Origin of the sequence: Sphingomonas sp. YR710 (assembly GCF_900101455.1) — a bacterium.
Classification (GTDB): domain Bacteria; phylum Pseudomonadota; class Alphaproteobacteria; order Sphingomonadales; family Sphingomonadaceae; genus Rhizorhabdus.
On the sequence record NZ_FMZJ01000011.1, the window covers coordinates 57,128 to 113,692 of the forward strand.

Here is a 56,565-nt window from a genome sequence, read left to right on the forward strand (position 1 = left end):
TCAGCTTGATATTCTCGATATTGTCGGGGATCGCGGTGATGTCGATCGAACTGACCAGCGTATCGTTGCCGCCGCCTGCTGCCTCGACCACGACGTCGCCGATATTGTCGACATAATAAGTGTCGTTGCCGGTCCCGCCGACCATCGTGTCGGTGCCCGAGCCGCCATCGATGATGTCGTTGCCGTCACCGCCGTTCAGCGTCTGGTGACCGTCCGATCCGGTCAGCATATTGTCGAGCGCGTTGCCGGTGCCGACCGTGCCGCTGTCTGACAGTTCGAGATTCTCGACATTGTCGCCGAGCGTGATGTCGGTCGCGGCGACGATCGTGTCGGTGCCGCCGCCGGCCTGTTCGACGACCGTATCTGCGCCGTCGACGATATAGCGATCATCGCCGGCGCCGCCGACCAGCGTATCGGCACCTGCGCCGCCATCCAGCGTATCGGCCCCGCTGCCGCCGGTGATGATATTGTCGCCGTTATTGCCGGTACCGACATGCGCGGCGCCGCTCAGCGTAAGGTTTTCGACGCCATTGTCGGCCAGCATATAGTCGATCGATGCCACCACCGTATCGGTGCCGCCGCCGGGGGCCTCGACGATCGTGTCGCCGACATTATCGACTTTGTAGGTGTCGTCGCCCGCGCCGCCAATCATCGTGTCGGCGCCGGCGGCACCGTCGAGCGTGTCGTTGCCGGCGGTGCCGGTGATCTGGTTGTCGAGAGCATTGCCGGTGCCGCTATGAGCAGCTCCCGTGAGCGTGAGATTTTCGACATTGGCGGAGAGTGTATAGTCGACCGACGCCGTGACGCTGTCGGTGCCGCTGCCTGCCGCTTCGACGATGATATCGCTTGCATTGTCGACGGCGTAATTGTCGTTGCCTGCCCCGCCGATCAGCGTGTCGGCGCCCGCGCCGCCATCGAGCAGGTCGCTGCCGTTGCTGCCGGTGATGACGTTATTGAGCGCGTTGCCGGTGCCCATATGGGCACCGCCGACGAGTGTGAGGTTTTCGATATTCGCGCCGAGAGTATAGTCGATCGAACTGTTGACCGTATCCGTGCCGCCGCCGGCGGCTTCAACCACGACATCGCCGGCATTGTCGACCACATAGCTGTCATTGCCCGCTCCGCCGATCATCGTATCGGCGCCGGCCCCACCATCGAGCGTGTTCGCGAAACCGTTGCCGGTAAGGACATTGTCGAGCGCATTGCCAGTGCCGTTCGCCGCGGCGTCGGTCAGCGTGAGATTCTCGACATTGTCCGACAGCGCATAGGAGACGCTGGCCTGCACCGTGTCGGTGCCTTCGCCGGCCTGTTCGATCACCACGTCCCCGGCATTATCGGCAAGATAGGTGTCGTTGCCCGTACCACCGGCCATCGTGTCGGCTCCGGTGCCGCCGTCGATAACGTCATTGCCGGCGCCGGTGCTGATGATGTCGTCACCGCCCAGGGCGACGACCGTGTCCGCACCCGCTCCCACGATATGCGCGCCGCCACCGAAGCCGACGTCGATGACGTCATTGCCCTGCGTGCCGTAGATGTTCGCGTCCGGCTGCCAGCTGGTCGGTGCGGTCAGCACATAGACGCTTTCGCCGGCGCCTGGCGCGCCGATCATCAGGTCCGAGGTGCCATCGCCGTTGATATCGGGAACGATCGCGACGCTTGATCCGGTCAGGCTTCCGGCTGCGCCGACGATCTTCGCGCCGCCCATCCCCTGCGCGATTGCCGACAGATCGATGGTCCCGGTGCCCGTTCCGCCCCACACGACATAGACCGCCCCGGCGTCGGTTCCACCTTCGCCGTTATTGGGCGCGCCGATCACGATGTCGTTGATTCCGTCACGATTGAGGTCGACTCCGCCTGTCACTGTCATATTCGTCAGGTCGCCGCCATTTTCGGCGATGATCTTGTAGCCGCCGACGCCGAGCGCGACATTGCCGAGATCGACCGTGGTCGTATCGGCTTTGCCGAACACGACATAGGCGCCGTCGGAATTGGCCGCGCCGATCAGGATGTCGCTGCGTCCATCGCCGTTGAGATCGCCGACATTGGCCACCGCCGCGCCGGCGCCATCGCCGGCCACGCCCTTGATCACATAGCCGCCCGTACCATTGGCGACGTTGGTCAGGTCGACGGCTGTGCCGGTGGATTTGCCGAACACCACATAGACCGAGCCCGAATCGATGCCGCCGATCTGGCTGTGCTGCGCGCCGATCAGGATTTCCGATTTGCCATCGCCATTCTGGTCGCTGATCGTGGCGATGACATGCCCCGCGGCATCGCCGGCATTGTCGCCGATGATCTTGTAGCCGCCGGTACCGGCCGCGACGCTGCTGAGATTGACCGCGCTTGCGCTGCTCTTGCCGAACACGACATAGGCTGCGCCGGCATCGGCCCCGCCCGCGTCATTACCCGGTGCGCCGACGATCACGTCGGATTTGCCGTCGCCGTTCAGGTCCGCGATCGACAGCACGGTCGTCCCGGCCACGTCACCCGCATTTTCACCCTTGATGACATACCCCTTGCCGCCCGCGGTGAACGGATCGTTGAGATCGATGCCGCCGGCCGCTGCGGGGCTCCAGATCACGAAGGCCGCGCCGGCATCGACGACGGTACCGCGCTCCATGCCAGGCGCGCCGATCAGGATGTCGGCCCGCCCGTCACCGTTCAGATCGTTGGTGGTCGAGACAGAGGCACCAGCGCGATCACCGGCGTTGATACCGTCGATGATGATATCGGTCGTCGAACTGCCGAGCGTCGTCGTGCTGCCGCTGGCCGGAAGCCCGAGATGAATGAAGATGCGGCCCGCATCGACCGCCTTGTCGTCGTCGCCGGGGGCGCCGAAGATCAGATCAGGCAGCCCATCGCCATTGATATCCCTGATCGCCGAAATCCACGGTGCCGCAGGCGCGGCCGAGGTCGTGGCGGCGAAGTCGCCGGCGGCGTTCGGAAGGAACCGATAAGCCTGCCCGCTGGCCAGCGCACTTGCGAGGAAGACTTCGGTCTGGGGCACGGGCATTTCACTCTCCAGTTGGACGCAATATGATCGACGCCATGATGGCGCTCGGTTTGCGTCGGCAGACGCACACGGGGGAACAGATCGCCTGCCGACGATCGCGCTTGTTAGCCGCGAATCTTAAGCCTAGCTGAAGGTGGAAACGGGCAATCGATCGGCCTTTTGGGGGAGGCCAGCAGCGTGACCATCCTGCTGATCGAAGATGATGACATGCTGGGCTCCGCCATCGTGGACGGGCTGCGCCCGCGCTTCCCGGTCGACTGGTGCCGCACGATGACCGATGGCGAAGCTGCGATCGATGCCAACAGCTATGAACTGGCGATTCTCGATCTCGGATTGCCGGACGGATCGGGTCTCGATCTGCTCCGCGGCATTCGTGCGCGCCGCAATCCGTTGCCCGTGCTGATCCTGACGGCGCGGGACGCGCTGGCGGATCGGGTCGCCGGGCTCAACGGCGGGGCTGATGATTATGTCACCAAGCCATTTGATCTCGATGAACTGATGGCACGTTGCGACGCCATCATTCGCCGCTCGCAGGGACGCGCCTCGCCGGTGATCACCTATGGCGAACTGGCCTATGAGCCGGCCGCGCGCAGGCTCACGCGTAATGGCGATCCGGTAGCGCTGTCCGCGCGGGAAATGGCGGTGCTCGATATTTTGATGACGAACATCGATCGGGTCATCAGCAAGAGCCAGATCGAGGAGCGGCTATACAGCTGGGACAATCTGATCGAAAGCAACACGGTGGAAGTGCATCTATCGCATCTGCGCCGGAAGATCGGCCGCGACGTTATTCGCACGATCCGCGGGCTCGGCTACGTGATTCCGAAGAACCCATGAAACTCTATTCGCTGCGCCGTGCGACCCTGATCGCGATCATCGTGCCGCTGGTGCTCGTAGTCGCGCTGATCAGTATATCGACAGTGCTGCTATCGGGGCGCGCGATATCGGTGCTGCGCGATGATCAGATGGAGCAAGAGGCGGCCTTCCTCATGGTTCTCGCCAAGCATGAGGCGGCGGAAGGGGAGGCGATAGGCCTGATCGCCACCGTCGAGCCCGCCGATCTGCATGCGATGCTGGGGACGCGGACGGGGTTCCGGATCTGGTCCGGCAAGGTGCTGATGACGCAATCGGCGCCAAATCCGGCGCCTTTGGCTGGCCCGCCGCCCGAAGGCTTCAGCGACCGGGATGTGAACGGAAAACCATGGCGAATCTACGCTCTGCGCCATCCCGAACTGCCGATCACGATCGAGGTCAGCGAACCCTACGCATTGCGGAAGACGATGGTTCGCCACATTGTCGAGAGCCTGATCGTGCCCTTGCTGCTGCTGATCATAGCGACCAGCGTGATCGCCTACCTGCAGGTGACGCGCGCGATGCGGCCGATGTGGGCGATTTCCAGAGACGTCGACCGTCGCGACAGCAACGATCTGCAGCCGCTGAGCGGTCACAGTATTCCGATCGAGATCGCTCCCTTTCTTGCGGCATTCAACCGGCTGATCGAACGGCTGCGGCTGACGATCGATCGCGAGCGCGAATTCGCGGACAATGCCGCGCACGAATTGCGCACGCCGCTTGCCGCACTCAAGACGCGGGCGCAGATCGTCGCGCGTGAACTGGAGGGGGATGCGGCGCGGCAGGAAAGCGCGATCCAGCTTGTCGCCGCCACCGATCGGGCGACGGCGGTGATCGATCATCTGCTGTTGCTGAACCGGCTGACGAACAGCAGCGCGACGCCCGACCGCGTGGATTTTTCCGAACTCGTGGCCGATGTCGCGCGCGATCTTGCGCCGCTGGCGCTCGACCGAAATCAGGGCATCGGGGCCGATATCGCGCCGGGCATCTGCGTCGCCGGCCACGGGGATGCGCTGCGGATACTGGTCCGCAACCTAATCGACAATGCGATCCGCTATACGCCGGCTGGCGGCACGATCGGCGTGTCGTTATCCCGGGAAGAACCAGCGCGGTGCGTGCTGCGCGTGACCGACGACGGCCCCGGTATCCCGGCCGATCGGCTGGAGGCGGTGTTCGACCGTTTCGTGCGGCTATCGCACGACGAGCCCGGCAGCGGTCTCGGCCTTTCGATCGCGCGGCGGGTGGTCGAGCAGCATCACGGTACGATCCGGTTGGAAAATCGGCCGCGGGGAATCGCCGTAATCGTCGCGCTGCCAATCGCGTGAATTGGTCGACGCGTAACAATATTATTATGTTCGATGATCCGAAATGGCAGGGCGCATCATCTGGCGCGTCACCAGTAACGCCCCAGGCGCTGCTCGCCGACATAGACATCGCTGCTTCCCCGCCATCCGTCATCATCGACGTAATAGCTATTACGCAATTGCCTCCTGGTCAGTTTACTCTTGGCCGAATGGGGCCCGCGTAAGTGTGAAGCCGAGCATCTGCGCGGACTGCGGATTGCCAGGGTGCCATCCGCTGGCTGCGCCTTGGGCCCGCCAGCCTCAACCCCGACCGGCGGCCTTTACGGCATCCTTGTGTGCCTTCGCATTCTGCACATAATGTTGCACGCCTTCGCCCATGTCGATCAGCGCGGCGTCGGTGAGGTCGCGCATATATTTGGCGGGCCGCCCTGCCCAAAGCTGCCGGTGCGGCACAGTCTTGTTCGGCGAAAGCATGGCGCCGGCCGCCAGCATCGCATCACTCTCGACTGTGCATCCGCTCATCACGATGGCGCCCAGACCGATGAAGGCCCGGTCCTTCAGCGTGCAACCGTGGATCATCGCCATATGACCGATCAGCACGTCTTCGCCTATGATCGTCGGCCAGCCATCGGCCGGGCGGCCGTCCTCCCTGCCAGGGCTGTCGCAGTGGATGACGGTTCCGTCCTGGATGTTGGTGCGTGCGCCGATGCGGATGACGTTCACGTCCGCGCGGATGACGCAATTGTACCAGATGCTGACATCCGGGCCGATCTCCACGTCGCCGATGATGCGGCATCCGGGCGCGATGAATGCACTGGCATCGATACGCGGCCAGACGCCGTTGAATGGCAGGATGGTGGCGCCGGGATAATCGGGATGATCGTTCATGCCCTTCCTCTAGGGCAATATTCAGCGCCGACAAGATGCTGCCGAAATCGTCTGTTTGAGCTGCTGCCGGTTTGGTGGACACCGAGATAAGGTGTTTTCACTGATCGGAGAGCATCAATGCAACGGAGGAAGTTTGCCCGAGAGTTTAAACTTGAGGCGGTAAGGATGGTCCGGGAGCGCGGCGTGGCGGTTGCCCAGGCTTCTCGCGATCTCGGCGTGCCCAAGAACGTGCTGCGTAAAAGGGTCAAGGAGTTGGCCACCGATCCGGGGCACGCGGTTCCGGGGCATGGCCAGTTGAAGCTGGAGCAGTTGGAGATCGAGCGGCTGCGCCGCGAAGCACCGAGGGATCTGGCCGGTGGCGTGGATGTGTAGGGCGCTCGGTGTCTCGCGAAGCGGCTTTCAGGCCTGGCTCACCCTGCGAGCCAGGCCACGCCGTCGTGGTCTGCCTAAGGACCATGGTGAACGCTCGGTTATCGCCGCCAACGTGCTGGATCGCCAGTTCACGGCCGACAGACCTAACCAGAAGTGGGTGGCTGACTTCACCTATATCTGGACCGCGGAAGGGCGGCTTTACGTTGCCGCCGTCGTAGACCTGTTCTCCCGCAGGGTGGTGGGCTGGTCGATGAGCGACACCATGATGGCCCAGCTCGTTACCTGCGCTCGGAAGACCAAGGGAAGTTTATGTATTGGAAGCGGCTATCGAAACAAATGTTCCCATACATCCTCAAATAGGAATTGCGGCGCCTCGGATCGGTGTAAACGGCTTTGGGATCACCGATGTCGCGCTCATATTGCGCGATATTGGCAATCGTCAGAGCCTTTGGAAGGATGTCCATAGCCTGGGGCACGGACTTCCCCTCCAACCAGTCGGAAGCGAAACGCCCCATCGCGTAACCAAAAATTGGGGATGCCAAGCTGATGCTGGCCTTGTACGGGCTCCCTGCATTCTTTAGCTCCGCGACTGCCTCACGCTCTCCGTCAATGCCCCCAAGAAACTGGCTCGGTCGCGCCTTGCCAGCTTCGCGCAGAGCGTCCAGCGCTCCAAGAACCACAGTGTCGGCGCCCAGGATCACGTCGACTTTCGGCTGCGCAAGCAGGATCATCTTCATGGTGCGATATCCGCCTGCTTTGTCTACCGTGGCGGGCGAAATGTCGGCCACGATGGTTACCCCGGGGAGCTGCCGCAACGTATCGCGCATCGCGGTGAAGCGAGGCGCGAGGAACTGCAAATTGTCGTGAGTCAGCAATACCACCTTGGCCTTTCCGCCTAGACGCGTACGGATATGTGCTGCCGCAGCTTCCGCCAGCACCGCGCCGGTCCGATACTGCGGCGCATTCAAAATCGTAATGGCGGGCGGCGGCACGATCGCCCCAACATAGGCCCCGCTTCCGATCAACCTCTTGAGACCCGGGCTCAGCGAGGGCGGATCTATCGGAGCGACAACGATTGCGCCGGTCTTGTTGGTGCGGAGGCGATTGATCTGCCTTACCATCAGTGCCGCATTATTTTCGGAGCGTAATACGCTATACTTCATCCCTCGCTCTGAAGCAGCTAACGCCAGTCCGTACCCGATGCCCTGAACGAACTCACGTTCATTATCCTGAACGAACACCAGCTCCTTCCGCAGTGCCCTGGGCTTGGTACAGCTCTGCCGGGCCGGATCAAAGGCCGGAAGGGCCACTGGCCTGGTGAGGCCATTGCCTTGCGCGTAAGCGGCCGGCGGCGAAGTGATGGCAAGAAGCGCCGCCAGCGCGCCACGCGCGAAGTGCCTGTTGAGCGCGAGCCTCCACGACCGCATCGGAACTGATGGCGCGGGAAGTATCATACCGACTGCGCGGTTGAGAACACCAGCCGGGCCGCGGTCCCCGGTGTCCGATTGATATACTCGACATTCGTCTTCAGCGCAGCAGACATCGCAGCGATTATCTTCGACCCCAGCCCGGTTCCACCCGGGCGCGAAGTGGCGCCCAGTCCGATACCATCATCCTGAACGACAAGCTCGGCCTTCCCCTCCGGAAGCTTTCGCAACATGACGCGGATATCGCCCGATTGCCCGGGCGGATAGGCGTATTTGAAGGCGTTGGTAACCAATTCCGTGGCGACCACTCCGAGACTGATGCTCTGGTCTGTGGGCAGGGTAACTGAATCGAGCACGCTTGTAAGCCGGGCCGTATGGCCGTCGTTGCGCATGGCGACACCAAGATTGTCCAGCATCACGCCCAGATAATCATTCAATGCCACCGATGTTACGTCGCTGGACGTGTAGAGGCTCTTGTGAATCTGCGATATCGCTTGGATGCGCGTCTCCGTTTCCTTCAAGGCTCCCTTGGCCGATTCATCGGCAACTGTCTTAGACTGCATGTGGACCAGTGCCGCCACGAGTTGGAGGCTGTTGGCAACGCGATGGTTGACTTCAGACAGCAGGATTTCCGCGCGTTCTCGGGCAAGCGCTAGCTCCTGAGTCCTTTTTTCAACCCGTTCCTCGAGCGAGAGGTTGGTTGCACGCACCTCGTCACGCGCCTGTGTGATTTCCTGCCTGTTGCGAAAAACCGTGAAGGCCACCGCAGCCACGACAAGAACGATGACGAACGTTGCGACGACGGCTACCCACCGCAGCATGGCGGCATTGTTTTGCCGCTCGACCTCGGAAAGGGTGGATCTTTCGTCGGCGTCCAGCATCGCGCCGTACAGGTAAACATTGATCTCATCCATCAGCGCCTTGCCGCGATTGCTGCGGATGATCGTCAGGGCATCCGTGTCGGAACCGGCGCGTTTCAGGGCGACGCTTTGGTCCATTTCCCTAATCTTTTCCTCCACTGCCGCTCGCAGCCTGGAGAGGAACGGCGGCGGCCGGGACGCCGTGCTAACAAGACGCTCGAACTTGGACATTTGCGGCCGCGCGCGCGCTTTGGCTGTGTCATAGGGAGCCAGGTAGATTTCATTTCCGGTCAGAAGGTAACCGCGCTGGCTGGACTCCGCCGTTCGCAATGCATCGCGCAGTTCAACCGCAGCCATGCGGGTGTCTCGTTGCAACGCCGCGTTATGGAACAGGGTATTAGACCTTTCGCCAAGCCACATCGTCATCCCCACAATGGCGAAGAGTGCGAGAAAGCCGACGATAAGGCCTCCGGTCACACCCAAGGCGAGGCGACTGCTTGCCATTTCGTGGTCTCCTGAGCCTGGCGTCCGACTGCGGGCCCGGTGCCAACGTCAAGCTCGGATAACATAGGATCGGAATGTCAGCTACGGGTGATGAGCAGCGTACGAGCACGCATGACCAGTGTCGATAGGCGACCGACCGGTCGGCTGGCATGTGAAGCTCCGCTGGTTATCGGCGGATCCTCATCCTCACACAGAATGAACGTCCGCGTCTCGATTTCCGGTTCTTGAAAGACGCCAGTCAGCAAACGGCCCATTCAGCATCTATATCCGCAAAAATGCCATTTTTTATCGCAAGCTATGGCGACAAGTGGCGCAAGGGCGAGCGTATCTCATCTGGCTTCACCGAGTCAGCCGTCAATCAAGTTCCGTCCCGGGCGAATGGTCAAGAAACAGCAAATACGCTGGACCAAAAGAGGTGCACACCTATTGCTGCAAACTCGCACCCAAGCTCTCAATGGTGACTTGCGCAAATACTTCCAACGCTGGCATCCTGACCTGAAAGCTGCCGCGTAGCCCTCGTTTTGTCCTAGTTTCTTATATTTTCCTTGCCCGGGCAAATGCGTGTGTGCATTGTCGGCGCGCGAAATTAGTCAAAACGGTTGCCGACAGAGCAACTGCGAAGAATTTCCTTTAGGAGGGAGCCTATCATGAACCGCCGTCACTATCGTTGTGCACTCATGGTCACCGCCGCGGTTCAGTTGATCGCGGGCGAGCAAGCGTTTGCCCAGTCCGCAAAAGACACCTCGCCGGACGCCAGCACGATCATCGTCACCGCCCGCCGCATCGAGGAGCGTCTGCTGGACGTGCCGATCTCGATCTCGGTAGTCGACCAGTCACGGATCAACAAGGTCAACGTGACCTCGAGCGAGGATCTTGCCCGTGTGGTTCCGGGTCTCGGGGTCGATTCGCGCTATTCGTCCGAGCAGTCGAGCTTCTCGATCCGCGGTTTCACACAGCAGCTGCGCACGTCGGCCGCGGTCGGCACGTATTTCGGCGAAGTCGTGGCGCCGCGTGGCAGCGGTCTCTCGCTCCAGGGAGGCGATGGCGCAGGCCCCGGCAGCACGTTCGACGTCCAGAACATCCAGGTGCTGAAAGGCCCGCAAGGCACCCTGTTCGGCCGCAACACCACCGGCGGCGCGGTGATCATCACCCCGACTAAGCCGATCGACCGCTTCGAGGGCTATGTCGAAGGCAGCTACGGCAACTACAGCATGCGGCGCATCCAGGCCGTGGTCAACGCGCCGCTGGCGTCGTGGGCGCGGCTGCGCCTCGGCGTCGACCGGCAGAAGAGGGACGGTTTCCTTCACAACATCTCGGGCATCGGGCCCAATGATTTCAACAATACCAACTACACCGCGCTGCGCGCCAGCCTTGTGCTCGACCTTGGGGCCAATCTCGAGAACTACACGATCGTGTCCAATCTGTGGTCGCACAACAACGGCTCCATCCCGCAAATATTCGGTGCCAATCCGGCGGCGGGCTTCGGATCCTTCGCCGCGGCGCAGGTTGCGCGCCGCACCGCGCTGGGCGAGGACGGGCGCTACGCGGTCGAGAACACGCTGCCCACTCCCAGTTCTTTGACCAAGCAGTTCCAGGCGATCAACATCACCAAGTGGATTGCGACCGACAACATCACCCTCAAGAACATCGCGTCCTACTCGCACTTCATCCAGGACCTGCGGCAGGACATCTTCGGCAGCGCTTATGCGGTCCCCTTGACGGGGGGCTACCTGTCGACATCGTTCTCGTTCAACCCCGACGGTTCGCACAGCAGCGACCAGAAGAACTTCACCGAGGAGTTCCAGCTTCAGGGGACGGACTCGAACGGACGCCTGAACTACCAGGCAGGGCTCTATTACGAGCATAGTACGCCGGGGTCGCGCACCGCCGGCGGTTCGCCCGGCATCGGCGTGATTTGCCTGCCCCAGGACTATAATGATTTCCTGCACACGCGCTGCCTCGCCAGTCCTCGCTCGTTTGCCACTCCCAACAGCGGAACGATCGAGTTCATCAACATGGCGGCCTATGCACAGGGCACCTACAAGCTGACCGACAAGCTCAAGGCCACCGCCGGCATCCGCTACACTTATGACCGCGTCCACGGCAGCGCGCAGGGCCTGAACTACGGGTACGTCGGAGCCGGCTATGTTACCCCCACATTCATCGGCTGCTCGGCCGGCTATCCGGCGGCCACCAACTGCGTATTCTCGGGCCGGACATCCAACAAGAAGCCGACGTGGACGTTGAACCTGCAATACAATCCCAGCGACAATACCATGCTCTACGGCACGTATTCGCGCGGCTACAAACAGGGCGGCGTCACCCCGTTCGCCGCCGCTGGCGTCTCGACCTTCGGGCCGGAGCAAGTGGACAACTACGAACTGGGCATGAAGGCCAGCTTCAAGGGGGAGGTGTCGGGCAATCTGAACGTCGCCGCGTTCTACTCGAAGCTGAAGAACCAGCAGATCCTGGTGGGCCTGCAGGACACCACCGGCGTCCATCCCAGCGCCACGTCGGTGCTGAACGCGGGCAAGTCGCGCGCGTCGGGCATCGAAGTCGACGGGTCGATCCGCTTCGGCAGGTTGTTCCGCATTGATGCCGCCGGAACCTATCTGAGCACCAAACTCGAAATCGCCGATCCGGGTTTCCCTGAGTACAATGTGAAGACGCTGCCGGCATCTGGCGGTCCAATCGAATTCTCGCCGAAATGGAGCACGAACGTGGGTGGCACGTTCACGCTGCCGATGGACGAGAGCATGGGCAAGATCGAGGTCGGCGCCGATTATCGCTATACGTCTTCGTTCTTCACTGGCGGCATCGGCACAACCACCCCGATCAAGCAGATCGACGCCAACCTAACCTGGAGCAACGTTGCCGGTGCGCCGATCGATATTTCGGCATTCGGCACCAACCTGACGAACCAGTTCACTTACGGTTACGTGCTGGGCCTGGCGAACAGCTTCGGCTTCAATGTCGGCTATATCGGCCAGCCGCGAATGTATGGTCTGCGGGCCAAGATCCGTTTCGGCGGCAAGTAAGCAAACCGACAAATCATGCCCGCAGCGCCCACGCGAGCTGCGGGCATGATTATATGACGACGTGCGAAAACGAGATTGATGCCATTTCCCAATTGGAGTGCCTTGGTTGGAAGCAATTCTGACGGAGAGACTTGATGGCCATGAGTTCGGGTAATTTGTCGGGAGTGCACCAGACCGCGTTCAGGGCGGGGGCTCTTCGGGCCGGGCACTTGCTCGATGACAACGAACCCAAGATCTTCCGGGACGAGTTTGAAGGCTCCGCCGTACCGATAATTGAGCGCCAGTAGCGTTGGCCAGTCGTGGTGACGAACAGGTACAGACCCTCGCCATCGCTTAGTTTGTACACCTTTTCCCGACCTTTGCGGCGCTGACGGCGGTCGCTGTGAGAGCCATCTGGGGGTATCTCCTCGGGGCAATTTTGCTGATACCCCCAGAAATACCCGCAAAATGGCTGGCTGCATATGGACGCGCTGACGTGCCCAGGGACATCTCAGTCCTGAAAACACTGGCTTTTTTGGTGATTTTGGACGTCCTGGGACATCCCTGGACAGGGTTCTGGCTCCCCGGGCCGGATTCGAACCAGCGACCATTCGATTAACAGTCGAACGCTCTACCACTGAGCTACCGGGGAACAGCCTTCCAAAGGCGAGGCGCGCCTATAGCAGCGTCAAATCGGGCGTGGCAAGCCCAAGCTGCGATCTTTTCAAGTGGCGAATTGTTCCATCGTGATGCGGTCGTCGAGCGCATGTTCGGGATCGAACAACAATGTCAGTGGGCTCGTCCGGTCGATCGAGATCGAGACGCTTTCGATGTCGCGGACTTCGCGCTGATCCGCCACCGCGCTGACCGCGCGCTTGGCGCTGTCGAGCACGCGAAACGAGATGCGCGTCTTGTTGGGAAGGATCGCGCCACGCCAGCGGCGGGGGCGGAACGGACTGATCGGGGTCAACGCCAGCAGCGACGAATCGAGCGGCAGGATCGGTCCTTGCGCCGAGAGATTATAGGCGGTCGATCCGGCTGGTGTCGCGACGAGCACGCCGTCGCAGACCAGTTCGGGCAGGACCACCCGGCCGTCGACGGTGACCTCGAGTTTGGCCGTCTCGCGGGTTTCGCGCAACAATGAGACTTCGTTGATCGCCGGAATCGAGAAACGTTCGCCGCTGACGGTCACCGCGTCCATGCGCAACGGAAGTACCGTCATCGCCTTGGCATGCAGCAGCCGCAGCTCCAGCAGCTCCGGCTTCCATTCGTTCATCAGGAAGCCGACCGTGCCCAGATTCATGCCGAAAATGGGAAGGACCCGGTGGACATCGAGCATATTGTGCAAGGTCCGCAGCATGAAGCCGTCGCCACCCAGCGCTACGATAAGGTCCGCACGCTCGATCGGATGCCATTCGTAGAGGCCGTGCAGTCGCTCGGCAGCCTCCTGGGCACCATCGGTCGGAGAGGCGACAAGCGCCATCCGCGGTTCGTTCATCCCCCCGTCACGCTCATATGGCGTTCGACGGCAGGCGCCGCATCGCGTCGCTCGATCCGGAAATCATGGCGTAGCGGTTTGAGCCGCATCGCCTGGTTCAGCAGCGCGTCCAGTTCCGCCGGGCCGCCGTTCCGAAGAGCCGTGCGGAGATCGACCTTATCGTCATGCCCCAGGCACATGTAGAGTCGGCCAGTCGCGGTCACGCGAACCCGGTTGCAGTCTTCGCAGAAATTGTGGGTCATCGGCGTGATGAAGCCGATCCTCGCCCCCACTTCCTCCGCCCGATAATAACGGGCAGGGCCACCGGTGCGATCCGGTAGTGGGGTCAGCGTATGATGGCGTTCAAGATCGGCACGGACCCGGTCGAGCGGGAGATAGCGATCGGTGCGATCCTCATCGATCTCGCCCAGGGGCATTGTTTCGATCAGCGTCAGATCATGACCCTCGGCGGCGCACCAGCGCAGCATCGGATCGATCTCATGATCGTTCAGTCCCTTGAGCGCGACCATGTTGATCTTGATGGCGATTCCGGCCGCCTTCGCCGCGGCAATCCCGCCCAGCACCTGTGCGATATCACCGCGACGCGTGATGTGACGAAAGCAATCGGGATCGAGACTGTCGAGACTGACATTGATTCGGCGGATGCCGGCGTCGGCGAGCCCGGCCGCATGCGTGGCAAGCTGCGTCGCATTGGTTGTCAGGGTCAATTCGTCGAGGCCGTTGCCCTGCAATCTGCCGATCATGTGGGCCAGGTCGGTAATGCCGCGCCGCACCAGCGGTTCGCCGCCGGTGAGCCGGATCTTGCGGACACCGCGGGCGACAAAGGCTTCGGCAAGTTGAGCAATTTCTTCGAGCGATAGGATCTCCCGACGCGGCATGAACGTCATGGCTTCGGACATGCAATAGCGACAGCGAAGGTCGCATCGATCGGTCACCGACATGCGCAGATAGGTTATCCGACGGCCGAAGCTGTCGGAAAGTCTGCTGGAAACCGGGGGTGGCATGGACGTCATCTGCAAGGGAATTATGCTTTTAACGCTGCATGAGCAAGCGCCCGTGAAGGGAAAGGATTTATTGCGTAGAAAAGGCTGTCGGCGTTCGATCCTTCTGTCTGATTACGCCAGGATCTTCGCCAAGCCTCTCGACAGTTGTAGCGCGCCGTTCAGTCGCGCCATCGGATCCGGCCAGTTGCGGCTGATCACCAGCCGGCTGTCGGGCCGCAGTTTGGCGCTGTCCTTGAGTTTCTGCACATAAGTAAGCAGTCCGGGCAGATCCGGGAAATGATCGTTGTGGAATGTCACCAGCGCACCGCGCGGACCGGCATCGAGCTTGGCGACACAGGCCTTGCGGCAGTTGAGCTTGGCTTCGATCACCGTCAGCAGGTTCTGGGTCGGCTGCGGCAGGTTGCCGAACCGGTCGATCAGTTCGGCGGCGAAGGCCTCGATCTCCTGCCGGCTCTCCAGCTCGTTGACCCGGCGATACAGGCCCATGCGCAGATCGAGATCGGGCACATAATCGTCGGGGATCAGGATCGGCGCATCGACCGTGATCTGCGGGCTGAACGCCTCGCGCGACGGCACCGCGTTGGCGATGCCGCTCGCCTTGGCGTCCATGATCGCTTCCTCAAGCATCGATTGGTAGAGTTCGAAGCCGACTTCCTTGATATGCCCCGATTGTTCGTCGCCGAGCAGATTGCCGGCGCCACGAATGTCGAGATCATGGCTGGCGAGCTGAAAGCCCGCGCCGAGCGTGTCGAGATTCTGGAGGATGTGCAGGCGCTTCTCGGCGGTTTCGCTGATCCGCCGCTCGCTCGTCGTCAGATAGGCATAAGCCCGCGTCTTGGCACGCCCGACGCGGCCACGCAGCTGGTAGAGCTGCGCGAGGCCGAAGCGATCGGCGCGGTGGATGATCAATGTGTTGGCGGACGGAATATCGAGCCCGCTTTCGACGATCGTGGTCGAAACCAGGATGTCGAACTTCTTGTCGTAAAAGGCCGACATCCGTTCCTCGACCTCGGATGGCGCCATCTGGCCGTGGGCGACGACGTAACGGATCTCGGGCACGTCCTTGCGCAGGAATTCCTCGATATCGGGGAGGTCCTTGATCCGCGGCGTCACGAAGAAGCTCTGTCCGCCGCGGTAATGTTCGCGCAGCAAGGCTTCGCGGATCACCACCGGGTCGAACGGCGCGACATAGGTGCGCACCGCAAGCCGATCGACCGGCGGCGTCTGGATCACCGAAAGCTCGCGCAGGCCGGACATCGCCATCTGCAGGGTGCGCGGGATCGGCGTTGCTGTCAGCGTCAGCATGTGGACGTCCGTCTTGAGAGCCTTCAGCTTCTCCTTATGCGTCACGCCGAAGCGTTGCTCCTCGTCGACGATGACCAGCCCGAGCCGCTTGAACTCGATATTCTTGGCGAGCAGCGCATGGGTGCCGATGATGATGTCGAGCGATCCGTCGGCCAGGCCTTCCTTGGCTTTCTTGGCGTCGGCTGCGGTCACCAGCCGCGATAGGTGGCCGACATTGACCGGGAAGCCGTGGAAGCGCTCGACGAACTGCTTGTGATGCTGGCGCGCGAGCAGGGTGGTCGGGCAGACGACCGCCACCTGCATGCCGGCCATTGCCGCGACGAACGCCGCGCGCAACGCCACCTCGGTCTTGCCGAAGCCGACATCGCCGCACACCAGCCGGTCCATCGGCTTGCCCGCGCCCAGATCCTCGATCACCTCGGCGATCGCGCGATCCTGATCCTCGGTCTCCTGATAGGGGAAGCGATCAACGAATTCGTTATAGCCGGCCTCGGGCTGCATCACTTCGGCGGGTTTCAGCGCGCGTTCGGCGGCTGTCTTGATCAGTTCACCCGCAATCTCGCGGATGCGCTCCTTCATCTTCGCCTTGCGCGACTGCCAGGCGACCCCGCCCAATTTGTCGAGCTGGACGCCCTCGGTCTCGGAACCGTAGCGGCTGAGCACGTCGATATTTTCGACCGGCACGTAGAGTTTGTCGCCGCCGGCATAGCTGAGCGCCACGCAATCATGCGGGCTGTTGCCGACGGGGATCTGGGTCAGCCCCTCATAGCGGCCGATGCCATGATCCATGTGGACGACGAGATCGCCGGGCGAGAGCGTCGCCATCTCGGCGAGGAAGGCGTCTGCCGATTTCTTGCGCTTCTGCCGGCGGACGAGCCGATCGCCGAGCATGTCCTGCTCGGTAAGCAAAGCGACGTCGGGGCTGGTAAAGCCATGGTCAAGCGGCAGCACTGCCAGCGCGGCACCACCGCCGGCCGCGAGACCCTGCGCCTCCTGCCAATTGTCGGCAAAGGGCACGCGGTGAAGGTGATGGTCCTTGAGCAGCCCCGCGAAGCGCTCGCGCGATCCGATCGAGTAGCTGGCGAAGACGACCTTGACGCCCTTCTTGTTGAGCGCTTCGACATGTTCGACGACGGCATCGTAGATGTTGACGCCCTGCGTTCGTTCGGGCGCGAAATCGCGCGCCGCATCCACGCCGAAATCGATCACCTTGGCGCTGTCCGGCTCGTGGAACGGCGTGATGAGATGGATCGGCCGATCCGCGATCGCCTTGTCCCAATCCGCCGCGCCCAGATAGAGTTCCTGCGGCTCGAGCGGGCGATAGCTGCCGGCATCGGCGCTCTTCGCGCGGACGCGGTTGGCGTGATAATCGGTGATCGCGTCGAAGCGGGCTTCGGCCGCGCCGGTCGTGCCATGGTCGCGCACCATGATATCGTCGGCAGACAAATGATCGAACAAGGTCGTCAACCGTTCCTCGAGCAACGGCAGCCAATGGTCCATGCCGGCGAGGCGGCGGCCGTCGGAGATCGCCTGATAGAGCGGGTCGCTGGTCGCATTCGCGCCGAAGCGCTCGCGATAGCGGCTGCGGAAGCGCTTGATCGTGTCCTCGTCGAGCAAAGCTTCGGACGCCGGGAGCAAGATGAATCCGTCGATCGTGCCGATCGTCCGCTGGTCCTGCGGATCGAACTGGCGGACGGTCTCGATCTCGTCGCCGAAGAAATCGAGCCGCAGCGCGGTCGGCTCACCGGCCGGGAACAGATCGACCAGCCCGCCGCGCACCGCATATTCGCCCTGATCGGTGACGGTCTCGGTCCGCATATAGCCGTTGGCCTGCAGCAAGGCGGCGAGCCGGTCGCGATCGATCCGTTCGCCGGGTGCGAGCCGGGCTACGAGCTGGCGAACGCGAAACGGCGTCAGCGCGCGCTGTGTGACCGCGTTGATCGTGGTGACGATCAGGGTGGGGCCCTTGGGTTTCGTCAGCAGTGCGTAGAGCGCCGAAAGCCGGTCCGACGTGATCCGCAGCGCCGGGCTGGCGCGATCATATGGCAGGCAGTCCCAGGCCGGAAACTGGATCACCGCAAGTCCGGGTGCAAAATAGCCCGCCGCTTCGGCGATCCCGCGCATCGCCTGATCGTCGGGCGCGACGAACACGACCCGGCCGCCCTTCGCGGCGGCGGCGCGCGCCAGATCGGCCAGCATCCACGGCTGGAAGCCGGTAGGGATGCCGGCGAGCGTGAGCGCTTCGCCGGATTTCAGGATGCGGTGGAGGTCGGTCATGACTTGAGTGCGCAATACATATCTTCGTCATTCCCGCGAAAGCGGGAACCCACGGTTACGGGCGCTTGCGTTCCGAGACGGGCCGCTGTCCATGGGGCCCCGCTTTCGCGGGGATGACGGTGAGGGAGGGAAAGGAGGATGGAGTCGGTCACCCGCCCATTTTCTCCACATCGATATAATCGAGCTGCCGGAATCGCTCCATCATCGGCCCCTGCCAGCGCTCGGGCACCGCGATCGTGCCGAGCGCCCAGCCCATGATGTCGACATCCTCCTCGTTCATAAGTGCTTCGAACCACACGAGTTCGGGTTCGCCCCATTCGGCATGGCAATGGTCAAAAAAGCCGCCGATCATGAAGTCGGCTTCCTTCGTGCCGCGATGCGAGGCACGGAAGCGCAGGCGTTTCAGGCGGATGTCGCGGTCCATGGCTTCCCACGCAAGATTGGCCCACAGGCAATTGGAAACCTGTCGGCGGATGAGTAGAAGGGCCGTCTAAGCATTTTCACGTCGGGTGGAAACACCCGATGGCCCGGAAAATGCGACCAGCAAGAAGATCATGCGGCCCGAAATACTCAATCCATTGTTCGCGGAGGTGGAGGCGCTGAAAGGCGTCGGCCCGACCATGGCCAAGCCGCTCAAGCGGCTGAAGCTGGAAAAGGTCGTCGACGTGCTGTTCCACCTGCCGGTCGGTATCGTCGAACGGAAGCGGGTCGACACCGTCGAGATGGAGGATGCCGGCCGCATCGTCACGGTGCGCGTGACGCCGATCGACTATCGCTCGTCCGGCGGCATGCGCGGGCCGTTTCGCGTTCACGCGACCGATCAGGCGGGCAATGTGTTGAGCCTCGTCTATTTCGGCAGCAATTCGGGATGGGCGAAAAAGCTGTTCCCGCTCGGCGAACCGCGGATCGTTTCGGGCAAGCTCGAAATGTATGGGCAGGAACTGCAGATGATCCATCCGAGCCATGTGCTGTCGCCCGAGGAAGGCGCAGACCTGTCCGAATCCGAGGCGGTCTATCCGCTGTCCGAAGGGCTTACCAATCACCGCATGGCGCAGCTCGCCGAACAGGCGATCGCGCGCGCGCCCGATCTGGCCGAATGGATCGAGCCCAGCCTGCTCGATACGCGTTCCTGGCCTGGCTGGCAGGAGGCGATCCGCCGCATCCACGCCGATCCGCAGGACGAACTGGCCCGCGCGCGGCTGGCCTATGACGAGATCTTCGCGAACCAGCTCGCCTTGATGCTGGTCCGTGCTTCCTCGCGTCGGCGACGTGGAACGCCTTTGCTCGGCACCGGCCGGCTGCGCGATGCGCTCGTGCTCCCTTACGCGCCGACCGGCGCGCAATCGCGCACGATTGCCGAGATCGAGGGTGATTTGCAGCAGGCGACGCCGATGGTGCGACTGCTGCAGGGTGATGTCGGATCGGGCAAGACCTTGGTCGCGACGATGGCATTGCTGACCGCCGTCGAGGCCGGAACGCAAGGCGCCTTGCTTGCGCCGACCGAGATCCTGGCGCGCCAGCATCATGCGACGATCACGAAGACCCTCGCCGGATTGCCGGTCAACGTCGCGATCCTCACCGGCCGCGAAAAGGGCAAGGCGCGCGAATCCACTTTGATGGGACTGGCCGATGGTTCGATCGATATTTTGATCGGTACCCATGCGATTTTTCAGGAAAAGGTCGGCTATCGCAATCTCGGCCTTGCCGTCGTCGACGAACAGCATCGCTTCGGCGTGGCGCAACGCTTGCTGCTGCAGGCCAAAGCCGATCGGCCGCCGCACCTGCTGGTGATGACGGCCACCCCGATCCCCCGCACCTTGTCGCTCAGCCATTATGGCGAGATGGATATCAGCCGGCTCGACGAAATGCCGCCCGGCCGCCAGCCGATCGAAACCCGCGTGATTTCGGGCGAACGGCTCGATGAGATCGCCGGCGCGCTTGGCCGGCATATGGCGAAGGGCGGCCAGGCCTATTGGGTCTGCCCTTTGGTCGAGGAGAGCGAATTATCCGATCTCGCCGCGGCCGAAAGCCGCGCGGAATCGCTGCGCGCGGCGTTCGGCGACAAGGTCGGCGTCGTCCATGGCCGGATGAAGGGCCCCGAGAAGGATGCCGTCATGGCGGCGTTCCAGCGCGGCGACCTCGGCGTGCTGGTGGCGACGACTGTGATCGAGGTCGGCGTCGACGTGCCCAACGCCACCCTGATGATCATCGAGGGCGCAGACCGCTTCGGCCTCGCCCAGCTCCATCAGCTTCGCGGCCGCGTCGGACGCGGCGATCAGCATTCTATCTGCCTGCTGTTGCGCGGCAACGGCCTGTCCGAAACTTCGCGCGCACGGCTGGCGCTGATGCGCGAGACCAATGACGGCTTCCGCATCGCCGAGGAGGATCTGCGACTGCGTGGCGCCGGCGAGGTGCTGGGCACCCGCCAGTCGGGCGAGGCTGAGTTCCGGCTGGCCGGGCCGGAGCGGGTGGCGGCGTACATTCAGACCGCGACCGACGATGCGCGGCTGCTGGTCGATCGCGACGGCGGGCTGGAGGGACCACGCGGGCAGGCGGCGCGGACGGCGCTGTATCTGTTCGAGCGCGATGCGGCGGTGGGGTTGCTCAGGGCGGGGTGAGCCTCACCCCATTGGCCAGCGCTGCCGTCGTGACCGGGTCGCGTTGAGCATCGCCGCATAGGCATAAGCGTCGATCGGTTTGGAGAATTCCGCGCCGACCCTACCGCCCAGCGACCAGACGATGCGCGCCTCGACGTCGCCAAGCCGCGGCAACGCCAGCTTCACCACCGCACCCTTCGGCGTCGCGCCGCTTTCGCGCGCCATGAAGCCGAGCGGGGAGATGTTGACGAGCAGAATGTCTGCGCTGCGACCGTCGCCATCGGTCATGCGCGTTGGCAGGGCGACCTCGTCGCGGGGAACGCGGCGCTGCTGGAGCGGATCGTCGATAGCCGGTTTTTCTGCTTCGTTCATGATGCCTCAAGCTTGTGCCTTGACGTCAGCATTGATCAGCCAGGTTGCCGAGACATGAAGCATCAGGGTTAACGATCGTCAGTCCGTAAAAATGCCTAAGGGATTCCGAACCTGTATCGGCTCATTCGCTGCGACGATCATTTCGATAGCGAGGCCGGGATGAACTGCTAAAGGGGCGCTTCGATGATGGATGGCAGCAGACCTCGATGCATATCGTTTATGCCCGCGAGAATGACTTGGCCTGCGACGATTTCGTTGCGGTTCTCGACGCGTCGGGCCTCGCCGGGCGTCGGCCGGTCGGGGATCGCGATCGGATCGAACGGATGCTGCGCGGCGCCAATCTCATCATTGTGGCACGCGATGCGGATAGCGGGGCGGTAGTTGGGGTTGCCCGATCGCTGACCGATTTTTCATATTGCTGTTATCTGTCCGATCTCGCCGTGGATCGCGCTTATCAGGGGCGGGGGATAGGACGGCAATTGATCGCGGAGACCCGCCTTGCCGCAGGGGATGAGGCGATGTGCCTTCTGCTGTCAGCGCCCGCCGCGATATCCTTCTACCGTGCGATCGGCATGCCGCATGAAGACAGGGCGTTCATGTATCCGCGTGAGCGGTAGGCGGGCCGGCTTTGTGCAACTTGACCGACGAAGTCGATACCATCAACGAGGCGGATACGTCATATCAATCGAGCGAGACAAACCATGACCAGCCGCAGGGACAACCAGCTTCGATCGGCGGCGATTCGCTTCGCGCTGCGCCTGCCGGATGAGGACCTGGGATCCGTCGGCTGTCGCTTCGTGCGCATCGTCGTCGATCCCGAGGTTGGGGAGGAAGTCTGCCTCGCATTCCTCGATACGCCTGCCGATGCGCCGCGCTACAACGACGTCGAGCCGCTCGGACTGACTGCTAATACCGGGCTGGTGCGCACGCCGCATGGCATGATCGGAGCGATCGTCTGGCAAATCGCGGCGAACAGCCCGATCGAGTGCTTTGTCGAGCAGTTTCTCAATTTTGGATCGCCGGGCACATTGCGGTTGCTCAAGGAGGCGGCGGATCAGACCCATCTGAAGTTCATCGTGCTCGACAGTCGTACGTCGGACGTCACCGCATTTGCCGATTATGAAAACAGGTTCACGCTTGATGCGCTGGTGCAGGCGATGGACGAACATGCATCGGAGGCTGCGGCGGCGACTTTCGATGAAGCGGTGCACTATGCAAAGCTCCATGCCAATCTGATCGGCAAGATTCGATCGCAGCCATAGGGCCAATCAGCGGCCGTTCAGCATCGCGGATATCTGCGCGAGCAGTTCGGCCGCGCGGAATGGCTTGCCCAGCCGCTCCACATTCTGCGGCAGACTGTCCGCCAAATCGGCGAAGCCGGTGATCAACAGGATGGGGATGTCGGGCAGTCGGGCGCGCACCTCGCGGGCCAGTTCGGCGCCGGACAGTCCGGGCATGACATAATCGGTGACGATGGCGTCAAAGGCGGCTCCTTCTGCAAGTGTGGCGAGCGCCTCCGTGCCCGATGCCGCTTCAATCACAACATGGCCATGCTCGCGCAGCAGGCCCGCGGTTGCATGGCGCACGCGTACATTGTCGTCGACCAGCATGATCCGCGCGGTGCGGCTGTCGACAGCCGGCATCGCTTGCGGCTCCTCTACCGTCGGAGGGCTGCCGAGGGGTAGCCAGATTTCGATGGTCGTGCCGCTGCCGGGCGTGCTGACGAGGTTCAGCGCACCGCCCGATTGCGCCGCCAGCCCATGCACCATCGACAGGCCAAGGCCGGTGCCTTTGCCGATCGGCTTTGTCGTGAAGAAGGGTTCGATCGCTTGTGCCAGCGTTTCGGCGTCCATTCCCTCGCCCGTGTCGGTGACCGAAATCTTCACATAGTCGCCCGGGGACAGCCGTCTGGTAGACAATCCTGCGGCGGCTTCCTGCGTCAGGCCGATCGTGAGCAGGCCGCCCTCGGGCATCGCATCCTGGGCGTTGACGGCAAGGTTGAGGATCGCCAGCTCGAGCTGCGCGGGATCGACCCGCGCCGATAGTGTCGTCTTGGGCAGTTCGTAGCGCAGTTGCACATCGCTGCCGATCGATCGCTCGATCAAGTCGCGCATTCCCGCGAGCAAAGCGACGATGTCGACATCGCGGGGGCGCAGCGTCTGCCGCCGCGCAAAGGACAGCAATCGGGCCACCAAAGTCCGTGCGCGCTCGGCGCTGTCCAGCGCGGCCTCAACCAGCCGAAGTCCCTTTGGATCGTTCGTAAGACGCCGTTGCAGCATGTCGAGCCCTGCGATTACCGGCGTCAGGAGATTGTTGAAATCATGCGCGACACCGCCCGTCATCCGGCCGAGCGCGCCCATTCGCTGGCTTTCGGTTGCAGCCTCCTCGCGGCGGTGTTGCGCCGCCATGTCGCGGCCGATGAGCGTCACCAAAGCGACCGCAAGCGACAGACTCGCGATGATCCCGGTAAGGAGCACCCCCGATGCGCGCAGGATCGGCGCCTTATACTCGGCGGCCGGCATGGCGACGTGAACGGTCCATTCGCTTCCGGGAATTGGTTGCCAGATTGCCATTTCGTCGACGCCGGACATCGTATCGCGGTACATCAGGCCGGGAGGGCGGCGGAGCGCCGCCCGCGCGCTGTTGCTGGCGGGTTTGGCGATGTCGGCCGCCGCGCCGGTCTGCGCGACGATATTTCCGGCCTGATCGATGACCTCGATTCGCCAGCGTGGTGGCAGATTGGCTTCGAGCAGCAGCCGGCTCATCACCTGGGGGTCGACAAGAGTGGATATCACGTAATTCAGGCGGCCGTCGCGAATGACTGGCGCACGAATCGCGAAGGCAGCTGCTCGGCCTGGCACGCTCCCGATCCGGCCAATGGTCAGCTTGTGCGTAGCAACGACGCGCTCGAAACTGTCCGTCTCAATGACGGGGCCGTGCGCGATTCCGGCGATGGGTTCGGGTATATCTAGCAGCCTGATGCCTTGCGGATTGGCTACCGAAATGGTTCGCCACAGCGGCTCGATCGCAAGCAGTCGCCGACCCAGCGCCGTGAAGCGCTTTGCCTCGATCTGCGCGTCGAGCGAAGGGGATTGAGCGATCATCTCTGTGCGCTGTTCGCTGGTGATCAGCTCGCGACCGATCAACGTCGCCATGAAGCGGGCATGATCCAGCGCGCGGCGCTCAATAGCAGCGCGCTGGTTATGAAAACCGAACGTGCCGATTATCGCGCCGAAGATTACGATCGGCAGCAGCGCCGTCACAGCCAATAGCGCGAGCGAACGCTGCATTACCTACCCCATTATCACCAATGCATCGTTCTTAGGGCAAAAGGTGGTTCAGCGCAGTGCTTTTCGCCGATAGTGCCGATTCGTGTTGCGGTTACACGAGCTCCGGCAAGCTTATGGGACGATTGCGACCTATTTCGATCGTGCAGCGATGCCCATCACCTCGAAATGCGCACCGCCCAGCAGACTGCCGGCGCCGAGGAAAGCACGCGCAGGCATAGGACCGGTGAAATACGTCCGATAGACATCGTTGAACGCTGCATAATCCTTGAGGTCGGACGCGAAGACCTGCACCCAGACGAGATCGTTCATCGTCAGTCCGGCCTTCTCGACCGTGCGCTTGATATTGTCGAGAACGAGCTTCGCGCCGGCCGCGACATCGGTGGGCGGTTTGCCGGTGGCGGGATCCATGTCGGTGGTGCCCGCGACATAGAGCGTGTCGCCTGCCATCACGGCCGAACTGAACGGCGGCGCCTTGCCGGATACGGGCGACGGCATCGATCCCGCCGGATAATGGGTGACCGACACCGATGCGCCGGCCGTGACAGATGCAAGAAGGAGGGGGGTGACGACGAGCAGGCGTATCATCGGCATTTCCTTCGGTCGATCATAGACCGTCGGAGATGAGCAAATCGGCGCTGCCGTGGCAAGCCGCGTCAGATATCCTGTACCAGTCGCCCATACAGGTCAGGCCGCCGATCCCGGAAGAAACCAAACGCCGCCCTGTGCCGCTTCACGATATCGAGATCGATCGTCGCGACCAGCGCGCCGGTCTCCTCGCGTCCGAAGGCCGCCAGATAGTCGCCGCGTTCATTGGCGATGAAGCTGTGGCCGTAGAAGGTCTGGCCATTTTCGGTGCCGATCCGGTTGGCGGCGATCACCGGCACGACGTTGGAGACCGAATGGCCCACCATCGCGCGTTGCCACAGTCGGCTGGTATCGAGCTCGGGATCATGCGGTTCGTTGCCGATCGCCGTCGGGAAGAACAAGAGGTCCGCGCCCATCAGCATCAGCGCGCGCGCGGTTTCCGGATACCATTGGTCCCAGCAAATGCCGACGCCCAGGGTCGCGCGCTCCGTCGGCCAAACCTTGAAGCCGGTATTGCCGGGCCGGAAATAGAATTTTTCCTCATAGCCTGGGCCATCGGGAATGTGGCTCTTGCGATAGACACCCATGATGCGGCCATCGGGATCGATCATGGCCAGGCTGTTATAGTAATGATGTCCGTCGGCCTCGAAGAAGCTGGTCGGGATATAAATTTTCAACTCAGCGGCGAGCGCCTGCATAGCGCGCACGGCCTTGTGCTCGGCGGTGGGTTTGGCGCGCGCGAACTGGCCCTCATCTTCGACCTGGCAGAAATAATGGCCCTCGAACAATTCGGGTGGCAGAACGACATGCGCGCCGCGCGCCGCCGCGTCGCGGACGAGCTTGGAAACCTCGGTGATATTTGCGTCGATATCGTCGGTGAAGGCGAGTTGCAGCGCGGCGACGGTGATTTCGGTCATCTAGGTCGAAGCCCTTTCATCCAAATTTCTATCGGGGATCTCCCCCCTCCCCCCACACCGTCATTCCCGCGAAAGCGGGAACCCATGGATGGCGGCACATATTGGCTCCAGTGGTCCGTAACCGTGGGTTCCCGCTTTCGCGGGAATGACTGTGGGTGGTGCGCCGCCAACCGCTGTTCACACCGCCGGAATCTGCTGGCTGATGCAGTGGAAACTGCCCCCGCCCGTCAGGATGTGATCAGCACGGAAGCCGGTGACGCGGCGGCCCGGAAAGAGTTTCGCTATCGCCGCCACCGCCGCCTTGTCATTCGCGGCGCCGTACAGCGGCACCACCACCGCCGCATTGCCGATGTAGAAATTCATATAGGATGCCGGGATCATTTCACCATCCCGTTCGACCAGTCCCGGTGAAGGGATCGTTGCGACGGTGAGCCCGAACGCCTCGGCGCGTGTTTTCGCATCGGTATAGACGGCCGCATTGGGGTCGTCGGCGCCGCCGGCTTCCGGGATCGCGATCACGCCCTCGGCGACAAAACGCGCGAGATTGTCGACATGCCCATCGGTATGATCGTTTGCGAGCCCGTCGCCGAGCCAGAGCAACCGATCAACGCCCAGATCGCGCGCCAGGTTGGCTTCGATCGCGGCCTTGTCGAGCCCCGGATTGCGGTTCGGGTTGAGCAGGCATTGTTCGGTCGTGACGCCGATGCCCGCGCCGTTGACGTCGATCGCGCCGCCCTCGAAGATCCAGTCGCAGCGGCGAACCGGCAGCCCGGTGTGGGCCGCCAGCCGCTCGCCGATATCCTCGTCACCGGGCAGCTCATATTTGCCACCCCACCAGTTGAAACAGAAATCGGCCGCGGCGCGACCGCCGTCGCCGGACAGGATGATCGGCGCCGTATCGCGCAGCCAGATGTCGCCGAATGGTTCGACGATCACGTCTGCCGCATCCCCGGCCAGTTCGCGGGCGGCGGCGGCCGACTCTTCATCGGCGGCTACAAGGATAACGTGTTCGCCCGCTCCGTCGGCGTGAACCGCCTTTGCGAATTGGACGACTTCGGCGCGAGCGGGATCGAGATCGTCCTCCCACAGTTCGGGATGGCTCGGAAAGCCGATCCAGACGGAGTCGTGCAGGGTCCATTCGGCTGGCTGGCGATAGTCGGTCATGCGCGCGCTGATAGCGCTGTGATGTGACAGGGGAAAGAGGGGCGGACGATAGCCATGTCGCCAATTCGATATAATATGTCGTAATGGTGCAAATAAGTCGAGCCGTTTCGCGCAAAGATGTCGGCATGCGCTATTCGGTCTGGAGCCTCGCGAAAAATGCCCTGACGGGCCACCGCGACTGGCGGCCGGCATGGCGCGATGCGGCGCCGAAATCCTCTTATGACGTGGTGATCGTCGGCGGTGGCGGGCATGGGCTGGCGACGGCATATTATCTGGCGAGGGTGCACGGTATCACCAATGTCGCCCTGATCGAGAAGGGCTGGATCGGTGGTGGCAATGCCGGGCGCAACACCACGATCATCCGCTCGAATTATCTGCTCGACGGCAATATCCCCTTTTACGAACTGTCGATGAAGCTGTGGGAGGGGCTGGAGCAGGAGCTCAATTATAACGCGATGGTCAGCCAGCGTGGCGTGCTCAACCTGTTTCACAACGATGGCCAACGCGATGCCTATGTCCGGCGCGGCAATGCGATGCGGCTGCATGGCGTCGATGCCGAACTGCTCGATCGCGAGGGCGTGCGCCGCATGGCACCCTTCCTCAATTTCGATCACGCGCGCTTCCCGATCCAGGGCGGATTGCTGCAACGGCGCGGCGGCACCGCCCGGCATGATGCGGTCAATTGGGGCTATGCGCGGGCGGCGTCCGCGCTCGGCGTCGACATCATCCAGAATTGCGAACTCACCGGATTCCGGCGTGCGCCCGATGGCCGGGTGACCGGGGTCGAGACGAGCCGCGGCGCGATTGGCTGTCGCAAGGCCGGTGTGGCCGTCGCCGGGCATTCGTCGCGGGTGGCGGCGATGGCGGGGCTGCGGCTGCCGATCGAAAGCCATGTGTTGCAGGCGTTCGTGTCGGAAGCGCTCAAACCCATATTGCCCGGCGTGATCACCTTCGGCGCGGGCCATTTCTATGTCAGCCAGTCGGACAAGGGCGGGCTCGTGTTCGGCGGCGATATCGACGGCTATAACAGCTATGCCCAGCGCGGAAACCTGTCCGTCGTCGAGGATGTCTGCGAGGGTGGCATGGCGTTGATGCCCATGATTGGCCGCGCGCGGATGCTGCGCAGCTGGGGCGGGATCATGGACATGTCGATGGACGGTTCGCCGATCATCGATCACACGCCGGTTTCCGGCCTCTACCTCAACGCCGGCTGGTGCTATGGCGGCTTCAAGGCGACGCCGGCGAGCGGTTGGTGTTTCGCGCATCTGATCGCGACCGATCGGGCGCATGCGGCGTCATCTGCCTATCGCCTCGATCGTTTTGCGCGCGGCTATATGATCGACGAAAAGGGCGTGGGCGCCCAGCCGAACCTGCACTGATGCGCATAAGCTGTCCCTTCTGCGGCGATCGCGACCTTCAGGAATTCGTCTATCGCGGAGACGCGTCGGCGGCCGGCATCGGAGACTGCAGCGATATGGTCGAACGCGTCTATCTGCGCGACAATCCGGCCGGCCCGATCGACGAGCATTGGTATCATGCGCAAGGGTGTCGCCGCTGGCTGGTGGTGACCCGCGATACGCGGACGCACGCGATCGACACCGCCCGTCTTGCGCGCGAGCCGAAGCCATGAGCCGTCTGGGTGGCGGCGGGCTGATCGATCGGTCGCGGCCGATCGATTTCACCTTCGACGGCGAGGCGTATCGCGGTTTCGAAGGTGATACGCTGGCCTCGGCGCTGATCGCCGCCGATGTGAAGATCGTCGGCCGTTCGTTCAAATATCACCGGCCACGCGGCATCATGACCGCCGGCAGCGAAGAACCCAATGCGCTGGTGACGCTGCGTTCGGGCGCCCGTGCCGAGCCGAACAGCCGCGCGACGACGATCGAGCTTTTCGACGGGCTGGAAGCGACCAGCCAGAATCGCTGGCCGAGCCTCGGCTGCGATCTGATGGCGATCAACGGCCTGCTCGCGCCCTTGTTCGTCGCGGGCTTCTATTACAAGACTTTCATGTGGCCGGCGGCCTTTTGGGAACGGCTGTACGAACCATTGATCCGTCGCGCAGCGGGCCTTGGGAAGCTCAGCGGCTTGCCCGATCCCGACACATATGATCGCGACCATGCCTTTTGCGACGTGCTGGTGATCGGTGGCGGGCCGGCGGGGTTGACTGCGGCGCTCGTGGCGGGGCGCTCGGGCGCGCGGGTCCTGCTGGTTGACGAGGATATGCGACCCGGGGGCCGGCTGCTCGCCGAACGGCACGAGGTCGACGGGATGAGTGGCCCGGATTGGGTGGCGGCGATGGTTGCAGAACTGGCCAGCTTGCCCAATGTCCGGCTGCTCGCGCGAACAACGGTGTTCGGCGCTTATGACGGACAGACCTTCGCCGCCGTCGAGCGTGTGGCCGATCATGTGCCGGAGCCGGCGCCCGGCCGTCCGCGCCAGCGACTGTGGAAGATCGTCGCAAAGCGCAGCATATTGGCTGCGGGTGCCGTCGAGCGGCCGATCGTGTTCGGCGGCAACGACCGGCCCGGTGTGATGACGGCATCGGCGATGCAGGCCTATGCAAACCGTTTTGCTGCGGTGCCGGGTGAGAAGGTGGCGCTGTTTGCCGTCACCGACAGCGCCTGGGCGGCGGCCGACGATCTCCGCACGGCGGGCCTCGATATTGTTGCCATGATCGATGCGCGCAAAGCGCCCCCGGCCGCGGCGATGAACCGTGCCCGCGCCGCCGGAACGCGGGTTTTTACCGGATCGGAGGTCGTGCAGGCGCGGGGCCGGACAGTGCGATCGATCGATGTGCGCGATGCCGCAGGCCGCGTATCGCGTATCGCGGTCGATGCGCTGGGGGTTTCCGGCGGCTGGAATCCGGCGATCGGGCTTGCGAATCATCTTGGCGGCCGCTCTGTCTGGTGCGAGCGGATCCACGGTTACGTCCTTGCAGATCCGCCGATGGGCATGGTGGTTGCCGGAGCAGCGGCGGGCCGGCTGGGATTGGGCGACACGATCCGTGATAGTGCCCGTATCGCCGGGGAGACTGCCACCGCACTCGGCCGGACCACCTCGGCCTTTCGCCCGCCCCGGAGCAGCGATGATCCTGCGCATGTCGCGCCCCTTTGGCATGTGGCATCGCCGGGTAAGAGTTTCGTCGATTTTCAGCATGACGTTACCGATCGTGATATCGCCTTGTCGGCGCGCGAGGGTTTCGCCTCGGTCGAGCATATGAAGCGTTATACGACGCTGGGCATGGCGACCGACCAGGGCAAGACCAGCCAGGTCAACGCCAATGCGCTGCTCGCGCTGCATGGCGGCAAGACGATCGCCGAGGCTGGATCGGTGCGGTCGCGCCCGCCTCATGTGCCGGTGGCGATCGGCCTGCTGGCGGGTCATCATCGCGATGAGCATTTTCGGCCCGTACGACTTACGCCTTGCCACGGTTGGGCCGAGGCGCAGGGCGCGACTTTCGTCGATGCCGGCCAGTGGAAGCGCGCGCAGTGGTTCGCGAAATCCGGCGAGAGTGACTGGCTCGAGACGGTATCGCGCGAGGCGCTGGCGGTGCGGACCGGCGTCGGCATTTGCGATGTCTCGACGCTTGGCAAGATCGAGGTGGCTGGTCCGGACGCCGCCCGGCTGCTCGATCGGCTCTATATCAATACGTTCTCAAGCCTGCCCGTGGGCAAGGCGCGTTATGGTATCATGCTGCGCGAAGACGGGATCGTCATGGACGACGGCACCACCACCCGTTTTGCCGCGGATCGCTTCTTCGTAACCACCACCACCGCCAATGCGGCGAAGGTGATGGAGCATATCGACCATTGCCGGCAGGTGCTGTGGCCCGATCTGGATGTTCAGGCGGTCTCGGTGACCGAGCAATGGGCGCAGCTCGCCGTTGCCGGGCCGACTTCCCGGACATTGCTTCAGCGTCTGTTCGCCGACGTCGACCTCTCGAACGCGGCCTTTCCCTTCATGGCCGCGATCGAATGCGTGTGGCGTGGGATGCCAGCGCGCTTGTTCCGGATCTCCTTCTCGGGCGAACTGGCGTATGAAGTCGCCGTCCCGGCCGATTTCGGAGACGCGCTGGTCCGCGCCTTGTTCGATGCGGGCGCCGATCTTGGCGTCACGGCTTATGGCACCGAGGCGCTGAGTGTCCTGCGCATCGAGAAGGGGCATCCCGCCGGCAACGAGCTGAACGGGCAGACGACGGCCGCCGATCTCGGCTTCGCGCGGATGATGTCGCGCAAGAAGGGCTACGTCGGCCAAATCCTCGCGGATCGGCCCGGGCTGACCGACGAGGCGCGGCCGGCCCTCGTCGGTATCTCTCCTGTCGATCCGGCCGCCCGTCCGCGCGGAGGCGCGCATCTGTTGCCGATCGGTGCCAGCGCCGAAGCCCGCAATGATCAGGGCTATGTCACTTCGGTCGCTTTTTCGCCGACATTGGGCCGATGGATCGGGCTGGCGCTGATGAAGCGCGGGCGCAGCCGGATCGGGGAAAGGGTTCGCGCGGTCGATCTGCTGCGGGGGAGCGATGTCGAGGTGGATATCGTCGATCCGGTGTTTGTCGACGCCAAAGGGGAGCGGCTGCGTGGCTGAACCGGGGCTGCTTCGCGCACGACGGGCGTTCGATTCAATGCTGGCATCGCTCGATGTGGCGCCGGAGGACCATGAACTTGCCGTCAGCCAGCCGATCTTCGCGCTGGCGACGATCATGGCGCGCGACGGCGGGCAGGGTGCGATCGCGACAGCGCTCGGCCTCGATCTGCCGCAGGGGCCTTGCCGATGCACGGCCGAGCGCATGACCATCATCGGCACCGGGCCGGCTGTCTGGCTGGCGATGGAGGAGGGGGGCGACCCCTTATGGGCGCTTCGGTTGGCCGATCGCCTGAGCGGCTGCGCATCGGTTGCCGATCAATCGAGCGGCTATGCCGTGTTGCGGTTGCGAGGCGTTGCCGCCCGCGCCCTGCTCCAACGGGGTGCCTTCATCGATCTCGATCCGGATATGTTCGGCCCTGGCAGATCGGCTGTCACGATGATCGCGCATATGGGGATCATCCTGTGGCGGGGCGATGCGGCATCGGTCTTCGAAATCGCGATGTTCCGTAGCCATGCCCGCAGTTTCTGGGACTGGATGGCCGCGACGGCAGCGGCGATGGGCGTTCGACCGTTGCGGGATCGGTGATTTCGTAGCTTGGCGGCGCGTATCGTGCCCTTGCAGGCCCGGTAAGAGCTTTTCCCGGTTTTAACTCTGGCGAAACTGGGTTTATGCTGGGGCATGAAGAAAACATCCGAACCTCCCGCCGGTGGCGCGGACGGTGGCGAACTTGCAACCGGCTCCAACGCGCCGCAGATTGTCGAGCGCACGCTCGAAAAGGCCCTGGGTCTGCAGGTCAGGCAGTTGCGGCGGCAAAACGATCTTTCGGTTTCCGATCTGGCGGCGGCGGCGCACATCTCGAACGGAATGCTTTCCAAGATCGAGAATGGCGGCATCTCGCCGTCGCTGTCGACGCTCCAGTCGATCGCGGGCGCGCTGAACGTGCCCTTGTCTTCATTGTTCGCGTCATTCGAAGAACGGCAGGATTGTTCGTTCGTGGCGGCCGGACAGGGGCTGACGATCGAGCGGCGCGGGACCAAGGCGGGGCATGTCTATTCGTTGCTGGGCCATGTCCTGCGTGGCGATGTTGTCGTCGAACCCTATCTGATCACGCTGCGCGAGAATGCCGTGCCGCACACCAGCTTTCGCCATGCCGGAGTCGAGTTCATCCACATGATCGAGGGTGAGGTGGTCTATCGTCACGGCTCCGAAAATTACGTGCTGAAGGATGGCGACTCGCTTCTTTTCGATTCCAGCGCCCTGCATGGGCCGGAGCGGTTGGTGAGCCCGACCAGCCGCTATCTGTCGATTATCATCTATCCGCGCGGCGAGGGATGAATTTCCTAAAGGGAAATAAATATTCCTCATGATTGACGGAATTTGCGGCAGGCGATAGCCTGCAGCTCCATTGATCGAGGATTCGAACCACGCATGTGCGGCATTGTCGGGCTCTTCCTGAAGGACAAAAGGCTGGAGCCGCAATTGGGTGCCATGCTCGGTGCCATGCTGGAGGTCATGAGCGATCGTGGCCCGGATAGTGCGGGCTTTGCGGTCTATGGGGCGGGTTCGGCGGAATGCGTGAAGCTGACGGTGCGGGGCCGCAATCTGGACGGGCTTGCCGCGGCGCTCGGCGGCGTAACCGGCCTGTCGATAACGCAGACCTTGCGGGACAGCCATGTCGTGTTGACGGTGCCCGATGTCGCCGAGGGTGTGGTGCGCGACTGGTTGGCGAACGAGCGACCCGATCTGGTCGTGATCGGCTCCGGGCGGCGGATCGAACTGTACAAGGAAGTCGGCATGCCCGGCGATGTCGCGCGGCGGTTCGGCCTTGCCGGCATGGCGGGTAGCCACGGCATCGGCCATACAAGGATGGCAACCGAAAGCGCGGTCACCACCGATGGCGCGCATCCTTTCTCGACGGGCGCCGATCAATGCCTCGTCCATAATGGCTCGCTATCGAACCATCGCAGCTTGCGCCGGATGCTCGAGCCGAAGGGTATCGATTTCGTCACCGACAACGATAGCGAGGTGGCGGCGGGCTATCTGAGCTGGAAGTTGCGCGAAGGCGCCACCCTGGCCGAAGCGCTGGAGGCCGGCCTCGTCGATCTCGACGGCTTCTTCACCTTTGTCGTCGGCACCGAAAACGGCTTTGCGGTGATGCGCGATCCGATCGCGTGCAAGCCGGCGGTGATGGCCGAGACCGAAGCCTATGTCGCCTTCGGTTCCGAATATCGCGCGCTCGCCGGGCTGCCGGGTATCGAACATGCCCATATTTTCGAACCGGAGCCGGCGCGCGTCTATGCCTGGGAGCGGGCGGCGTGAACGTGATCGATCTCGCACAGGCGAGCCGGCGCGACTTGAACGGCGCGCTTCACAGGCTCGGTCCCGATACCGATGCGACGCATTGGCGCGTGCTCAATCCGGGCGGTCAGCACGCGCTGGCGGTCGGCCTCGATGCACCGGTGACCGTCGAGATTGCGGGGCATGCCGGCTATTATTGTGCGGGAATGAACAAGACTGCGACGGTGATCGTCGAGGGCAATGCCGGGGTCGGCGTCGCCGAGAACATGATGTCGGGTCTGGTGCATGTGAAGGGCGATGCCAGCCAGTCGGCGGGGGCGACCGCGCATGGCGGACTGCTGCGGATCGACGGCAACGCTTCGGCGCGCTGCGGCATTTCGATGAAGGGCGTCCATATCGTGGTGAAGGGCTCGATCGGCCCGATGAGCGCGTTCATGGCGCAGTCGGGGGCGCTGGTGGTGCTCGGTGATGCGGGCGATGCGCTCGGCGATTCGATCTACGAGGCGCGGATTTTTGTAAAAGGTAGCGTTGCGAGCCTCGGCACCGATTGCGTCGAGAAGGAAATGCGGGAGGAGCACAGGGTTCAGTTGCGGGGCTTGCTGGATGAAGCAGGGCTTGCCGACGAACCCGTCGAGGGGTTCCGGCGCTATGGTTCGGCGCGGAGACTGTACAATTTCCATGTCGATCATGCGGGGGCCTATTGATGGACATCGACGCGATTCCCCGCACACTGCCACGCTTCTCCGCGACGTTCGATCCGCACACGCTGGCGGAGATCCGCCGCGCCGCGGCGACCGGCATCTATGACATCCGCGGCGGCGGCACGAAGCGCGCGCTGCCGCATTTCGATGACCTGCTGTTCCTCGGCGCATCGGTGTCGCGTTACCCGCTCGAAGGATATCGCGAGAAATGCGCGACCGACGTGTGGCTGGGCACGCGCTTCGCGAGCAAGCCGATTCATCTCAAGATCCCGATCACGATCGCGGGCATGAGCTTTGGCGCGCTTTCGGGGCAGGCCAAGGAAGCGCTGGGCCGCGGTGCGACGATCGCCGGCACATCGACCACCACGGGCGATGGCGGCATGACTCCCGAGGAGCGCGGCCAGTCCGAAACCCTCGTCTATCAATATCTGCCGTCGCGCTACGGGATGAACCCCGACGATCTGCGCAAGGCTGACGCGATCGAGGTCGTGATCGGGCAGGGCGCCAAGCCGGGCGGCGGCGGCATGCTGCTCGGCCAGAAGATTTCGGATCGGGTTGCAGCCATGCGCGATCTGCCGAAAGGCATCGATCAGCGTTCGGCCTGCCGTCACCCCGACTGGACCGGCCCGGACGACCTCGAGATCAAGATTGGCGAATTGCGCGAGATCACCGATTGGGAAAAACCGATCTATGTGAAGATCGGCGCGACCCGGCCTTATTATGACGTGGCGCTGGCGGTGAAATCGGGTGCCGACGTGGTCGTGCTCGATGGCATGCAGGGCGGCACGGCGGCGACACAGGACGTGTTCATCGAACATGTCGGAATCCCGATCCTGGCCGCGATCCGGCCAGCGGTGCAGGCGCTGCAGGATCTGGGCATGCACCGGAAGGTGCAGCTGATCGTCTCCGGTGGCATTCGCAATGGTGCGGATGTCGCCAAGGCGCTGGCGCTCGGCGCGGATGCAGTCGCGATCGGCACGGCGGCCCTGGTCGCGCTCGGAGACAATGATCCCCGGTATGAGGCGGAATATCAGGCGATCGGCAGCACCGCCGGCGCTTATGATGACTGGCAGGACGGACGCGATCCCGCAGGTATCACGACGCAGGATCCCGACCTCGCCGCGCGGCTCGATCCGGTGGCGGCGGGGCGAAGGCTCGCCAATTATCTGTCGGTGATGACACTGGAAGCGCAGACCATCGCCCGCGCCTGCGGCAAGAGCCATCTCCACAATCTCGAGCCCGAGGATCTGGTCGCGCTGACGATCGAGGCCGCCGCCATGGCGCGCGTGCCGCTGGCGGGCACCGACTGGATACCGGGGACGGGCAGATTTTGATGCGGGCGGGGACACCCTCCCTCTCATCGTCATCCCCGCGAAAGCGGGGATCCATGGACGGCGTCAACGTTTGAAACAGGAGCGCCCGTGACCGTGGGTTCCCGCTTTCGCGGGAATGACGATGATTGTGTGGCGTTGGATCAGTGTACGTCGGGACAGCGTTAGTCGAGGACAAGCAAATGACGATCGATCTCGCAAGCGTGGCGAAGCAGCAGGGGATCAAATATTTCCTGATCTCCTACACCGATCTGTTCGGCGCGCAGCGTGCCAAGCTGGTGCCGGCATCGGCGATCGGCGGTATGCAAAAGGCGGGGGCGGGTTTTGCCGGCTTTGCGACCTGGCTCGACATGACCCCGGCCGATCCGGATCTGTTCGCCGTCCCCGATCCGGCCAGCCTGATCCAGTTGCCGTGGAAGCCCGAGGTTGGCTGGCTCGCCGCCGATCTGTGGATGGATGGCAAGCCCGTCGAGCACGCCCCACGCAACATATTGAAAGCCCAGCTTGCCAAGGCGTCCGAGCAGGGGCTGACGATGAAGACCGGTGTCGAGTGCGAATATTTCCTGATCCTGCCCGATGGCAGCGCGATCTCCGACGCCGCCGACAAGGCCGAAAAGCCCTGTTACGATCAGCAGGCCTTGATGCGCCGTTACGATGTGATCACCGAGATCTGCGATGCGATGCAGCTGCTCGGCTGGCAACCCTATCAAAACGATCATGAGGACGCGAACGGCCAGTTCGAGATGAACTGGCTCTACGATACGGCGCTGGTCACCGCCGATCGCCACGCCTTCTTCAAATATATGGCGAAGTCGATCGCCGAGAAGCATGGCCTGCGCGCGACCTTCATGCCCAAGCCCTTCACTAACCTTACCGGCAATGGCTGTCACATGCATGTCTCGCTGTGGCGCGGGGCGGAGAATGTCTTCGAGGATGGGACAAGCGCGCAGGGCCTGTCGGCGATGGCGCTCGGTTTCATCGGCGGCGTGCTGCATTCGGCCGAGGCGCTGGCCGCGATCTGCAATCCGACGGTCAACAGCTACAAGCGCATCAATGCGCCGCGTACCTTGTCCGGCGCGACATGGTCCCCCAATTCGATCAGCTGGACCGGCAACAACCGCACCCACATGATCCGCGTGCCCGAGGGCGACCGTTTCGAGCTGCGGCTCGCCGATGGCGCCACCAATCCCTATCTGCTTCCCGCGGCGGTGCTCGCGGCGGGCCTCGACGGCATCGCCAACGGCCGCGATCCGGGTAAAAGGCTCGACATCAACATGTACACCGAGGCGCATCTTGCGAGTGACGTCCGCAAGCTCCCGCTCAACCTGCTCGATGCGCTGCGCGCGTTGGAAGCCTCGACCGTGCTCGGCGAAGCGCTCGGGGCGCTCGTGCCCTCCTATCTCAAGCTCAAATATGAGGAATGGAACAGCTACGCCCGCCACCTGACCGAATGGGAACGCGCGACGACCCTGGATTGCTGAAGACCGGCTATTCGATCGCCGGATGAGAATAAGCCGTCAGGCGCTCTTCCAGATCGCTGACGATCGCTGGCGGCAGGACGTGGCGGAATTTGCCGACTGCCGATCGCTTGATGAACGGATAGCCGTCGTCGAGCAACTCCCCGGGCGTGAACAGGGTCGGATCCTTGTTGGCGTCGTCAGGCGCGAACCAGAAGGCGCCGACGCTCATATGGTGTGCCGCGACCCGCGCGAAGCGCGTTTCCTGGCTGCGCACGATTTCGCCGAAGCGATGAAATGACAGCCATTTGGGCAAGACGGTGCTGATCGTCAGCAACCGCCACCGCGTGACATTGCGCAATATGAAGGCATAGGATTGGATGTGATTTTCGTCGTTTCGCGACGCGGTGAAGCCGGTCAGATCCCAGCGCGCGCGTGCCATGAACGGCTTCAGTTCAGTGAATGGACCCAGCACCGAATCGTTGAGGACCAGCACATGGGCGCCGGGTGAGGCGGTGGCCAGATGCCAGAGCCCCGCTGCATAGGCCGAAAAATCAAAGCCGGGCAGCGCCTTCCAGATCAGCGCGTCGGCGTGATCGCGAACATCCGCCGGTATGTCGGACGGTTGCGGTGTGGCACAGACGATCAGCAGTTTCATGCCCGATGCCGCGAGGCGCGGCAGCGTGAAGCGGTGTGATGGGGCGAGCGTTCCGCCTGGCAGGAACATGAAATAGAGGATCCACTCGGTCGCCGGCGTGGCTGCCCGCATGATCTGCGTTGGTGGTGCAGGACGCAGGTGGAAAAGCAGATCCTTGATCCGTTGTCGGCGAAAATAGCATGATGCCCTTGAGGGCACGAAGGTCCAGTCGCGGATGAGATCGTTCATCATTCGGCCGTGGGATCCACTGAGGGGCGCGGGTCCCTCATCGCCCAATATCCGCACAGGATAAAGCGATTGCTCGCGAAAGCTATGACCCCCGCAATATCACGGTTGATGCGAATGCCAGCACACGACAAAGTGACAAGGTCCGCCGCATATTCGAAGGGTTGTCGTTGATGAGTGTAGGGGCCGTTGCTGACCCGGTTGAGCAATCGCTCTTCGCCTATCGTGATTTCGATGCGGCTCGCCTCGCCGAACTTGAAGCCGAATTCGCCGCCGCGCGGCCATTCCGCCACATCGTGCTGGATGATTTCCTGCGATTGCCCGCCGGTCAGGTCCTGCCCGAGTTTCCGGCGCCCGATTGGGAGGGGTGGGAAGGGTTCAGCGATTCCTATCAGCGCAACAAGCGCTTCTGCGGCGATATCGACAGGATTCCGCCTTTGTTCCAGGCGATGATCCATGAATTGTCGGGTCCCGCCTTCCTGTCCTTCATGGAGAAGGTGTCGGGTGTTCGTGGCCTGATCCCCGATCCCTATCTGGTCGGGGGCGGACTGCATTGCAGTGGGCCGGGCGGCATATTGGCGCCGCATGCCGATTTTCATCATTATGCCAGGCTGGAGTTGTTCCGGCGGATCAACGTGCTGGTTTATTTCAACACAGACTGGTCTGCCGAAGATGGCGGTTGCCTCGAGCTGTTCGAAAAGGGCGCGGCCACAGCCGAGCGCGCGGTGGTGCCGGCTTATGGACGGATGGTCATGTTCCTGACAGACGATCGTTCGATCCACGGCTTCAGCCGGCCGATCGCCCACCAAGATCGCTGGCGGCGCTCGCTCGCATTATATTATTACACGTCCGAGGAGACCCGTACGTTCAGCGGCGACAGCGATACCCATTGGCAATCGCACGGCAAACAGAACATGGCGGGTATTGCGCGACTGGCGGCCTATAAGATCCTGTTGCGGATATCCCGCACCTTCTCGCGGCTGGCGCATCTGGCCAATCCCGCGCTCAAACGAAAGGGATAGCTGGGTCAGGCCTGGCCTGCGCCCGCCCATCGCGCCAGGATTCGCGCCGCCGGACGCGGAAGCAGCGAGATCCAATATTTGAGATACATCTTCCAGGATCGGGCGCCGCGATATTCGCGCCAGTAGGTGCGTACCGCATCATATTTTCCCAGTTCGAATGCGCCGTAGATTGCGCTCGTCAGGCGGCGATCGCGCTCGCGTTCGACGATCATCCGTTCCTGATCGTTCAGTCCGTGATGCAGGGTCGCGAAGCGCAGGCAATCGGTGACGTCGATGGCCATCTGCGCCATGTCGAGGCTCGCATTGGCATCATGCCGTACCATTTTGACGAGCGGTTGCCAGATCAGGCCGACACGCGCCGCGCGCAACGCGCGCATTTCGAATTCCAGATTCTCGGCGCCATTGCCGCGCATCCGCTCATCGTAACCGCCCAGGGCGGTGTACAAGTCACGGCGGATCGTCACCATCGATGTCTGCAGCGGATGAAATTCGAGATAGGCCGCGTAATCATACCGTTCCAGGATCGACCAGTGATCGGTTGGATCGGCGCCAACGCGCTGCCAATAGCCGGGGGGAGCGAATTGGGTGAAACGATGGTTGTTGGCCCACCTGCCACCCTGGCCGTCTTCTTCCCAGGTCCGGCTGTTGCACATCGTCATGTCCACGCCATGCGCCCGTACCAGCGCATTGACCTCGGCCAGATATTCCTTCTCCCACAGATCGTCATGGTCGAGCAGGGCGATCCAATTACCGGTCGACAGAGAAACGCCGTGGTTGCGCGCGCGCTGCTGCCCGCCATTTGCGGTTCGCACATAGCGAATCCGGTCAGCGAATATATTTGCCACATCGATCGTGTCGTCGGTCGAGCCGTCGTCGACGACGATGATTTCGGCGGCAGGAAAATACTGATCGCAAACCGAGCCAAGTGTTGCTTTCAGCCGTGCGGGACTGTTGTAGGTCGGCACGATGACGGAGATGCGCAGATCAGCTGTGTCGTGCATGCCGCCTCATATTCCCGTCTGTTATCTGATGTGCCCCGCATCAGGCATAACCGGCGTGCGCGTATAGCCAAAACGAAAAAGGGCGGCCCCGAAGGACCGCCCTCTTTCCGCCGATATCTCGAAAGGAGATCAGCGCGAATAGAATTCGACGACCAGGTTCGGCTCCATCTTCACCGGATAAGGCACTTCGTCGAGCGTGGGCACGCGGATGAAGGTGACCTTGGCGGCGCCGTCGGGGGCCACATAATCGGGGATGTCACGCTCGGACAGGCCCTGGGCTTCGAGCACCAGCGCCATTTCCTGCGCCTTGGCGCCCAGCGTGATCTCGTCGCCCGGCTTCACGAGGCGCGATGCGATGTTGCACTTCACACCGTTCACGCGGATGTGGCCATGGCTGACCAGCTGACGGGCGGCGAAGATCGTCGGCGTGAACTTGGCGCGGTAAACGACCGCGTCCAGCCGGCGCTCGAGCAGGCCGATCAGGTTCTGCGACGTATCGCCCTTCATGCGGGCGGCTTCGGTGTACGACTTCTTGAACTGCTTCTCGGTCACGTCGCCATAATAGCCCTTGAGCTTCTGCTTGGCCTTGAGCTGCGTACCGTAGTCCGAGACCTTGCCCTTGCGGCGCTGGCCGTGCTGGCCGGGGCCATATTCGCGCTTGTTCACCGGGGACTTCGGGCGACCCCAGATGTTCTCGCCCATGCGGCGATCGAGCTTGTACTTTGCGCTGGCGCGTTTCGACATGTGTTATCCTTTGGCAATTGCTACAACGTCATCCGCCCTCCTGATCCGAAGATCGGTTTCCCGCATTTCGGGGAAGGCAGAGTTTTGTCCCGGTATTCGCTCTGCTGGGTCCCGCGCATGCTTGGGACGGCAGGGCCACCGCTTCACCGGGGTGCGGGGCCATTGCGAAGGCGCGCCTATGGCTGCGAAAGGCCGGATAGTCAAGCGCGCCCTGCTTCGCTAAGGGCTGCGGCCATGACCGAGGAAAGCCCCCATACCGCCGTCGTTCCCGCCGCCGATTGCACCAGCATGATGCAGGTTCGTGCGGCGATCGATTCGCTCGACACGCTGATCGTCACCCTGCTGGCGGAGCGAATGCGCTATATCGAGGCTGCGGCGCGGATCAAACCCGAACGCTCTGCGGTGCGCGATGAGGTGCGCAAGGCCGCGGTCGTGGCGCATGCGGTGAAGGTTGCCAGTGATCGGAATTTCCCGCCGGCGCTGGCCTACAAATTGTACGACATGCTCGTCGAAGGATCGATCGCGCATGAATTGGAGCAATTTGACGCTCGGGTCGTTCAGGAGGAGTGACCGCCGGGCTGACGTGGGATCTTTGCGTCTTGCCAATCGCCAGAGGGTGTTCCAATCCGGAGCGGGGGTAAGGGCATGTCGGTTCGCAGGTCGGTTTTTTGGGCCTTTGCCGGCCAGATCGCTTCCTTCGCGACCATGCTCGCGACATCCATTGTCATCGCTCGCCTGTTGTCGCCGCGGGAGATGGGCATTTACGCGGTCGCCTTTGCCGCGGTCGGCGTTTTGCAGGTGCTCGCGGCATTCGACGCGACGACGTATGTCGTGCGCGAAAAGGATCTGGCCCAGCGCACTTTGGATGCAGCGTTTACGGTCAATGCCGCCTTGTCGATCGCGGTTGCGGGACTGACATATGGGCTGAGCTTCGTGGGCGCGGCCTTCCTTGGCGAACCGGCCGTTGCGAAAGCCTTGCAGTTTCTGGCGTTCGGCCCGCTGATGGCAATGTTCGAGTTCCGGCCGTCGGCGATGCTCCAGCGGGAGATGCGGTTCAAGGCGATATCGATGGTGACGGTGGGGCGAACGATCGTGGCCAGTGCGGTGAGCATCGCGACGGCATATGCCGGCTTCAGTTATATGAGCCTTGCCTGGGGCTATCTGGCTTCGGGCGCTTTCGGCATGATCATGTTCAACGTCATCGAATCGCGTCATTTGCGATTGCGGCTGTGCCTGGACAACTGGCGGGCGATAGGGGTGTTCGGACTTCGCATGATGTCGATCGCCGGGCTCGCAAACCTGGTTTCCCGGTTGTCCGACATCATATTGGGGCGAATATTGGGCCTGGTCGCCCTGGGCCTTTATTCACGCGCCAGCACGATCGCCAATCTGGTGTTCCAGAATGTTTACGGCACAGCGACCAAGGTTGTCTTCATTCAGCTTGCCAAGGATTATCGCGAACGTGGCGTTCTGCGCGATACGTTCCTGCGCGGAATCCAGATGATCACGGCGGTGATGTGGCCGTTGCTGATCGGCTTTGCGGTGTTGTCACGGCCGGCCGTCTATATCCTGTTCGGCGAAAAATGGCTTGCAGCGGCAACGCCGCTATCTCTGTTGCTGATCGCGCAGTTCGTGGTGCTGGCTTTCGGCATGAACTGGGAGCTGTTCGTGCTGCGGGACGAAACGGCGCGGCAAACCCGATACGAGGCGATCCGAGCGATCGTCAGCCTGGTGCTGCTGACGATCGGCTGCATGATCAGCATGTCCGCGGCGGCGGCCAGCCGTATCGTGGAGGCACTGGTCGGCTTGTGCCTCTATCTGCCCCATATGAACCGCATGGCGGGAACGACCAGCGGTGAATTGCTGAGCGCTTATGGGCAGAGCGCATTGCTGACGGTCGCTGCGGTGCTTCCCTCGGCGTTGCTGATGATATCCTATGACTGGGCGGCTTCGACGCCCGTGCCGTTGATCGCGGGCTGCGTTGGGTTGGGTGTGCTGCTTTGGCTTGGCATGATCGTCCTGCTCGGGCATCCATTGCGGGCCGAACTGGTCCTGATCGTCAACCGTCTCCGCGGGGGACGTCCGGCCGCTTCATAAGCCGGGGGGATGTCCGCAGGATATGAGCCTCCGCTCGAGTCGGGTGACGATCTCGGGATCGAGCATGTGGCGATATTTGCCGATCGTCGATCGCTTGATGAATGGAAAGCCGAGTTCGAGCAGGTGCGCGGCGCCGAACAAGGCGGGGTCCGGCCGCTCGACATTGCCGGCATACCATAAGGCTCCGACACTCATATGCCGTGATGCGATGCGCGCAAAGCGCGTTTCCTGGCAACGGACTACGGCGTTGAACCGGTCGAACGCCATTCCGGGCAGGAACACCGACCAGAGCGACCGGAGCCGCCATCGGGTTACCCCGCGCATCACGAACGCGTAGGACTGTATATGGTTTTCATAGATCGATGAGGCGGTGAACCCCGTCAGATCCCATCGCGCGCGGGCAAGCAGCGGTTCGAGGTCACTAAAGGGACCGAGCACGGAATCGTTGAGCACCAGGACATTCGCGCCGCCTGATCGCGCCGCGATGTGTCTCAGCCCCACCGCATAAGCGGAGAAGTCATAGCCCGACAGGCCTTTCCAGATCAATGCATCGGCAAGCTCGTCGAGGCCGGTCGGCAGGTCGTCTGGAGTCGGTGCTGCGCAGACGAGCAGCAACTTCCTGCCCATCGCCCGCAACTGGCCAAGCGTGAAGCGATGCGCCGGTGTGATCTGGCCATCGGCGAGATAGAGGAAATAAAGCGTCCAATCGGGAGCAAAGCCTGCGGCTTTGACTATCCGGAAGGCGGGTGCTCGATGCAGTTCGCGCACGACATCCTTGATCCTGTCCCGCCTGTAATGCCGCGATGCGCGCGTCGCCTCGAAGGTCCAGTCCGTCGACAGACCGAACGAATCGTCAGGCATGAAGGCGTCCGGATGACGCCCCAGGATTTCGGGCGATCGGGCGAAGGTGGCGCATGTCGGCTTTGTCTTTCCGGGCTGGTGCGCGCACAATGGCAGCGCGGTCGCGGGGATGCCAAGCGGTAATTGCGTTGCCGTTGGCGATCACCTAGCTTCGCACGGCGCGATAGCGCAGCAATTATGGGGTAGGCGGCCGCGATGGGCGAATTTTCTCACGCCGGAGACAAGCTCTTCCCGGCTGAGCGCGCAGATCAGGGCGACATCATCCATATCGTGACGGTGCTCTATAACAGTGCGCCGGTGCTCGATCGCTTCGTGGCGAGTCTGGTGGCGCAGACAAACACGCGCTGGCGGTTGATCGCCATCGACAATGCCTCGCGTGACGGATGTGCCGACCGCCTGGCGGCGTTGGGTGATCCGCGGATTGTGGTGTTGCGCAATCCGACCAACACCGGCTTCGCCCGTGCCACTAACAGAGGGCTGCGGCTGGCGCTCGACGAGGGCGGCGAATTCATCGTGCTGATGAACAATGATGTCGAATTTGCGCCCGATTTTCTGGGCGATTTGCTGGCGGCACGAATGAAGCTGGATGCGCAGGCGATCACGCCGCGGATCGCCTATCTCCGATCGCCGGACAAGGCATGGTATGCGGGCGGGCATTTCGATTCGAGCTGGATCTTCAAGAGCGTTCATGAGGAAAGCGATCCGCCGGATTCCCCCGATGTTCGGGCCGTTGAATTCGCCTCGGGATGCTGCCTCGGCCTCACGCGCGCCGTGTTGGAGCGGGTAGGTTTGCTGGACGAGCGCTTCTTTGTCTATTGGGAAGACACTGATTATTGCCTGCGACTGCAGGCTGCGGGCATTCCGATCCATTATCTGCGCCGGCTCACGTTGCTGCATGATAGTTCGGCGCTGGCGGGCGGTCATAACAGTCCAACCTTCATCAGCCTTTTCTATCGCGGTTATATGCAGATCCTGATGAAATATTTTGGCCCTGTTTACACGCTGCGCGCCATGCTCCGCCTGCTGGTGAAGCATAAGGGACATCGGGACAGCCGTGGCGCGCTGGCCGGGCCGCGCATGCTGGGTGCGATGATGCGTGGCTTGGCGCTGTCCTTGCTGCAGCGTCGGGATCGTTTACGGCTGCATGAGCAGGTCGCCGGATAATGATCATTATCATCGAGCCGACCTACGCGCGACATGATCACGCGGCCGTGAATGCGGCGCTCATTCAGGCCGTTGCACTGGCATGTCCCGGAGAGGAGATCCTGTTTGCGGCGACCGCGCTGCATCGCGGTTTCGTCGAGCAATTCGGCCCCTTACCACCGGGCACACAGTTTTGCGGTATAGATGTACTGCCGCCCGGCGGCGTACATTTGCGGCGCTTCATGGCGCAATGGAGGGCGATACGGCTGGCCATGCGGCGGAAGCGTCCGCGCGCGATCATCCTTCTGTCGAGCGGGCCGGAAACCTTTTTCGCGGCGCGCGCGATTGTCACGGAGTTTGCGACGGTCAAGCTGTTCGTCGTTCTGCACGGCAATCTGATCGATGGCACGGGCTGGCGCTCGCGCGATCCGCGTCATAGGCTGTTCGATTATCGCTCCGGGCTCGCCGTCGCGCGTCATCCGCGCATCAGGATGGTGGTGCTCGAAGATTATATCCGTACGGCGGTGATTACGCTGGGCGCTATACCTGTCGCGTCCTTGTCAACCTGGCCTCACCCGCTCAACAGCAGCGAGATCGACGAACGGGATAGGCCGGTTGCAGTGGGACGGCCGATTCGCATCGCCTTTGTCGGAGCAGCCTCCCGCAGCAAGGGCTTCGACAAATTCGTGGCGCTGATCCGCGTGATCGCCGGTCACCCTGCCGCTGCGCGCTACGAGTTCCGCTTCATCGGCGCGCCGATCGAGCCATTTCCCGAGGCGGCTGGGATTATCGCTCTGCCAGCCGAGCCACTGCCCCGCGACAGGTTTATCGCGGAACTCCGCGACATCGATTATGTAATGCTGCCATTTGCGACCGACAGCTATGAATTGACGGCGAGCGGCTCGTTGCTCGATTGCGTCAGCCAGGCCAAGCCGGTGATCTCGCTCGACATCGCGGCCGTCCGCACGATGGCGGACCAATTTGGCGATATCGGCTATGTTCGCAGTTCGATGACGGAAATCGAAACGCTGCTTAAATCAGAGCACGGGATAGCCGATCCGGGACTGTATCGGGCGTTTCAAACCAGTTTGCGGGCGATCTGTGCGTCGCGGACACCTGCGGGGATTGCGCCGTTGGTTCGGCGTGACCTTGGTTCATAGGACGCGACAGATGTCACTGCGGGGGCAGCGTTTGGATGTCACCAGGCAGTGGTGGGGAAGGGGCCGTTGCCAGTATGCTGGCCGATCGGATTCCATAATGTTGCGGCCACGCCGTTGCCGGCAAATAGAATGAGCCGAAGATGCGATCGTAAACCGGTAGCATTGGCGCGTAGTTGCGGTTGACGTTGATCTCGCGCGAATGATGCCAATGGTGAAAGCGGGGCGACGAAATGACTTGTTCGATCCAGCCCAGTCGCCAGCGCAGATTGGCATGGATGAAAAAGCTCCAGACGGTGCCCCCCAATGTCAGCAGGAGCGGGCCGATATTGTCCGAAGCCGCGCCAGGACGCGCGAGGCCCAACACATAGACCGGCACCAGTCCGCACAGTCGCGTGAATATGATATCGATCGGATGCGCGCGGGTGTTGACCAACCAGTCGAGCGCATTCGGCTGGTGGTGGATGGAGTGGAAGTGCCATAGCCAGGCCCATTCATGCGACCAGCGATGCCCCCAATAGAATCCGCATTCGCCGATGGCGAAGATCGCGCCCAGCTTGGCCCACAGCGGCAGCATGTCGACCTGGCTATAATAGGCTTCTGGGATGATATTGACGGCTATTGCGGCTACGAACGCCAGCGGCACGCCGAGCAGAAATGCCGCAACGAGGCCATTGAGAAAATACAGGCCAAGATCCTCGAGGAGCCCGGGCCGCAAGATGGGCAACGGCCGCAATGCGAATAGCCGTTCGAGCGGCACGAAAATGGCGGCGAGGATGATCAGCCAGACGCTAAGGCGGGCGGTATATCCCAGGAATAATAGCAATTGATGCGACATCATGAGCCGGCTGGCGGGCTTTCCCCGGCTGGCGCGATCAATCTTGTGCCCGAAATTCTGGCGTGAGCCGCCAGCGGTGCCGGAGCACGCCTCAATCGATATCGGATCATCGGTCTAATTGGCCAGAGGGCCAATGGGCGACGGACTCAGGCGAGCCGCCGATCGAACCGTGCAAAGAGGTTGCCGGCCCCGCGGCCGCGCATAGCAGCACCGACGAAACCGAAGCCGAGCAACATCATCGCCCAGGTTGCCGGTTCAGGAACGGCTTCGCTCAACCGCACACCATCGAGCAGCGAGAATGGCGGCTGCCCGGCCGGCGTACCATGGGCGAGAAAGGCCAGGGTGTCCGACGTATTCTGCGCGGTGAAAATGAACTTCTCCTGGGTCCAGGGAACGAAGCCATGGTCGGCGTTGTTCACGACCGGCGTGAAAAAGGTTTCGTTGCCCAGCGAGACTTCCCAGGATTCGGTTGTGGTGCCATCGAACGTATGCTGCTGCGCAGCCGCCCAATAGAAGCTCACTTCATATTTCTTGCCGATCGTCAGGCCGTTGATCACCTGCTCGATAGGGTGGGCTTCGTAGTCGCCATCCGCACCGATGAAGTTGCCGCCTGTCGGGCTGATCGTCAGACCGTTATTCGATCCATTGCCCGGTCCCCAGAGCGAAAGCGTAGCACCGCTTTCCACGGCCGAGCCTGTCGTATCCGCCGTTCCCGGCGCAAATATGAAATTGAAGCCGGTCGTGTCCCAGCCCAGCACGACGTTATTGGGATTGAACGTCCCGAACGCATTCGAACCCGGCAGCGAGGTGATCTCGAAATCGCCATTCAGGACCAGATTGGCCGCCTGCGCGGCACCACCCGATACACAAGCGGCAACCGCGGCCAAACATGCCAAAATCATCCTGCGCATACGCTAAGTCCCCACACTATACCGGCTTACCTTTACAGGAACTTAAGTTTGAGCGCAATTGCGCCGCGAAAAACGGGGAATTTTGGTGCTTTAATGCACTAAGATATTGGTTTGGCACCGTAACGTCCGTGCCCTTCTCCGAATCGCCGCTGATTCTAGCGTTTCTGCGGCTTTTCGAGCGCCGAAAAAACGCCACGCATCGTGCGGACTTCCTGGGCGCTCCAGCGGGGCTTGGTGAGCAATGTGCGCAGCATGCGTTTCGTTACAGGCGTACGATCGGGCGGGAAGAAAAAGCCCGCGGTCTCCAGCATCGTGTCGATCTGATCGATCATGCCGTCCAGGTCGCGCTGGTCGGCCGGCGCATCGATCTCTACCCGGGGTGGCGATGCCAGCGACACGCCTTTTGACCATTCATAGGCGATCAGGATCACCGCCTGGGCGAGATTGAGGCTTTGAAAGGCGGGGTTGATTGGCACAGTGATGATCGTCCGCGCGACGGCGACGTCATCGGTTTCGAGTCCCGATCGCTCGGCGCCGAACAATATAGCCGAACGGCCCGATCCAGCCGAGCCGTGGATGGCAGTGGCAGCCTGTTCCGGCGTCAGGACCGGCTTGGTCACCCCGCGCTTGCGCACCGTGGTCGCATAGACATGTGCGCAGTCGGCGACGGCATCGGCTACGCTGTCAAAGATCCGGGCATTGTCGAGCACGCTATCGGCACCCGACGCCGCCGGATGGGCTTGCGGATTGGGCCAGCCGTCGCGCGGGGCGACGAGGCGCAATTCGGTCAGCCCAAAGTTGAGCATGGCGCGCGCGGCCTTGCCGATATTCTCGCCGAGCTGCGGGCGGACGAGAACGATGATCGGGGCGGTCTCTTGCATGCGCCTGTCGTCGACCGGGGCCGTCGCGCTCATTCGCGGCCTACTTCACTCACGCTGCCGGCGAAATCCTCGAAATCCTTGGCTTCGCGAAAGTCCTTATAGACGCTGGCGAAGCGGATATAGGCGACGCTGTCGAGCGCCTTGAGACCGTCCATCACCATTTCGCCGACCGTGGACGCCGGGACTTCGCTTTCGCCTGATGTTTCGATCTGCCGCTGGATCGCGGTGACCAGCCGCTCGATGCGGGTCTGCTCGACCGGGCGCTTGCGGCAGGCGATCGCGATCGATCGTTCGAGCTTGCCGCGATCGAAAGGCTCGCGGCGATTTTCGCTCTTCACCACCGTCAGTTCGCGCAACTGGATGCGCTCGAAGGTGGTGAAGCGCGCGCCGCAGCCCTCGCACTGCCGCCGCCTGCGGATCGAGGCGCCGTCCTCGGTAGGACGGCTATCCTTTACCTGGCTGTCTTCATGTCCGCAAAAGGGGCAGCGCATGCAGGCTTCTCAAAGCTCCGGATAGATCGGGAAGCGATCGCACAAAGCCTCGACGCGGGCTTTTACGTCCGCCTCGACGGCCGCATTTCCCTCGACCCCGTTCTTCGCCAGATTTTCGAGCACGTCGACGATCATATCGGCGATGTCGCGGAACTCGGCGGGGCCGAAGCCGCGTGTCGTGCCCGCAGGCGATCCGACGCGGATACCGCTGGTCCGCACCGGTGGCAGCGGATCGTTGGGAATGCCGTTCTTGTTGCAGGTAATGCCGGCGCGTTCGAGCGCCTCATCGGCATCGCGGCCGTTGACCCCGATCGGGCGCAGATCGACAAGCGCCAGATGCGTATCGGTGCCGCCGGAAACGAGATCGGCGCCGCGCTCCTTGAGGCGGGCTGCCAGCACCTTGGCGTTTTCGACCACGGCCGCTGCATAATGCTTGAACTCGGGGCGGAGCGCTTCGCCGAATGCGACCGCCTTGGCGGCGATCACATGCATCAGCGGGCCACCCTGGAGCCCCGGGAATACCGCCGAGTTGATCTTCTTCGCGATCGCCTCGTCATTGGTCATGATCATGCCGCCGCGCGGTCCGCGCAACGTCTTGTGCGTGGTCGTGGTGACGACATGCGCGTGACCGAACGGGGTCGGATGCACGCCACCGGCGACGAGGCCGGCGAAATGGGCCATGTCGACCATGAACAGGGCGCCGACCTCGTCCGCGATCTTGCGGAAGCGGGCGAAATCGATGTGGCGCGGATAGGCCGAACCGCCGGTGATGATCAGGGTCGGCTTATGCTCGCGAGCCAGCGCCTCGACCTGATCATAATCGATCAGGTGGGTTTCGGGATGCACGCCATATTGCACGGCATTATACCATTTGCCCGACATCGCTGCCTTGGCGCCATGGGTCAGGTGGCCGCCGGCATCGAGGCTGAGGCCCATGATCGTATCGCCGGGCTTGGTCAAAGCGAGCATCACCGCGCCGTTCGCCTGCGCGCCCGAATGCGGCTGGACGTTGGCAAAATCGCAGCCGAACAGCTGCTTCGCGCGATCGATCGCGAGCTGTTCGACCACGTCGGACGGGTGGCAGCCCTGATAATAACGCTTGCCGGGATAGCCCTCGGCATATTTGTTGGTGAACACAGAGCCTTGCGCTTCGAGCACGGCCTTGGAAACGATGTTCTCGGATGCGATCAGCTCGATCTGTTTCTTCTCACGGCTGATTTCCTGTTGCAGTCCGCCAAAGACGGCAGGATCGGCAGCGGCCAGGCCGCGCGTGAAGAAGCCGTCAGGCTGGACCTCGGCAAAAGTGGCGGCGGGTTTGGTGCTCATACGTGCTCCTTCGCAAAGCGAGGGTGGGACAATTTGGTGACGCGGCGCTCGTGGCGGCCTTTGGTGCCTTCGTCGCTGCCGCCGAACGGCGTCGACAGAAAGGCGGAAACACAGGCCTTGGCCTGCTCGATCCCGATCAGGCGGGCGCCCATCGCGATGACGTTCGCATCATTATGCTCGCGGGCAAGCTGCGCCGATAGCATCTCGGAAACAAGCGCGCAGCGGACGGCCGGATGCCGATTGACCGCGATCGAAATGCCGATGCCCGAGCCGCACAGCGCAATGCCCTTTTGCGCCTCGCCGATGGCAACGGCTTCCGCGAGCTTGTACCCATAATCGGGGTAGTCGACCGAGGCGCCGTCGGACGGGCCCAGATCCAGCACATCATGGCCCGACTGGCGGAGCCACTGGACGAGCGCCTGCTTTAGGTCGATGGCGGCGTGGTCGGATGCAATGGCGATGATATCGGCCATCTTCTTGGTCCTGCTGAGTCGGGTTTGCCCGCTCTCTAGGGGCTTGGGTTTCGATATGCCACCATCTTTGGTGTTTGTGGCATGAAGGTACAGCTTTTGCCGAAGCGCGTTCGACGTTTCGGCCAGTTCGGAGACGCATGAATGGCACGGCGGAACAGGGTTATGATCGCGGCGATGCTCGCACTGGCGGGGTGCGCGAAGGGCCAGCAGGCGATCTTGCCCGGCAATGACGATGCGGCCATCAATTTCTCGCGAGATGCCTCCGCGGGGGATGGCGATGTCATGGCCGATGTTCCCGAAAACGGGACCGCGCCATTGTCCACCGATGCCTGGTCCGGCAAGTGGATTGGTGTCGAAGGGCTGGTGCTCAATATCCAACCCGCCGGAGAGCGTGGTCGTTATGTGCTGAGCGTGACCCTGCTCGATGGCACGAAAAGCTATGATGGTGTCGCCGATGGCAACGTCATCCGCTTCACGCGCGATGGGCGGCCCGAAAGCATCCGCGCGGCAACCGGCGACGAGACCGGCCTCAAATGGCTGGCCGGTAAGCAGAATTGCCTGATGATCAAGCAGGGCGAGGGCTTTTGTCGGGAGCCGTAACCTTCTTCGATGCCAAAATTCGATTTCAAAGCAAGCGGCGGAGCGCGTCGCCATTTGCTATATGCCAGATGAACCGCACGATATGAAGTGCGAAAGGCTTTGGCATGATGGAGATGGTTGAAGATCCGCGTTGGGCGCTGGTGGTGGCACGCGATGCCTCGGCCGATGGGGCCTTCGTCTATTCGGTGGCGACCACCGGAGTTTATTGCCGACCGGCTTGTGCGGCGCGGACGCCGGCCCGGCGCAATGTGCGTTTTCACCCCGATCCCGCGGCGGCAGAACAAGCCGGGTTCCGCCCCTGCAAAAGATGCTGCCCCGATCAGCCGCCGCTCGCCGAGCGGCATGCCGCGCTCGTCGCGGCCGCCTGCCGGCGGATCGAACAGGCCGAAGAGGCGCTCTCGCTGGGCGAACTGGCTGACGGCGCGGGGCTTAGCCCGCACCATTTTCACCGGCTGTTCCGATCGATTACCGGACTGACGCCGAAGGGCTATGGCGATGCGCACCGGGCGAACCGCGTTCGCGACGCGCTGGCGGCCGGCGCCGGGGTGACCGAGGCACTGTATGACGCGGGCTATGGATCGAGCGGGCGCTTCTACGCCGCCGCGGACGCGACCCTGGGGATGTTGCCGAGCGCCTATCGCGCGGGTGGTGCCACGGTGCGGATCCGCTTCGGTATCGGATCGTCATCGCTGGGGCGTGTGCTGGCGGCGGCGAGCGAGCGCGGGATTTGCGCGATCCTGATCGGCGATGACGATGATATTCTGGCCGAGGATCTCCATCGCCGCTTTCCGCAGGCCGATGTGACGGCAGCCGATCCCGATTTCGCTGTCGTGCTCGATCAGGTGATCGCCATGGTCGAAACGCCGGCGCAGGGATTGTCGCTGCCGCTCGATATCCGCGGCACGGCGTTCCAGCAGCGCGTGTGGCAGGCTTTGCGCGCCATCCCGGCCGGCCAGACCATGAGCTATGCCGAACTGGCGAATCGCATCGGCCAGCCCGAGGCGGTGCGTGCGGTGGCCGGCGCCTGCGCCGCCAACCGGATCGCGGTGGCGATCCCGTGCCACCGGGTGCTGCGCAGCGACGGGGCTGTGTCCGGCTATCGCTGGGGCGTCGAGCGCAAGCGCGCGCTGCTGGCGCGTGAGGCTGGCTGAGAGACTATTCCCCCTTCGCCAGCGTGTCCCGCACGTCGACCAGCGCGCTGCGCAGCCCCTGCAACTGCGGGAGTTCGAGCCCGGTGGCTTTGAGCATCGCCATCGGGAAGTCGCGCGCAACCTTGCGCATGTCACGGCCCTTGTCGGTCAGCTTGACCCGCACCTGCCGTTCGTCGGCGGGATTGCGAACCCGATCGATCGCGCCGCTGGTTTCGAGCCGCTTCAGCAACGGGCTCAACGTACTATATTCGAGGCCGAGCCGCTCGCCGATCGCACCGATCGGCTGATCGTCGGCCTCCCACAGGATCAGCATCACCAGATATTGCGGATAGGTGATCCCCAGCCTGCCGAGCAACGGCTTGTAGGCGCGGCCCAGCGCGTGCGCGGTCGAATAGACCGCGAAGCAGAATTGATCGTCGAGGCGCAGATGATCGCTCATGCGTTGCATATAGAATGCCGGATGCATCGTGTGCGATGGAAAATATCGATCAGGTTGATCGAATTTAATCGCTCGATATTACATCGTGCACGATCTAAATGGGTTTCACCGACGCGAACGATGCGTCACCGGAACGATAAGGATCTGCACCATGGCCATTCTCTACACCACCGAAGCCACCGCCACCGGCGGCCGCACCGGCTCCGCCGCCACGAAGGACGGTGCCTTCGCCGTCACGCTGACCACGCCGAAGGAACTGGGCGGGCCCGGCGGCGCCGGCAACAATCCCGAGCAACTGTTTGCGGCCGGCTACTCGGCCTGCTTCCTCGGTGCGGTCAAATTCGTCGGCGCGCAGAAGAAGGTGAAAATTGCCGATGACAGCACCGTCACGGCCACGGTTGGGATCGGCCCGCGTGATGACGGCACGGGTTTCGGCCTTGATGTCGCGTTGGCGATCAGCCTGCCGGGCCTCGATCGCGAGACGGCGCTGGCGATCGTCGATCAGGCGCACATCGTCTGCCCGTACAGCCATGCCACCCGCAACGGCCTCGACGTCCGCCTGACCCTGCTCTGAGAGTCTGTTTTGAATGCGCGCAGGCGCGCATTCGGGCCGGTGCCGCACATGCGCCGGAGGCGCATTCAAACGATATGTCAACTTCGTCACGAAGCGAAATCCTGTGATGCGGCTCCTGCAATAGGTTCAGTCCTTTTGCGGGAGCCCTTCGTCATGCGAACCCTGATCGTCACTACTCTGCTGTTCGGCCTGGCCGGATGCGCCGCCGCGCCGGAGCGCCCCCGGCATGAGGGCTGGCATGGCGACCATCGCGGCGGCCCTGGCGGCCCTGACGGAGCTGGCGGCGAGGGGATACGCGGCGGCCTCTTCATCAGTCCGATGGGCGAGCCGTTTCGCGGCGAGGGCCGCGAGGCATTGATATCGCGCTGGTTCGCGGGGGCCGATGCCGATCATGATGGGCGGCTGACTCCGGCCGAATTCCGCGCCGACGCCATGCGCTTCTTCCACATGCTCGATACCGACGGCGATGGCGAAATCGGGCCCGACGAGATCGAGCATTATGAAAGTGTCATCGCCCCCGAAATCAGGACGGGAGGGATGGGGATTGGCGGCGGCGGTGGCGGTCGTCCCGGCGGTGGCGGTCACCCCGGTGGCGGCGGGCGCGGCCATGGCGGCGGCATGGGCGGCGGCCGAATGGGCGGCGATGGTGATGGCGAAGCTGAAGGCGGATCCGGTGGCACGCCGAACCGCGCGGTGGCCGAAATGCCGCGCGGCGCGGGACGTTTCGGCTTTTTCGACATCCCCGAACCCGTGGTCAGTGCCGATAGCAATCTGGACCGCGGCATCAGCGCGCCGGAATTCGAAGCCGCCGCCCGCCAGCGATTTGCGATGCTCGACGTTAATCATGACGGGGTGATCACGCGCGATGAATTACCGAAGCGATTGGGCGGCCGATAGGGCTTAGGCGCGCAATCAGCCTGCGGCGAGCCGCGTCCGGTAGCGCAACGGGCTTTCCCCCATCCATTGCCGGAAGGCGCGCGTGAACGAGCGCGTCTCGGCATAGCCGAGGTCGGCCGCGATCCTGTCTATCGTGGCGCCACGCCGGATGAGGCGCGCTATGGCCATGTCGCGGCGGATATTCTCGACGATCGCGCTCAAGCTGGTGCCTTCGGCGCGCAGCCGGCGCGCGAGCAACACGGGCGATATGTTCAGGCGTTCGGCGATCTGCTCGCGCGTCGCGGGTTCGAAGCCTGCCCCCGCTGTCGGCGTCAGCAGGCGGCGGACCCGTCGTGCCATGCTGTGATCGCTCGCCGGGATGGTCATGAAGTCGAGCGGCGCGGTCGCCACCATCTCGCGCCGATCGCTGGCGGTACGGATGATGGCACCCATCAACGGCGCCCGATCGAAATGCAGCCGGCAGCCCGATGCGCGAAAGCGATGCCGCGTCGGGAACAGATATTTGAATTCCTCATAATATTCGTCGGGCCGGGCATAATCGAATTCGGCCAGTTCCAGCGCTATCGTTTCGCCCGCCAGCCAGCAGGCGAAACGATGCCAGATGATCATCCAGAATTCGGTGAAATAGTGATCGGGGTCGGCCGCCGGATCGTGCGCAGCGACGTGCAGCACGACGTGATCGTCGCTGATGTCGAGGCGCGTCGCCATGCCGGTGTCGAGCAGGTCATAAAAGGCAATGCCCTTGGCGAGCGCGGCCAGCACAGTGTCCGCCTGGATGGCGAGTTCGGTCATCATCGCGAACGCGCCCGATTTCACCCGGCGCCGGGTGCAGCCCATATGCTCGTCGTCGAGCGTGGCCTGGATCGTGCGAACCAGCAGGCTCATGGCCTCCACGCTGCCGCGCCAGTCGGGCCGGTCGGCCGCATCGGGATCGATGCCCGCAGCGTGCAGGAGCATATCGCGATCGACGCCGGCACGTTCGGCGCCGCGCGTACAGACCTGGAAATAATGCGCGCCGATCGTTGCCAAGGCCCGTCCTGATCTGTGCGTTTTCAGGTCTGATATAGACCTGTCCACCGCCGGTCACGAGGCGTATTTTCGCGGCACGAACAGGAGAGAGCGATGAACGCGACTATCGTGCAAATGCCGCCGGTTGAAACCGCCGCTGCCATATGGGCCCGCTTCAGGCCGATTGTCACCGGTGACGATTATGTCGAAAGCCTGCGCGCGCGCGACGTGACGGTCTATCTGTTCGGGGAGGTCGTGGCGGAGCCGGTCGATCATCCGATCATCCGCCCGTCGATCAATGCGCTCAAGATGACCTATGATCTCGCGATCGAGGATCCCGATCTGGCGACGACATGGTCGCCGTTGATCGGGGCGCAGGTCAATCGCTTCCTGCACATCGCCGGTTCGGCGGATGATCTGGTGATGAAGAACCGGATGCAGCGCCGGCTG

50 protein-coding genes, 1 tRNA gene and 2 pseudogenes (2 of these 53 only partly in view) are annotated in these 56,565 nt (G+C 62.9%); 27 read left to right on the forward strand and 26 right to left on the reverse strand.

Translation table 11 applies throughout. The features are described 5' to 3' along the window. Nucleotides 1–3,013, reverse strand: partial view of a VCBS domain-containing protein gene (locus tag BLS13_RS21175; protein WP_093452931.1) — the 5' portion only. 3,533 nt of this gene lie to the left of the window's left edge; 3,013 of the gene's 6,546 nt are visible here — the first part of the coding sequence; it begins with the start codon at nucleotides 3,011–3,013; its stop codon lies off the left edge, out of view. A gap of 177 nt (nucleotides 3,014–3,190) precedes the next feature. Here BLS13_RS21175 and BLS13_RS13805 point away from each other — a divergent pair, with 177 nt between their 5' ends. Together BLS13_RS13805 and BLS13_RS13810 are read left to right on the forward strand one after the other, a co-directional pair. Beyond that, nucleotides 3,191–3,850 (forward strand): response regulator transcription factor, encoded by a 660-nt coding sequence (locus BLS13_RS13805; RefSeq protein ID WP_093453081.1) that lies wholly within the window; start codon nucleotides 3,191–3,193, stop codon nucleotides 3,848–3,850. Continuing rightward, nucleotides 3,847–5,190 (forward strand): sensor histidine kinase, encoded by a 1,344-nt coding sequence (locus tag BLS13_RS13810; RefSeq protein WP_093452933.1) that lies wholly within the window; start codon nucleotides 3,847–3,849, stop codon nucleotides 5,188–5,190. The genes BLS13_RS13805 and BLS13_RS13810 overlap by 4 nt, the downstream gene beginning before the upstream one ends. A gap of 279 nt (nucleotides 5,191–5,469) precedes the next feature. Here BLS13_RS13810 and BLS13_RS13815 read toward each other — a convergent pair whose 3' ends face one another. Beyond that, nucleotides 5,470–6,057 (reverse strand): gamma carbonic anhydrase family protein, encoded by a 588-nt coding sequence (locus BLS13_RS13815; RefSeq protein ID WP_093452935.1) that lies wholly within the window; start codon nucleotides 6,055–6,057, stop codon nucleotides 5,470–5,472. Nucleotides 6,058–6,174: 117 nt separating this feature from the next. Here BLS13_RS13815 and BLS13_RS13820 point away from each other — a divergent pair. Beyond that, nucleotides 6,175–6,718 (forward strand): annotated as a pseudogene (locus BLS13_RS13820) (DDE-type integrase/transposase/recombinase); the annotation flags it as partial. Here the strand turns inward: BLS13_RS13820 and BLS13_RS13825 are convergent. Beyond that, complete coding sequence (locus BLS13_RS13825; RefSeq protein ID WP_218123291.1) at nucleotides 6,708–7,883, reverse strand: sugar ABC transporter substrate-binding protein; 1,176 nt, start codon at nucleotides 7,881–7,883, stop codon at nucleotides 6,708–6,710. The pseudogene BLS13_RS13820 and the gene BLS13_RS13825 overlap by 11 nt on opposite strands. Beyond that, entirely contained in the window at nucleotides 7,880–9,220 is a 1,341-nt protein-coding gene (locus BLS13_RS13830) for a sensor histidine kinase (protein ID WP_093452939.1), read from the reverse strand. Before BLS13_RS13830 ends, BLS13_RS13825 begins: the two co-directional genes overlap by 4 nt. 284 nt (nucleotides 9,221–9,504) lie before the next feature. Between BLS13_RS13830 and BLS13_RS21085 the strand changes: the two are divergent. Then, nucleotides 9,505–9,733, forward strand: a pseudogene (locus BLS13_RS21085) (ISKra4 family transposase); the annotation flags it as partial. Between the two features lie 134 nt (nucleotides 9,734–9,867). Further along, entirely contained in the window at nucleotides 9,868–12,258 is a 2,391-nt protein-coding gene (locus tag BLS13_RS13835) for a TonB-dependent receptor (RefSeq protein WP_093452941.1), read from the forward strand. A 556-nt stretch (nucleotides 12,259–12,814) separates the two neighbouring features. Here the strand turns inward: BLS13_RS13835 and BLS13_RS13840 are convergent. From BLS13_RS13840 to BLS13_RS13860, 5 genes are all read right to left on the reverse strand, one after another. Further along, nucleotides 12,815–12,889 (reverse strand) — tRNA-Asn (locus BLS13_RS13840). Between the two features lie 72 nt (nucleotides 12,890–12,961). Continuing rightward, nucleotides 12,962–13,735, reverse strand: a complete 774-nt coding sequence (locus tag BLS13_RS13845; protein ID WP_093452943.1) for an NAD kinase — start codon at nucleotides 13,733–13,735, stop codon at nucleotides 12,962–12,964. Further along, complete coding sequence (gene moaA, locus BLS13_RS13850) at nucleotides 13,732–14,748, reverse strand: GTP 3',8-cyclase MoaA (RefSeq protein WP_093452945.1); 1,017 nt, start codon at nucleotides 14,746–14,748, stop codon at nucleotides 13,732–13,734. The genes BLS13_RS13845 and moaA overlap by 4 nt, the downstream gene beginning before the upstream one ends. A 102-nt stretch (nucleotides 14,749–14,850) precedes the next feature. After that, nucleotides 14,851–18,321, reverse strand: coding sequence for a transcription-repair coupling factor (gene mfd / locus BLS13_RS13855; RefSeq protein WP_093452947.1), 3,471 nt, complete (start codon nucleotides 18,319–18,321; stop codon nucleotides 14,851–14,853). Between the two features lie 148 nt (nucleotides 18,322–18,469). Further along, a complete protein-coding gene (locus BLS13_RS13860) occupies nucleotides 18,470–18,745 on the reverse strand; it encodes an FAD assembly factor SdhE (protein WP_037526723.1) in 276 nt (91 codons plus the stop codon). 130 nt (nucleotides 18,746–18,875) lie between these two features. Here BLS13_RS13860 and recG point away from each other — a divergent pair, with 130 nt between their 5' ends. Further along, nucleotides 18,876–20,939 (forward strand): ATP-dependent DNA helicase RecG, encoded by a 2,064-nt coding sequence (gene recG, locus BLS13_RS13865; RefSeq protein ID WP_093453083.1) that lies wholly within the window; start codon nucleotides 18,876–18,878, stop codon nucleotides 20,937–20,939. Nucleotides 20,940–20,942: 3 nt separating this feature from the next. On the opposite strand, the gene BLS13_RS13870 is transcribed toward recG, so the two are convergent. Continuing rightward, nucleotides 20,943–21,290: a PilZ domain-containing protein gene (locus tag BLS13_RS13870; protein ID WP_093452949.1), complete on the reverse strand. Its 348-nt coding sequence runs from the start codon at nucleotides 21,288–21,290 to the stop codon at nucleotides 20,943–20,945. A 206-nt stretch (nucleotides 21,291–21,496) separates the two neighbouring features. On the opposite strand from BLS13_RS13870, the gene BLS13_RS13875 reads away from it, so the two are divergent. Beyond that, nucleotides 21,497–21,907: a GNAT family N-acetyltransferase gene (locus BLS13_RS13875; RefSeq protein WP_093452951.1), complete on the forward strand. Its 411-nt coding sequence runs from the start codon at nucleotides 21,497–21,499 to the stop codon at nucleotides 21,905–21,907. A gap of 84 nt (nucleotides 21,908–21,991) precedes the next feature. Next, entirely contained in the window at nucleotides 21,992–22,552 is a 561-nt protein-coding gene (locus BLS13_RS13880; RefSeq protein ID WP_093452953.1) for a hypothetical protein, read from the forward strand. 6 nt (nucleotides 22,553–22,558) lie between these two features. Here the strand turns inward: BLS13_RS13880 and BLS13_RS13885 are convergent, their stop codons facing one another. The 4 genes from BLS13_RS13885 to BLS13_RS13900 form a co-directional block, all read right to left on the reverse strand. Then, nucleotides 22,559–24,580, reverse strand: coding sequence for a hybrid sensor histidine kinase/response regulator (locus BLS13_RS13885; RefSeq protein WP_093452955.1), 2,022 nt, complete (start codon nucleotides 24,578–24,580; stop codon nucleotides 22,559–22,561). A gap of 129 nt (nucleotides 24,581–24,709) precedes the next feature. After that, a complete protein-coding gene (locus tag BLS13_RS13890) occupies nucleotides 24,710–25,165 on the reverse strand; it encodes a RidA family protein (RefSeq protein WP_218123292.1) in 456 nt (151 codons plus the stop codon). Nucleotides 25,166–25,233: 68 nt separating this feature from the next. Next, complete coding sequence (gene aguB / locus BLS13_RS13895) at nucleotides 25,234–26,082, reverse strand: N-carbamoylputrescine amidase (RefSeq protein WP_093452957.1); 849 nt, start codon at nucleotides 26,080–26,082, stop codon at nucleotides 25,234–25,236. Nucleotides 26,083–26,259: 177 nt separating this feature from the next. Further along, nucleotides 26,260–27,246, reverse strand: a complete 987-nt coding sequence (locus BLS13_RS13900; protein WP_093452959.1) for an agmatine deiminase family protein — start codon at nucleotides 27,244–27,246, stop codon at nucleotides 26,260–26,262. Nucleotides 27,247–27,371: 125 nt separating this feature from the next. Between BLS13_RS13900 and BLS13_RS13905 the strand changes: the two genes are divergently transcribed. The 9 genes from BLS13_RS13905 to glnT all read left to right on the forward strand — a co-directional run bounded on the left by BLS13_RS13905 (nucleotide 27,372) and on the right by glnT (nucleotide 37,642). After that, a complete protein-coding gene (locus tag BLS13_RS13905; RefSeq protein WP_093453087.1) occupies nucleotides 27,372–28,625 on the forward strand; it encodes a sarcosine oxidase subunit beta family protein in 1,254 nt (417 codons plus the stop codon). Then, nucleotides 28,625–28,876, forward strand: a complete 252-nt coding sequence (locus tag BLS13_RS13910; protein WP_093452961.1) for a sarcosine oxidase subunit delta — start codon at nucleotides 28,625–28,627, stop codon at nucleotides 28,874–28,876. Before BLS13_RS13905 ends, BLS13_RS13910 begins: the two co-directional genes overlap by 1 nt. Further along, nucleotides 28,873–31,830, forward strand: a complete 2,958-nt coding sequence (locus BLS13_RS13915; RefSeq protein ID WP_093452963.1) for a sarcosine oxidase subunit alpha family protein — start codon at nucleotides 28,873–28,875, stop codon at nucleotides 31,828–31,830. The genes BLS13_RS13910 and BLS13_RS13915 overlap by 4 nt, the downstream gene beginning before the upstream one ends. Beyond that, complete coding sequence (locus tag BLS13_RS13920) at nucleotides 31,823–32,416, forward strand: sarcosine oxidase subunit gamma (protein WP_176943590.1); 594 nt, start codon at nucleotides 31,823–31,825, stop codon at nucleotides 32,414–32,416. The genes BLS13_RS13915 and BLS13_RS13920 overlap by 8 nt, the downstream gene beginning before the upstream one ends. Nucleotides 32,417–32,509: 93 nt before the next feature. After that, nucleotides 32,510–33,166, forward strand: a complete 657-nt coding sequence (locus BLS13_RS13925) for a helix-turn-helix domain-containing protein (protein ID WP_093452967.1) — start codon at nucleotides 32,510–32,512, stop codon at nucleotides 33,164–33,166. Nucleotides 33,167–33,259: 93 nt separating this feature from the next. After that, nucleotides 33,260–34,150, forward strand: coding sequence for a class II glutamine amidotransferase (locus tag BLS13_RS13930; protein WP_093452969.1), 891 nt, complete (start codon nucleotides 33,260–33,262; stop codon nucleotides 34,148–34,150). After that, complete coding sequence (locus tag BLS13_RS13935) at nucleotides 34,147–34,833, forward strand: GltB/FmdC/FwdC-like GXGXG domain-containing protein (protein ID WP_093452971.1); 687 nt, start codon at nucleotides 34,147–34,149, stop codon at nucleotides 34,831–34,833. Before BLS13_RS13930 ends, BLS13_RS13935 begins: the two co-directional genes overlap by 4 nt. Then, nucleotides 34,833–36,164, forward strand: a complete 1,332-nt coding sequence (locus BLS13_RS13940; protein WP_093452973.1) for an FMN-binding glutamate synthase family protein — start codon at nucleotides 34,833–34,835, stop codon at nucleotides 36,162–36,164. The genes BLS13_RS13935 and BLS13_RS13940 overlap by 1 nt, the downstream gene beginning before the upstream one ends. A gap of 179 nt (nucleotides 36,165–36,343) precedes the next feature. After that, nucleotides 36,344–37,642 carry a type III glutamate--ammonia ligase gene (gene glnT / locus BLS13_RS13945; protein ID WP_093452975.1) on the forward strand — a complete coding sequence of 433 codons (1,299 nt, stop codon included), beginning with the start codon at nucleotides 36,344–36,346 and terminating at the stop codon, nucleotides 37,640–37,642. Nucleotides 37,643–37,649: 7 nt separating this feature from the next. On the opposite strand, the gene BLS13_RS13950 is transcribed toward glnT, so the two are convergent. Continuing rightward, on the reverse strand, nucleotides 37,650–38,507 hold the full coding sequence (locus tag BLS13_RS13950) for a rhamnan synthesis F family protein (RefSeq protein WP_143011958.1): 858 nt from the start codon (nucleotides 38,505–38,507) through the stop codon (nucleotides 37,650–37,652). A gap of 167 nt (nucleotides 38,508–38,674) precedes the next feature. On the opposite strand from BLS13_RS13950, the gene BLS13_RS13955 reads away from it, so the two are divergent. Then, nucleotides 38,675–39,523 carry a 2OG-Fe(II) oxygenase gene (locus tag BLS13_RS13955; protein ID WP_093452979.1) on the forward strand — a complete coding sequence of 283 codons (849 nt, stop codon included), beginning with the start codon at nucleotides 38,675–38,677 and terminating at the stop codon, nucleotides 39,521–39,523. A gap of 5 nt (nucleotides 39,524–39,528) precedes the next feature. Here the strand turns inward: BLS13_RS13955 and BLS13_RS13960 are convergent, their stop codons facing one another. Both BLS13_RS13960 and rpsD read right to left on the reverse strand, forming a co-directional pair. After that, nucleotides 39,529–40,524 carry a glycosyltransferase family 2 protein gene (locus tag BLS13_RS13960; RefSeq protein ID WP_093452981.1) on the reverse strand — a complete coding sequence of 332 codons (996 nt, stop codon included), beginning with the start codon at nucleotides 40,522–40,524 and terminating at the stop codon, nucleotides 39,529–39,531. A gap of 129 nt (nucleotides 40,525–40,653) precedes the next feature. Further along, on the reverse strand, nucleotides 40,654–41,268 hold the full coding sequence (rpsD, locus tag BLS13_RS13965; RefSeq protein ID WP_093452983.1) for a 30S ribosomal protein S4: 615 nt from the start codon (nucleotides 41,266–41,268) through the stop codon (nucleotides 40,654–40,656). Between the two features lie 234 nt (nucleotides 41,269–41,502). On the opposite strand from rpsD, the gene BLS13_RS13970 reads away from it, so the two are divergent. Then, the gene (locus BLS13_RS13970) at nucleotides 41,503–41,838 is read left to right on the forward strand and encodes a chorismate mutase (protein ID WP_093452985.1); all 336 of its coding nucleotides are present in this window, start codon (nucleotides 41,503–41,505) and stop codon (nucleotides 41,836–41,838) included. 75 nt (nucleotides 41,839–41,913) lie between these two features. Next, nucleotides 41,914–43,365, forward strand: coding sequence for an oligosaccharide flippase family protein (locus tag BLS13_RS13975; protein WP_093452987.1), 1,452 nt, complete (start codon nucleotides 41,914–41,916; stop codon nucleotides 43,363–43,365). Here the strand turns inward: BLS13_RS13975 and BLS13_RS13980 are convergent. After that, nucleotides 43,360–44,226 carry a rhamnan synthesis F family protein gene (locus BLS13_RS13980; RefSeq protein WP_143011959.1) on the reverse strand — a complete coding sequence of 289 codons (867 nt, stop codon included), beginning with the start codon at nucleotides 44,224–44,226 and terminating at the stop codon, nucleotides 43,360–43,362. The two genes, BLS13_RS13975 and BLS13_RS13980, sit on opposite strands and share 6 nt — an antisense overlap. A gap of 195 nt (nucleotides 44,227–44,421) precedes the next feature. Between BLS13_RS13980 and BLS13_RS13985 the strand changes: the two genes are divergently transcribed. Both BLS13_RS13985 and BLS13_RS13990 read left to right on the forward strand, forming a co-directional pair. Further along, on the forward strand, nucleotides 44,422–45,390 hold the full coding sequence (locus BLS13_RS13985) for a glycosyltransferase family 2 protein (RefSeq protein WP_093452991.1): 969 nt from the start codon (nucleotides 44,422–44,424) through the stop codon (nucleotides 45,388–45,390). Then, nucleotides 45,390–46,529 carry a glycosyltransferase gene (locus BLS13_RS13990; protein ID WP_093452993.1) on the forward strand — a complete coding sequence of 380 codons (1,140 nt, stop codon included), beginning with the start codon at nucleotides 45,390–45,392 and terminating at the stop codon, nucleotides 46,527–46,529. Before BLS13_RS13985 ends, BLS13_RS13990 begins: the two co-directional genes overlap by 1 nt. A 13-nt stretch (nucleotides 46,530–46,542) precedes the next feature. Here BLS13_RS13990 and BLS13_RS13995 read toward each other — a convergent pair whose 3' ends face one another. The 6 genes from BLS13_RS13995 to BLS13_RS14020 form a co-directional block, all read right to left on the reverse strand. Then, entirely contained in the window at nucleotides 46,543–47,367 is an 825-nt protein-coding gene (locus BLS13_RS13995) for a sterol desaturase family protein (protein WP_218123293.1), read from the reverse strand. Between the two features lie 143 nt (nucleotides 47,368–47,510). Then, complete coding sequence (locus tag BLS13_RS14000) at nucleotides 47,511–48,275, reverse strand: PEPxxWA-CTERM sorting domain-containing protein (protein WP_093452994.1); 765 nt, start codon at nucleotides 48,273–48,275, stop codon at nucleotides 47,511–47,513. A gap of 155 nt (nucleotides 48,276–48,430) precedes the next feature. Then, nucleotides 48,431–49,156, reverse strand: coding sequence for an RNA methyltransferase (locus BLS13_RS14005; RefSeq protein ID WP_093453090.1), 726 nt, complete (start codon nucleotides 49,154–49,156; stop codon nucleotides 48,431–48,433). A 29-nt stretch (nucleotides 49,157–49,185) separates the two neighbouring features. Then, nucleotides 49,186–49,647, reverse strand: a complete 462-nt coding sequence (gene nrdR, locus BLS13_RS14010; protein WP_037526700.1) for a transcriptional regulator NrdR — start codon at nucleotides 49,645–49,647, stop codon at nucleotides 49,186–49,188. A 9-nt stretch (nucleotides 49,648–49,656) separates the two neighbouring features. Continuing rightward, a complete protein-coding gene (gene glyA / locus BLS13_RS14015; RefSeq protein WP_093452996.1) occupies nucleotides 49,657–50,973 on the reverse strand; it encodes a serine hydroxymethyltransferase in 1,317 nt (438 codons plus the stop codon). Further along, nucleotides 50,970–51,446, reverse strand: coding sequence for an RpiB/LacA/LacB family sugar-phosphate isomerase (locus tag BLS13_RS14020; protein WP_093452997.1), 477 nt, complete (start codon nucleotides 51,444–51,446; stop codon nucleotides 50,970–50,972). Before BLS13_RS14020 ends, glyA begins: the two co-directional genes overlap by 4 nt. Nucleotides 51,447–51,587: 141 nt before the next feature. Between BLS13_RS14020 and BLS13_RS14025 the strand changes: the two genes are divergently transcribed. Together BLS13_RS14025 and ada are read left to right on the forward strand one after the other, a co-directional pair. Next, nucleotides 51,588–52,046 (forward strand): hypothetical protein, encoded by a 459-nt coding sequence (locus tag BLS13_RS14025; protein ID WP_143011960.1) that lies wholly within the window; start codon nucleotides 51,588–51,590, stop codon nucleotides 52,044–52,046. A gap of 104 nt (nucleotides 52,047–52,150) precedes the next feature. Further along, nucleotides 52,151–53,197 (forward strand): bifunctional DNA-binding transcriptional regulator/O6-methylguanine-DNA methyltransferase Ada, encoded by a 1,047-nt coding sequence (gene ada / locus BLS13_RS14030; RefSeq protein ID WP_093453000.1) that lies wholly within the window; start codon nucleotides 52,151–52,153, stop codon nucleotides 53,195–53,197. Between the two features lie 4 nt (nucleotides 53,198–53,201). On the opposite strand, the gene BLS13_RS14035 is transcribed toward ada, so the two are convergent. Next, a complete protein-coding gene (locus BLS13_RS14035; protein WP_371128207.1) occupies nucleotides 53,202–53,645 on the reverse strand; it encodes a MarR family winged helix-turn-helix transcriptional regulator in 444 nt (147 codons plus the stop codon). Nucleotides 53,646–53,787: 142 nt separating this feature from the next. Here BLS13_RS14035 and BLS13_RS14040 point away from each other — a divergent pair, with 142 nt between their 5' ends. Together BLS13_RS14040 and BLS13_RS21180 are read left to right on the forward strand one after the other, a co-directional pair. Then, entirely contained in the window at nucleotides 53,788–54,210 is a 423-nt protein-coding gene (locus BLS13_RS14040; protein WP_093453002.1) for an organic hydroperoxide resistance protein, read from the forward strand. A 153-nt stretch (nucleotides 54,211–54,363) separates the two neighbouring features. Next, on the forward strand, nucleotides 54,364–55,107 hold the full coding sequence (locus tag BLS13_RS21180; RefSeq protein WP_093453004.1) for an EF-hand domain-containing protein: 744 nt from the start codon (nucleotides 54,364–54,366) through the stop codon (nucleotides 55,105–55,107). A 15-nt stretch (nucleotides 55,108–55,122) separates the two neighbouring features. Here the strand turns inward: BLS13_RS21180 and BLS13_RS14050 are convergent, their stop codons facing one another. Then, complete coding sequence (locus BLS13_RS14050; RefSeq protein WP_093453006.1) at nucleotides 55,123–56,136, reverse strand: AraC family transcriptional regulator; 1,014 nt, start codon at nucleotides 56,134–56,136, stop codon at nucleotides 55,123–55,125. A gap of 93 nt (nucleotides 56,137–56,229) precedes the next feature. Here BLS13_RS14050 and BLS13_RS14055 point away from each other — a divergent pair, with 93 nt between their 5' ends. Next, nucleotides 56,230–56,565 carry the start of a 4-hydroxyphenylacetate 3-hydroxylase family protein gene (locus BLS13_RS14055; protein WP_305367252.1) on the forward strand. 1,182 nt of this gene lie beyond the right edge of the window, so only the first 336 of its 1,518 coding nucleotides appear in the window; its start codon is at nucleotides 56,230–56,232; the stop codon falls past the right edge of the window.

What these genes read in the sequence shown, in the direction of transcription:
- BLS13_RS13810 (WP_093452933.1), top strand. Translation starts at nt 3,847, where the DNA reads ATGAAACTCTATTCGCTGCGCCGTGCGACCCTGATCGCGATCATCGTG.
- BLS13_RS13815 (WP_093452935.1), bottom strand. Translation starts at nt 6,057, where the DNA reads ATGAACGATCATCCCGATTATCCCGGCGCCACCATCCTGCCATTCAAC.
- BLS13_RS13825 (WP_218123291.1), bottom strand. Translation starts at nt 7,883, where the DNA reads ATGATACTTCCCGCGCCATCAGTTCCGATGCGGTCGTGGAGGCTCGCG.
- BLS13_RS13830 (WP_093452939.1), bottom strand. Translation starts at nt 9,220, where the DNA reads ATGGCAAGCAGTCGCCTCGCCTTGGGTGTGACCGGAGGCCTTATCGTC.
- BLS13_RS13835 (WP_093452941.1), top strand. Translation starts at nt 9,868, where the DNA reads ATGAACCGCCGTCACTATCGTTGTGCACTCATGGTCACCGCCGCGGTT.
- BLS13_RS13845 (WP_093452943.1), bottom strand. Translation starts at nt 13,735, where the DNA reads ATGAACGAACCGCGGATGGCGCTTGTCGCCTCTCCGACCGATGGTGCC.
- moaA (WP_093452945.1), bottom strand. Translation starts at nt 14,748, where the DNA reads ATGACGTCCATGCCACCCCCGGTTTCCAGCAGACTTTCCGACAGCTTC.
- mfd (WP_093452947.1), bottom strand. Translation starts at nt 18,321, where the DNA reads ATGACCGACCTCCACCGCATCCTGAAATCCGGCGAAGCGCTCACGCTC.
- BLS13_RS13860 (WP_037526723.1), bottom strand. Translation starts at nt 18,745, where the DNA reads ATGGACCGCGACATCCGCCTGAAACGCCTGCGCTTCCGTGCCTCGCAT.
- recG (WP_093453083.1), top strand. Translation starts at nt 18,876, where the DNA reads ATGCGGCCCGAAATACTCAATCCATTGTTCGCGGAGGTGGAGGCGCTG.
- BLS13_RS13870 (WP_093452949.1), bottom strand. Translation starts at nt 21,290, where the DNA reads ATGAACGAAGCAGAAAAACCGGCTATCGACGATCCGCTCCAGCAGCGC.
- BLS13_RS13875 (WP_093452951.1), top strand. Translation starts at nt 21,497, where the DNA reads ATGCATATCGTTTATGCCCGCGAGAATGACTTGGCCTGCGACGATTTC.
- BLS13_RS13880 (WP_093452953.1), top strand. Translation starts at nt 21,992, where the DNA reads ATGACCAGCCGCAGGGACAACCAGCTTCGATCGGCGGCGATTCGCTTC.
- BLS13_RS13885 (WP_093452955.1), bottom strand. Translation starts at nt 24,580, where the DNA reads ATGCAGCGTTCGCTCGCGCTATTGGCTGTGACGGCGCTGCTGCCGATC.
- BLS13_RS13890 (WP_218123292.1), bottom strand. Translation starts at nt 25,165, where the DNA reads ATGATACGCCTGCTCGTCGTCACCCCCCTCCTTCTTGCATCTGTCACG.
- aguB (WP_093452957.1), bottom strand. Translation starts at nt 26,082, where the DNA reads ATGACCGAAATCACCGTCGCCGCGCTGCAACTCGCCTTCACCGACGAT.
- BLS13_RS13900 (WP_093452959.1), bottom strand. Translation starts at nt 27,246, where the DNA reads ATGACCGACTATCGCCAGCCAGCCGAATGGACCCTGCACGACTCCGTC.
- BLS13_RS13905 (WP_093453087.1), top strand. Translation starts at nt 27,372, where the DNA reads ATGCGCTATTCGGTCTGGAGCCTCGCGAAAAATGCCCTGACGGGCCAC.
- BLS13_RS13910 (WP_093452961.1), top strand. Translation starts at nt 28,625, where the DNA reads ATGCGCATAAGCTGTCCCTTCTGCGGCGATCGCGACCTTCAGGAATTC.
- BLS13_RS13915 (WP_093452963.1), top strand. Translation starts at nt 28,873, where the DNA reads ATGAGCCGTCTGGGTGGCGGCGGGCTGATCGATCGGTCGCGGCCGATC.
- BLS13_RS13925 (WP_093452967.1), top strand. Translation starts at nt 32,510, where the DNA reads ATGAAGAAAACATCCGAACCTCCCGCCGGTGGCGCGGACGGTGGCGAA.
- BLS13_RS13930 (WP_093452969.1), top strand. Translation starts at nt 33,260, where the DNA reads ATGTGCGGCATTGTCGGGCTCTTCCTGAAGGACAAAAGGCTGGAGCCG.
- BLS13_RS13940 (WP_093452973.1), top strand. Translation starts at nt 34,833, where the DNA reads ATGGACATCGACGCGATTCCCCGCACACTGCCACGCTTCTCCGCGACG.
- glnT (WP_093452975.1), top strand. Translation starts at nt 36,344, where the DNA reads ATGACGATCGATCTCGCAAGCGTGGCGAAGCAGCAGGGGATCAAATAT.
- BLS13_RS13950 (WP_143011958.1), bottom strand. Translation starts at nt 38,507, where the DNA reads ATGATGAACGATCTCATCCGCGACTGGACCTTCGTGCCCTCAAGGGCA.
- BLS13_RS13955 (WP_093452979.1), top strand. Translation starts at nt 38,675, where the DNA reads ATGAGTGTAGGGGCCGTTGCTGACCCGGTTGAGCAATCGCTCTTCGCC.
- BLS13_RS13960 (WP_093452981.1), bottom strand. Translation starts at nt 40,524, where the DNA reads ATGCACGACACAGCTGATCTGCGCATCTCCGTCATCGTGCCGACCTAC.
- rpsD (WP_093452983.1), bottom strand. Translation starts at nt 41,268, where the DNA reads ATGTCGAAACGCGCCAGCGCAAAGTACAAGCTCGATCGCCGCATGGGC.
- BLS13_RS13970 (WP_093452985.1), top strand. Translation starts at nt 41,503, where the DNA reads ATGACCGAGGAAAGCCCCCATACCGCCGTCGTTCCCGCCGCCGATTGC.
- BLS13_RS13975 (WP_093452987.1), top strand. Translation starts at nt 41,914, where the DNA reads ATGTCGGTTCGCAGGTCGGTTTTTTGGGCCTTTGCCGGCCAGATCGCT.
- BLS13_RS13980 (WP_143011959.1), bottom strand. Translation starts at nt 44,226, where the DNA reads ATGCCTGACGATTCGTTCGGTCTGTCGACGGACTGGACCTTCGAGGCG.
- BLS13_RS13985 (WP_093452991.1), top strand. Translation starts at nt 44,422, where the DNA reads ATGGGCGAATTTTCTCACGCCGGAGACAAGCTCTTCCCGGCTGAGCGC.
- BLS13_RS13990 (WP_093452993.1), top strand. Translation starts at nt 45,390, where the DNA reads ATGATCATTATCATCGAGCCGACCTACGCGCGACATGATCACGCGGCC.
- BLS13_RS13995 (WP_218123293.1), bottom strand. Translation starts at nt 47,367, where the DNA reads ATGATGTCGCATCAATTGCTATTATTCCTGGGATATACCGCCCGCCTT.
- BLS13_RS14000 (WP_093452994.1), bottom strand. Translation starts at nt 48,275, where the DNA reads ATGCGCAGGATGATTTTGGCATGTTTGGCCGCGGTTGCCGCTTGTGTA.
- BLS13_RS14005 (WP_093453090.1), bottom strand. Translation starts at nt 49,156, where the DNA reads ATGCAAGAGACCGCCCCGATCATCGTTCTCGTCCGCCCGCAGCTCGGC.
- nrdR (WP_037526700.1), bottom strand. Translation starts at nt 49,647, where the DNA reads ATGCGCTGCCCCTTTTGCGGACATGAAGACAGCCAGGTAAAGGATAGC.
- glyA (WP_093452996.1), bottom strand. Translation starts at nt 50,973, where the DNA reads ATGAGCACCAAACCCGCCGCCACTTTTGCCGAGGTCCAGCCTGACGGC.
- BLS13_RS14020 (WP_093452997.1), bottom strand. Translation starts at nt 51,446, where the DNA reads ATGGCCGATATCATCGCCATTGCATCCGACCACGCCGCCATCGACCTA.
- BLS13_RS14025 (WP_143011960.1), top strand. Translation starts at nt 51,588, where the DNA reads ATGGCACGGCGGAACAGGGTTATGATCGCGGCGATGCTCGCACTGGCG.
- ada (WP_093453000.1), top strand. Translation starts at nt 52,151, where the DNA reads ATGATGGAGATGGTTGAAGATCCGCGTTGGGCGCTGGTGGTGGCACGC.
- BLS13_RS14035 (WP_371128207.1), bottom strand. Translation starts at nt 53,645, where the DNA reads ATGCAACGCATGAGCGATCATCTGCGCCTCGACGATCAATTCTGCTTC.
- BLS13_RS14040 (WP_093453002.1), top strand. Translation starts at nt 53,788, where the DNA reads ATGGCCATTCTCTACACCACCGAAGCCACCGCCACCGGCGGCCGCACC.
- BLS13_RS21180 (WP_093453004.1), top strand. Translation starts at nt 54,364, where the DNA reads ATGCGAACCCTGATCGTCACTACTCTGCTGTTCGGCCTGGCCGGATGC.